Annotated in this window: 57 protein-coding genes and 1 tRNA gene (1 of these 58 only partly in view); 26 read left to right on the forward strand and 32 right to left on the reverse strand. The window is 59.4% G+C overall.

The window, feature by feature from the left end:
* Positions 1 to 122 precede the first annotated feature (122 nt).
* Complete coding sequence (locus ACYQ3M_RS07530) at positions 123 to 1,079, reverse strand: sensor histidine kinase (RefSeq protein ID WP_460035457.1); 957 nt, start codon at positions 1,077 to 1,079, stop codon at positions 123 to 125.
* A 29-nt stretch (positions 1,080 to 1,108) separates the two neighbouring features.
* On the opposite strand from ACYQ3M_RS07530, the gene ACYQ3M_RS07535 reads away from it, so the two are divergent.
* The gene (locus ACYQ3M_RS07535) at positions 1,109 to 1,702 is read left to right on the forward strand and encodes an ANTAR domain-containing response regulator (protein ID WP_460035458.1); all 594 of its coding nucleotides are present in this window, start codon (positions 1,109 to 1,111) and stop codon (positions 1,700 to 1,702) included.
* On the opposite strand, the gene ACYQ3M_RS07540 is transcribed toward ACYQ3M_RS07535, so the two are convergent.
* Positions 1,699 to 3,873 (reverse strand): EAL domain-containing protein, encoded by a 2,175-nt coding sequence (locus ACYQ3M_RS07540; protein WP_460035459.1) that lies wholly within the window; start codon positions 3,871 to 3,873, stop codon positions 1,699 to 1,701. The two genes, ACYQ3M_RS07535 and ACYQ3M_RS07540, sit on opposite strands and share 4 nt — an antisense overlap.
* A gap of 81 nt (positions 3,874 to 3,954) precedes the next feature.
* Here ACYQ3M_RS07540 and ACYQ3M_RS07545 point away from each other — a divergent pair, with 81 nt between their 5' ends.
* Both ACYQ3M_RS07545 and ACYQ3M_RS07550 read left to right on the forward strand, forming a co-directional pair.
* Positions 3,955 to 4,536: a cytochrome b/b6 domain-containing protein gene (locus tag ACYQ3M_RS07545; protein WP_460035460.1), complete on the forward strand. Its 582-nt coding sequence runs from the start codon at positions 3,955 to 3,957 to the stop codon at positions 4,534 to 4,536.
* Positions 4,537 to 4,562: 26 nt separating this feature from the next.
* The gene (locus ACYQ3M_RS07550; protein WP_460035461.1) at positions 4,563 to 5,117 is read left to right on the forward strand and encodes a Uma2 family endonuclease; all 555 of its coding nucleotides are present in this window, start codon (positions 4,563 to 4,565) and stop codon (positions 5,115 to 5,117) included.
* On the opposite strand, the gene queG is transcribed toward ACYQ3M_RS07550, so the two are convergent.
* Positions 5,087 to 6,169 carry a tRNA epoxyqueuosine(34) reductase QueG gene (queG, locus tag ACYQ3M_RS07555; RefSeq protein ID WP_460035462.1) on the reverse strand — a complete coding sequence of 361 codons (1,083 nt, stop codon included), beginning with the start codon at positions 6,167 to 6,169 and terminating at the stop codon, positions 5,087 to 5,089. The two genes, ACYQ3M_RS07550 and queG, sit on opposite strands and share 31 nt — an antisense overlap.
* On the opposite strand from queG, the gene ACYQ3M_RS07560 reads away from it, so the two are divergent.
* Genes ACYQ3M_RS07560 through grxD form a run of 3 tightly spaced genes read left to right on the forward strand, consistent with a single transcriptional unit; the run spans position 6,168 to position 8,418 of the window.
* On the forward strand, positions 6,168 to 7,643 hold the full coding sequence (locus tag ACYQ3M_RS07560; RefSeq protein WP_460035463.1) for an NAD(P)H-hydrate dehydratase: 1,476 nt from the start codon (positions 6,168 to 6,170) through the stop codon (positions 7,641 to 7,643). The genes queG and ACYQ3M_RS07560 overlap by 2 nt on opposite strands.
* Positions 7,640 to 8,110, forward strand: a complete 471-nt coding sequence (gene tsaE, locus ACYQ3M_RS07565) for a tRNA (adenosine(37)-N6)-threonylcarbamoyltransferase complex ATPase subunit type 1 TsaE (RefSeq protein WP_460035464.1) — start codon at positions 7,640 to 7,642, stop codon at positions 8,108 to 8,110. Before ACYQ3M_RS07560 ends, tsaE begins: the two co-directional genes overlap by 4 nt.
* 5 nt (positions 8,111 to 8,115) lie before the next feature.
* A complete protein-coding gene (gene grxD / locus ACYQ3M_RS07570; protein ID WP_460035465.1) occupies positions 8,116 to 8,418 on the forward strand; it encodes a Grx4 family monothiol glutaredoxin in 303 nt (100 codons plus the stop codon).
* Positions 8,419 to 8,439: 21 nt separating this feature from the next.
* Here the strand turns inward: grxD and rnt are convergent, their stop codons facing one another.
* A complete protein-coding gene (gene rnt, locus ACYQ3M_RS07575) occupies positions 8,440 to 9,045 on the reverse strand; it encodes a ribonuclease T (RefSeq protein ID WP_460035466.1) in 606 nt (201 codons plus the stop codon).
* Positions 9,046 to 9,192: 147 nt separating this feature from the next.
* On the opposite strand from rnt, the gene ACYQ3M_RS07580 reads away from it, so the two are divergent.
* Positions 9,193 to 9,942 (forward strand): MlaA family lipoprotein, encoded by a 750-nt coding sequence (locus tag ACYQ3M_RS07580; protein ID WP_460035467.1) that lies wholly within the window; start codon positions 9,193 to 9,195, stop codon positions 9,940 to 9,942.
* Here the strand turns inward: ACYQ3M_RS07580 and pyrC are convergent.
* On the reverse strand, positions 9,870 to 10,979 hold the full coding sequence (pyrC, locus tag ACYQ3M_RS07585) for a dihydroorotase (protein WP_460035468.1): 1,110 nt from the start codon (positions 10,977 to 10,979) through the stop codon (positions 9,870 to 9,872). The two genes, ACYQ3M_RS07580 and pyrC, sit on opposite strands and share 73 nt — an antisense overlap.
* Positions 10,980 to 11,091: 112 nt before the next feature.
* On the opposite strand from pyrC, the gene ACYQ3M_RS07590 reads away from it, so the two are divergent.
* From ACYQ3M_RS07590 to nadA, 3 genes are all read left to right on the forward strand, one after another.
* The gene (locus ACYQ3M_RS07590) at positions 11,092 to 11,343 is read left to right on the forward strand and encodes an FmdB family zinc ribbon protein (protein WP_460035469.1); all 252 of its coding nucleotides are present in this window, start codon (positions 11,092 to 11,094) and stop codon (positions 11,341 to 11,343) included.
* Between the two features lie 74 nt (positions 11,344 to 11,417).
* The gene (aspS, locus tag ACYQ3M_RS07595; RefSeq protein ID WP_460035590.1) at positions 11,418 to 13,187 is read left to right on the forward strand and encodes an aspartate--tRNA ligase; all 1,770 of its coding nucleotides are present in this window, start codon (positions 11,418 to 11,420) and stop codon (positions 13,185 to 13,187) included.
* A 20-nt stretch (positions 13,188 to 13,207) separates the two neighbouring features.
* A complete protein-coding gene (nadA, locus tag ACYQ3M_RS07600) occupies positions 13,208 to 14,302 on the forward strand; it encodes a quinolinate synthase NadA (protein WP_460035470.1) in 1,095 nt (364 codons plus the stop codon).
* Here nadA and ribA read toward each other — a convergent pair.
* The 3 genes from ribA to ACYQ3M_RS07615 all read right to left on the reverse strand — a co-directional run bounded on the left by ribA (position 14,299) and on the right by ACYQ3M_RS07615 (position 17,111).
* On the reverse strand, positions 14,299 to 14,940 hold the full coding sequence (gene ribA, locus ACYQ3M_RS07605; protein ID WP_460035471.1) for a GTP cyclohydrolase II: 642 nt from the start codon (positions 14,938 to 14,940) through the stop codon (positions 14,299 to 14,301). The two genes, nadA and ribA, sit on opposite strands and share 4 nt — an antisense overlap.
* A gap of 61 nt (positions 14,941 to 15,001) precedes the next feature.
* On the reverse strand, positions 15,002 to 15,913 hold the full coding sequence (locus tag ACYQ3M_RS07610) for a hypothetical protein (protein ID WP_460035472.1): 912 nt from the start codon (positions 15,911 to 15,913) through the stop codon (positions 15,002 to 15,004).
* A gap of 10 nt (positions 15,914 to 15,923) precedes the next feature.
* Positions 15,924 to 17,111, reverse strand: coding sequence for an EAL and HDOD domain-containing protein (locus ACYQ3M_RS07615; protein WP_460035473.1), 1,188 nt, complete (start codon positions 17,109 to 17,111; stop codon positions 15,924 to 15,926).
* Positions 17,112 to 17,234: 123 nt separating this feature from the next.
* On the opposite strand from ACYQ3M_RS07615, the gene ACYQ3M_RS07620 reads away from it, so the two are divergent.
* The 4 genes from ACYQ3M_RS07620 (at position 17,235) to ACYQ3M_RS07635 (ending at position 19,928) form a co-directional block, all read left to right on the forward strand.
* Positions 17,235 to 17,308, forward strand: a tRNA-Met gene (locus ACYQ3M_RS07620).
* Positions 17,309 to 17,432: 124 nt separating this feature from the next.
* Positions 17,433 to 18,038, forward strand: coding sequence for a hypothetical protein (locus tag ACYQ3M_RS07625; RefSeq protein WP_460035474.1), 606 nt, complete (start codon positions 17,433 to 17,435; stop codon positions 18,036 to 18,038).
* Between the two features lie 4 nt (positions 18,039 to 18,042).
* A complete protein-coding gene (locus ACYQ3M_RS07630; protein WP_460035475.1) occupies positions 18,043 to 19,548 on the forward strand; it encodes a multicopper oxidase domain-containing protein in 1,506 nt (501 codons plus the stop codon).
* Positions 19,549 to 19,589: 41 nt separating this feature from the next.
* The gene (locus ACYQ3M_RS07635) at positions 19,590 to 19,928 is read left to right on the forward strand and encodes a hypothetical protein (RefSeq protein WP_460035476.1); all 339 of its coding nucleotides are present in this window, start codon (positions 19,590 to 19,592) and stop codon (positions 19,926 to 19,928) included.
* Positions 19,929 to 19,953: 25 nt separating this feature from the next.
* Here the strand turns inward: ACYQ3M_RS07635 and mtoX are convergent, their stop codons facing one another.
* The 5 genes from mtoX to ACYQ3M_RS07660 form a co-directional block, all read right to left on the reverse strand.
* On the reverse strand, positions 19,954 to 21,237 hold the full coding sequence (gene mtoX, locus ACYQ3M_RS07640) for a methanethiol oxidase (RefSeq protein WP_460035477.1): 1,284 nt from the start codon (positions 21,235 to 21,237) through the stop codon (positions 19,954 to 19,956).
* A 28-nt stretch (positions 21,238 to 21,265) separates the two neighbouring features.
* Positions 21,266 to 21,457 (reverse strand): (4Fe-4S)-binding protein, encoded by a 192-nt coding sequence (locus ACYQ3M_RS07645; RefSeq protein WP_460035478.1) that lies wholly within the window; start codon positions 21,455 to 21,457, stop codon positions 21,266 to 21,268.
* Entirely contained in the window at positions 21,451 to 21,735 is a 285-nt protein-coding gene (locus ACYQ3M_RS07650) for a DUF4242 domain-containing protein (RefSeq protein WP_460035479.1), read from the reverse strand. Before ACYQ3M_RS07650 ends, ACYQ3M_RS07645 begins: the two co-directional genes overlap by 7 nt.
* Before the next feature lie 60 nt (positions 21,736 to 21,795).
* On the reverse strand, positions 21,796 to 22,386 hold the full coding sequence (locus ACYQ3M_RS07655; protein WP_460035480.1) for a TetR/AcrR family transcriptional regulator: 591 nt from the start codon (positions 22,384 to 22,386) through the stop codon (positions 21,796 to 21,798).
* Positions 22,387 to 22,447: 61 nt separating this feature from the next.
* Complete coding sequence (locus tag ACYQ3M_RS07660) at positions 22,448 to 23,221, reverse strand: hypothetical protein (RefSeq protein ID WP_460035481.1); 774 nt, start codon at positions 23,219 to 23,221, stop codon at positions 22,448 to 22,450.
* A 93-nt stretch (positions 23,222 to 23,314) separates the two neighbouring features.
* On the opposite strand from ACYQ3M_RS07660, the gene ACYQ3M_RS07665 reads away from it, so the two are divergent.
* Positions 23,315 to 23,770 (forward strand): hypothetical protein, encoded by a 456-nt coding sequence (locus ACYQ3M_RS07665; RefSeq protein ID WP_460035482.1) that lies wholly within the window; start codon positions 23,315 to 23,317, stop codon positions 23,768 to 23,770.
* Between the two features lie 36 nt (positions 23,771 to 23,806).
* Here the strand turns inward: ACYQ3M_RS07665 and ACYQ3M_RS07670 are convergent, their stop codons facing one another.
* On the reverse strand, positions 23,807 to 24,691 hold the full coding sequence (locus tag ACYQ3M_RS07670; RefSeq protein WP_460035483.1) for a Tim44 domain-containing protein: 885 nt from the start codon (positions 24,689 to 24,691) through the stop codon (positions 23,807 to 23,809).
* Positions 24,692 to 24,729: 38 nt separating this feature from the next.
* Positions 24,730 to 25,206, reverse strand: a complete 477-nt coding sequence (gene moaC / locus ACYQ3M_RS07675) for a cyclic pyranopterin monophosphate synthase MoaC (RefSeq protein ID WP_460035484.1) — start codon at positions 25,204 to 25,206, stop codon at positions 24,730 to 24,732.
* Positions 25,207 to 25,266: 60 nt separating this feature from the next.
* Between moaC and moaD the strand changes: the two genes are divergently transcribed.
* Both moaD and ACYQ3M_RS07685 read left to right on the forward strand, forming a co-directional pair.
* Positions 25,267 to 25,497, forward strand: a complete 231-nt coding sequence (gene moaD, locus ACYQ3M_RS07680) for a molybdopterin converting factor subunit 1 (protein WP_460035485.1) — start codon at positions 25,267 to 25,269, stop codon at positions 25,495 to 25,497.
* A 2-nt stretch (positions 25,498 to 25,499) separates the two neighbouring features.
* Positions 25,500 to 25,925, forward strand: a complete 426-nt coding sequence (locus tag ACYQ3M_RS07685; protein WP_460035486.1) for a molybdenum cofactor biosynthesis protein MoaE — start codon at positions 25,500 to 25,502, stop codon at positions 25,923 to 25,925.
* A gap of 8 nt (positions 25,926 to 25,933) precedes the next feature.
* Here the strand turns inward: ACYQ3M_RS07685 and ppa are convergent, their stop codons facing one another.
* Positions 25,934 to 26,488, reverse strand: a complete 555-nt coding sequence (ppa, locus tag ACYQ3M_RS07690; protein ID WP_460035487.1) for an inorganic diphosphatase — start codon at positions 26,486 to 26,488, stop codon at positions 25,934 to 25,936.
* Positions 26,489 to 26,513: 25 nt separating this feature from the next.
* Between ppa and ACYQ3M_RS07695 the strand changes: the two genes are divergently transcribed.
* On the forward strand, positions 26,514 to 27,338 hold the full coding sequence (locus tag ACYQ3M_RS07695) for a DUF2797 domain-containing protein (RefSeq protein WP_460035488.1): 825 nt from the start codon (positions 26,514 to 26,516) through the stop codon (positions 27,336 to 27,338).
* Here ACYQ3M_RS07695 and ACYQ3M_RS07700 read toward each other — a convergent pair.
* Both ACYQ3M_RS07700 and ACYQ3M_RS07705 read right to left on the reverse strand, forming a co-directional pair.
* Positions 27,314 to 28,843: a YifB family Mg chelatase-like AAA ATPase gene (locus ACYQ3M_RS07700; protein WP_460035489.1), complete on the reverse strand. Its 1,530-nt coding sequence runs from the start codon at positions 28,841 to 28,843 to the stop codon at positions 27,314 to 27,316. The genes ACYQ3M_RS07695 and ACYQ3M_RS07700 overlap by 25 nt on opposite strands.
* Positions 28,844 to 29,092, reverse strand: coding sequence for an accessory factor UbiK family protein (locus ACYQ3M_RS07705; protein WP_460035490.1), 249 nt, complete (start codon positions 29,090 to 29,092; stop codon positions 28,844 to 28,846). It abuts the gene before it with no gap.
* Between the two features lie 124 nt (positions 29,093 to 29,216).
* On the opposite strand from ACYQ3M_RS07705, the gene ACYQ3M_RS07710 reads away from it, so the two are divergent.
* Positions 29,217 to 29,555: a P-II family nitrogen regulator gene (locus ACYQ3M_RS07710; protein ID WP_460035491.1), complete on the forward strand. Its 339-nt coding sequence runs from the start codon at positions 29,217 to 29,219 to the stop codon at positions 29,553 to 29,555.
* On the opposite strand, the gene ACYQ3M_RS07715 is transcribed toward ACYQ3M_RS07710, so the two are convergent.
* Positions 29,550 to 30,113: a MarR family winged helix-turn-helix transcriptional regulator gene (locus tag ACYQ3M_RS07715; RefSeq protein WP_460035492.1), complete on the reverse strand. Its 564-nt coding sequence runs from the start codon at positions 30,111 to 30,113 to the stop codon at positions 29,550 to 29,552. The genes ACYQ3M_RS07710 and ACYQ3M_RS07715 overlap by 6 nt on opposite strands.
* A gap of 47 nt (positions 30,114 to 30,160) precedes the next feature.
* Here ACYQ3M_RS07715 and ACYQ3M_RS07720 point away from each other — a divergent pair, with 47 nt between their 5' ends.
* Positions 30,161 to 30,484, forward strand: a complete 324-nt coding sequence (locus ACYQ3M_RS07720; protein ID WP_460035493.1) for a c-type cytochrome — start codon at positions 30,161 to 30,163, stop codon at positions 30,482 to 30,484.
* Here the strand turns inward: ACYQ3M_RS07720 and speE are convergent.
* Genes speE through ACYQ3M_RS07735 form a run of 3 tightly spaced genes read right to left on the reverse strand, consistent with a single transcriptional unit; the run spans position 30,470 to position 33,911 of the window.
* Complete coding sequence (speE, locus tag ACYQ3M_RS07725) at positions 30,470 to 31,333, reverse strand: polyamine aminopropyltransferase (RefSeq protein WP_460035494.1); 864 nt, start codon at positions 31,331 to 31,333, stop codon at positions 30,470 to 30,472. The two genes, ACYQ3M_RS07720 and speE, sit on opposite strands and share 15 nt — an antisense overlap.
* A gap of 39 nt (positions 31,334 to 31,372) precedes the next feature.
* Positions 31,373 to 32,599 carry an anion transporter gene (locus ACYQ3M_RS07730; RefSeq protein WP_460035495.1) on the reverse strand — a complete coding sequence of 409 codons (1,227 nt, stop codon included), beginning with the start codon at positions 32,597 to 32,599 and terminating at the stop codon, positions 31,373 to 31,375.
* Positions 32,600 to 32,648: 49 nt separating this feature from the next.
* A complete protein-coding gene (locus tag ACYQ3M_RS07735) occupies positions 32,649 to 33,911 on the reverse strand; it encodes a porin (RefSeq protein ID WP_460035496.1) in 1,263 nt (420 codons plus the stop codon).
* Between the two features lie 183 nt (positions 33,912 to 34,094).
* On the opposite strand from ACYQ3M_RS07735, the gene ACYQ3M_RS07740 reads away from it, so the two are divergent.
* Positions 34,095 to 34,406, forward strand: coding sequence for a DUF2782 domain-containing protein (locus ACYQ3M_RS07740; protein ID WP_460035497.1), 312 nt, complete (start codon positions 34,095 to 34,097; stop codon positions 34,404 to 34,406).
* Positions 34,407 to 34,410: 4 nt separating this feature from the next.
* Here ACYQ3M_RS07740 and ACYQ3M_RS07745 read toward each other — a convergent pair whose 3' ends face one another.
* The 5 genes from ACYQ3M_RS07745 to ACYQ3M_RS07765 form a co-directional block, all read right to left on the reverse strand.
* Complete coding sequence (locus ACYQ3M_RS07745) at positions 34,411 to 35,235, reverse strand: PEP-CTERM sorting domain-containing protein (RefSeq protein ID WP_460035498.1); 825 nt, start codon at positions 35,233 to 35,235, stop codon at positions 34,411 to 34,413.
* 147 nt (positions 35,236 to 35,382) lie between these two features.
* Positions 35,383 to 36,138 (reverse strand): rhomboid family intramembrane serine protease, encoded by a 756-nt coding sequence (locus tag ACYQ3M_RS07750; RefSeq protein ID WP_460035499.1) that lies wholly within the window; start codon positions 36,136 to 36,138, stop codon positions 35,383 to 35,385.
* Positions 36,139 to 36,189: 51 nt separating this feature from the next.
* On the reverse strand, positions 36,190 to 39,045 hold the full coding sequence (locus ACYQ3M_RS07755; RefSeq protein ID WP_460035500.1) for an AMP-binding protein: 2,856 nt from the start codon (positions 39,043 to 39,045) through the stop codon (positions 36,190 to 36,192).
* 72 nt (positions 39,046 to 39,117) lie between these two features.
* Complete coding sequence (gene odhB / locus ACYQ3M_RS07760) at positions 39,118 to 40,269, reverse strand: 2-oxoglutarate dehydrogenase complex dihydrolipoyllysine-residue succinyltransferase (protein ID WP_460035501.1); 1,152 nt, start codon at positions 40,267 to 40,269, stop codon at positions 39,118 to 39,120.
* A 3-nt stretch (positions 40,270 to 40,272) separates the two neighbouring features.
* The gene (locus ACYQ3M_RS07765) at positions 40,273 to 43,086 is read right to left on the reverse strand and encodes a 2-oxoglutarate dehydrogenase E1 component (protein WP_460035502.1); all 2,814 of its coding nucleotides are present in this window, start codon (positions 43,084 to 43,086) and stop codon (positions 40,273 to 40,275) included.
* A gap of 87 nt (positions 43,087 to 43,173) precedes the next feature.
* Between ACYQ3M_RS07765 and lptF the strand changes: the two genes are divergently transcribed.
* A complete protein-coding gene (gene lptF, locus ACYQ3M_RS07770; RefSeq protein WP_460035503.1) occupies positions 43,174 to 44,274 on the forward strand; it encodes an LPS export ABC transporter permease LptF in 1,101 nt (366 codons plus the stop codon).
* Positions 44,271 to 45,341 (forward strand): LPS export ABC transporter permease LptG, encoded by a 1,071-nt coding sequence (gene lptG, locus ACYQ3M_RS07775; RefSeq protein WP_460035504.1) that lies wholly within the window; start codon positions 44,271 to 44,273, stop codon positions 45,339 to 45,341. Before lptF ends, lptG begins: the two co-directional genes overlap by 4 nt.
* Here the strand turns inward: lptG and ACYQ3M_RS07780 are convergent.
* Positions 45,338 to 46,234 carry a metallophosphoesterase family protein gene (locus ACYQ3M_RS07780; protein ID WP_460035505.1) on the reverse strand — a complete coding sequence of 299 codons (897 nt, stop codon included), beginning with the start codon at positions 46,232 to 46,234 and terminating at the stop codon, positions 45,338 to 45,340. The genes lptG and ACYQ3M_RS07780 overlap by 4 nt on opposite strands.
* Here ACYQ3M_RS07780 and ACYQ3M_RS07785 point away from each other — a divergent pair.
* Positions 46,208 to 47,146 (forward strand): hypothetical protein, encoded by a 939-nt coding sequence (locus tag ACYQ3M_RS07785; protein ID WP_460035506.1) that lies wholly within the window; start codon positions 46,208 to 46,210, stop codon positions 47,144 to 47,146. The genes ACYQ3M_RS07780 and ACYQ3M_RS07785 overlap by 27 nt on opposite strands.
* Before the next feature lie 12 nt (positions 47,147 to 47,158).
* Here ACYQ3M_RS07785 and asnB read toward each other — a convergent pair whose 3' ends face one another.
* Positions 47,159 to 49,144, reverse strand: coding sequence for an asparagine synthase (glutamine-hydrolyzing) (gene asnB, locus ACYQ3M_RS07790; protein ID WP_460035507.1), 1,986 nt, complete (start codon positions 49,142 to 49,144; stop codon positions 47,159 to 47,161).
* 82 nt (positions 49,145 to 49,226) lie between these two features.
* The gene (locus ACYQ3M_RS07795; RefSeq protein ID WP_460035508.1) at positions 49,227 to 49,445 is read right to left on the reverse strand and encodes a hypothetical protein; all 219 of its coding nucleotides are present in this window, start codon (positions 49,443 to 49,445) and stop codon (positions 49,227 to 49,229) included.
* A gap of 176 nt (positions 49,446 to 49,621) precedes the next feature.
* On the opposite strand from ACYQ3M_RS07795, the gene ACYQ3M_RS07800 reads away from it, so the two are divergent.
* Positions 49,622 to 50,554 (forward strand): hypothetical protein, encoded by a 933-nt coding sequence (locus ACYQ3M_RS07800; protein WP_460035509.1) that lies wholly within the window; start codon positions 49,622 to 49,624, stop codon positions 50,552 to 50,554.
* 28 nt (positions 50,555 to 50,582) lie between these two features.
* Here the strand turns inward: ACYQ3M_RS07800 and ACYQ3M_RS07805 are convergent, their stop codons facing one another.
* Both ACYQ3M_RS07805 and ACYQ3M_RS07810 read right to left on the reverse strand, forming a co-directional pair.
* A complete protein-coding gene (locus ACYQ3M_RS07805; RefSeq protein WP_460035510.1) occupies positions 50,583 to 51,554 on the reverse strand; it encodes a sulfotransferase family protein in 972 nt (323 codons plus the stop codon).
* Positions 51,544 to 52,317 (reverse strand): aspartyl/asparaginyl beta-hydroxylase domain-containing protein, encoded by a 774-nt coding sequence (locus ACYQ3M_RS07810; RefSeq protein ID WP_460035511.1) that lies wholly within the window; start codon positions 52,315 to 52,317, stop codon positions 51,544 to 51,546. Before ACYQ3M_RS07810 ends, ACYQ3M_RS07805 begins: the two co-directional genes overlap by 11 nt.
* Positions 52,318 to 52,391: 74 nt before the next feature.
* Here ACYQ3M_RS07810 and ACYQ3M_RS07815 point away from each other — a divergent pair, with 74 nt between their 5' ends.
* Positions 52,392 to 52,581, forward strand: partial view of a mitochondrial fission ELM1 family protein gene (locus ACYQ3M_RS07815; protein ID WP_460035512.1) — the start only. 827 nt of this gene lie beyond the right edge of the window; 190 of the gene's 1,017 nt are visible here — the first part of the coding sequence; the start codon lies at positions 52,392 to 52,394; its stop codon lies beyond the right edge, outside the window.

Consider the following 52,581-nt stretch of genomic DNA (forward strand, 5'->3'; position numbering starts at 1 on the left):
GTGAAGCAGGAATCAAACCTGACTTATTTGGGTAGGGTTTGAGCAACGGTAAGGCAGCCGAGAACGGATGGCAGAGGCTACAGGGGCGGGGTAGCCAGGCTATGCGAAATCGATCCCACTAACTATAGCCCACTTTGGCGTACAAAGCGCACCAAGGGGGGGCGCAAGCTCAAAGCGGCGGTCATTTCCCCGGCCTCCCAAGCGAAGGTTAAGGTAGCCGAGCCGTCTTGGGGAAGCAGCGCCTTGACCAGCTGCAAACCGGTGCCCAAGCCCACGCCTTGGGCAAGATCGAAGGCCGGCGGCTTGGGGCTTGGGTTCTGGATGCGGACCTGCGCTTCCTCAGCCTGTTTGCGCAGGCTAAGGGTGATCGGCCCCTGGCCGTGTTTGATGGCGTTGGCCAAAAGCTCGTTTAAGACCAAGGCGATGCTCACTGCCTCTTGGTCCTGCACTTCGATGGCTTGCAGGTAAGGGATGTCTAAGGTGAGCGCGACTTGGCTCAGACTTAAGCCGGCCTGGGCGATGATCTGGCACAGCTGGCACAAAAACACCCGGTCTTGTCCTTGGCTGCGTAGGCTATAAAGCTGAGCGATGGCGTTGATCTGGCGGATCGGGGTTTCCAGAAGCTCTTTAAGCTGCGGATGGGCGAGCGCCTGGTTGTAGAGCAAACCCGCGATGCCCTGCAGGTTGTTTTTGATCCGGTGGTGGACTTCGCGGATTAACAGCTCGCGTTTTTGCCGTTCTGTGGCTCGTTCGCCGAGCTTGACCCAGACCTTGACGTGGTCCTTAAACCGGCAGGCAAACAGCAAAGCGGGAATAAGCTCGCCGCCTCGCGCCCGCAGGCGGACGGCGAATTGGGTCCTATCGGAAAAAGACAAAAAGGCGCGTGCCGCCGTTAAGCCTTCAGGGCCAAGCAGCGCCTTTAGGCTTTTGTCTTCAAGCTCGGCCTGGCGATAGCCTAACTCTTCGGCCAGAGTGGGGCTGACTTTAAGGATCTGCCCGGTAAGGGAGATGGCAAAAGCGGTGCCAAGCTCAAAGCAAAAGCACGGACAATCCTGACAAGCGCTAAAAGTTTCCGGCATAATAAAAAAAATTAGTCAAAAGGAAGGGTATGAAGATCCTGGTCGTAGAGGACGACGCCCTGGTGCGGGCAACTTTGGCCCAAGGGCTTGCCGCGCACGGCTTTGAGGTGGCGCAGGCGGCTTGCGGTCGCGAGGCGCTTGCGCTGGTCGCAAGCGTTAAACCCGAGCTCGCGCTGGTGGACGTGCGCCTGCCCGACCTTTCCGGGCCTGAACTGGCTAAAATTTTGGACCGCGAGCATGGCGTCCCGGTTCTGTTCCTGTCGGCCTACGACGATCAGGTGGCGGTGAGCCAGGCGCTGGAGGCCGGGGGGTTGGGGTATCTGGTCAAGCCGCTCACCGTCGCGCAGCTGGTTCCGGCGCTGAAGGCCGCCGCGCTGGCGCACAGGCTTAGCGCGTATAAAGCCAAAAAGGCCGAGCTCGAGGAGGCGCTGGCAAGCAACCGGGTGATCAACCAGGCCATCGGCGTCCTGATGGAACGCCGCAAGATGCCGCATCACCAAGCATTTGAGCTTTTGCGCCAGAAGGCCAGGAGCGAGCGGCGCAAGGTCTACGAGCTGGCCTTGCAGGTGGTGCAGGCGGAAGAGGTTTTGAACGGCTTGGGGCATCAGGCGGGGTCGGATTAGTTCGGCGGGCAGGGGATCGCCTTGAGTTTGGGCGAAAGTTTTTGCGGTTCCAGCGGCGGGGAGAAAAAATACCCTTGCACCCGATCGCAGCCAAGCTTTAGGACGAGATCGAGCTGAGGTTTGGTTTCCACCCCTTCGGCGACGACGCAAAGTCCAAGGCTTTTGCCGATCCCCACGAGGTGGGAAGCGAGCGCTAAGTCTTTTTCGGTTTCCAGATGCTGAATAAAGCTTTTGTCGATCTTTAAAGTACGGAAGGGAAAGCGTTTCAGGCACCCGAGCGAGGAGTAACCGGTGCCGAAATCGTCAATCGCGAGGAGCACACCCATGGCGCGCAAGGTCTCCAGGTTGCCTACAACGAGTTCGCTTGGCTCCAAGAGCGTGTTCTCGGTAACCTCAAGCTCCAGGCGCGCGGGGTCGATCCCAAAGCGCACGAGTTCCCGGTAGACGATTTCGGGAAAATCGGGCTGGGCGATTTGGCGCGCCGAGACGTTGACCGCGAGGGTAAGTTCCACCCCCAAACTTTCCTGCCATTGCTTAAGTTGCGCGCAAGCGGTCTGAAAGACCCATTCCCCCACCGGGAAGATGAGGCCGGAGTGTTCCAGACAAGGGATGAAGCGCGCCGGCGGAACCTCCCCCAAGCTAGGATTGCGCCAGCGCAACAGCGCCTCCACGCCCGCGATCCGGCCCCGAAGATCCACCTGCGGTTGGTAGACCAGGTAAAATTCCTCCCGCTCTAGGGCTCGGTGCAGCTCCCCTTCCAAGGTAAGCTTGTGGATGGCGGCGTGTTCCAGGGCGGCGTTGTAGCAATAGGGTCCGAGGCGCTGGCGCTTGGCTTCATACATGGCGGCGTCGGCGTGTTTGAGCAAGGTGTGGGGGTCGCTGCCGTGGTGGGGATAAAGGGCGATGCCGACCGAGGCTTTAACGAATACCTCTTGGGTTTCCAGGCGAAAAGGCGCGGCGAAGGTCTCAAGGAGCTTGGTCGCGATCGGCAGAGGCTCTTCTGGACTTTTAAGGTCCGGTAAGCACAAGACGAATTCGTCGCCGCCGAAGCGCGCGACGGTATCGGTTTTGCGCAAGGCCTTTTTGAGGCGCTGTGCGACTTGCTTGAGCACCAGGTCGCCGCTCAAGTGGCCAAAGCTGTCGTTGATGTGTTTGAAGTCGTCGAGGTCTAAAAACAGCACCGCCAGCAGGCTGCGGTGGCGGCAGGCACGGGCCACCTCCTGCGCCAGCCGGTCCAAAAACAAGCTGCGGTTAGGCAGCGCGGTCAAAGGGTCGAATTGGGCCAAGCGCAAGAGCTCTTGTTCGGCCTGCTTTTGCCGGCGGACGTCGCGCACGACGGCGAGATAGCAAGGCAGGTCCTCGCCGGGAAGGGGCGCGACGGTGATCTCGACGGGCACTTGCCCTTGGTTTGTGAGCGCAAGGGCTGCCAAAGGGGCGCTGCCTGGGCGCCACAAATGGGTCAACACGGAATGGATCGCCAAGGGCCGGTCGAATTCGTCGGCCAGCAAGGCGTTAAGCTTCTGGCCTAGAAGCTGCCCTTGCGGCTGGCCGAAGAGGCGTTCGGCGGCGGGATTGCAGGCTTGGATGGTCCCTTGGGCGTCCAAGGTCAAAAGGGTATCGGGGACGGTGTTTAAGACGCGCTGGAGGTGGGTTTTTATCGCCTCGAGGGCCGCTTGGTCGGCAGCCACGTAAGTCTCAACGGCCAGGCTCAGGTCGAAGAAGACCAGTTTGATCAGCGCGCCAAGCAGCGCAGCTTGCCGTTCTGGGGCAAAGCCCTCTTTCTGGGCTACGATTTCAGCGAGCCGGCTTAGGAACCAGGCGTAGGCGCCGGTGTACCATTGGAGCTTAAGGCCGGCTTTCTGGTGAGCGGCGCCTATTTTCAGGCGGTCGGCGACGTATTGGGCGTCGTAGCGTCCAGAGACCAGCGTTTGCCAGTAGCGGCGCTGGACTTTTTTAAGGTGCCCGAGCGTTTCCGATTTGGCGAGTAACGATTGGAGTTCGGGAAATTTCAGAAGATGGGCGTAAAAATCGTCGAGGATTTGGCCAGCAGCGCGGGTAAGCGCCTTACGGTGTTGGCGCAAGAGCGCCGCATCGGCTTCGGTCAACTCCAAAAACGCCATGCGCTGTTGGATTTCCGCAAGGTCCAGGCTGGGAAGGGGAAAGGTCTTCATAAGCTTTGCCTCCGCTGGGATTTTTTTTAATCCTTGCGGGGACAAGGCAAGAGAGCGGCAACCGGCGGGGAGAAGGCAAAGTTGCCTCAAGTCAACTATAGCAAAAACCCTCAAGTTTGGTCGGCTACCTTAAGGTGGCTGCACTTGGGGTTGGCGGTTTTGGTCAGCCTGGAGCTTGGCCTCGGTTTGGGCCTTACCGCGTTTAAAGGAAATCTCCGTCCGTGGCTGGCCTTAGGGCACGAGTTGCTTGGGCTCATGCTCTTGGGGGGGGTTCTGTTCCACTGGGGCTGGCTCGCGCAAGGGCACGACGGCGGTTTGGCGCGCCTTTGGCCTAGGGATAAAAAAGCCTGGCGAGAGGTGGTTTTGGACGTGCGTGCGCTTTTTCGCTTTGAGCCGCGGGCGGGGGGAGTGCGCACGGGTCTGGCCGGCTTGGTGCAAGGTTTAGGGTTGTTGTTGGTGAGCGTGCAAGGCTTAATTGGCCTGACGATGTTTTTGCTGCTCTCCCCAAACGGAGAGCTGCCGGCGCGCTTAGAGTTTTTAAAGGTTTGGCATCAAGCCTTGGCTTGGGGCGTTCTGGGTTACTTGAGCGTCCATTTGGGGATGGCGCTCTGGCACGCTAAGCGCCGCGACGGAACGCTTGCGGCGATGTGGCCTTGGCGATAAATTGAAACCGCACTCTAGGGGTAGTTATGGCCGCAAGCGTTTATCCTAGGCGCCATCGGATTACCACGGCGGAGTTTCAGCGCATGGTCGAGGCTGGGGTTTTTGCCGAAGACGACCGCCTGGAGCTGATTGAAGGGGAGATCTTTGAGATGGCGCCGGTGGGAGCCCGACATGCAGAGTGTGTAAGCCGCCTGGTACGTATCTTGGTCAAAGGCAGCCGGTCTTTGGTGCGCGTGCAAGATCCCATTTGCCTTTCTGAGGAATCCCAGCCGCAGCCGGATATTGCGGTGGTCAAAGACCGAAACTACGCGCAGGCGCACCCAAGACCGCAAGACGTGCTGCTTTTGATCGAAGTGGCCGATACTTCCTTAACCTATGACCGCACGGTCAAGCTTCCCTTGTACGCCCGTTATGCCATCCCCGAGGTGTGGTTGGTAGATCTCACCCAGAACCAGATCGAAGCCTATCGCCAGCCGCAGCCTCAAGGGTATGGGCAAAAGCTTGTGGCTAAACCGGGCGAGGGGATCAAGGCGGTTTTGGACCCTCAAATTCAAGTCGCGGTGGCGGAGGTTTTAAGCTGAGCGGTATGCTTTGCGAGCGCCCAGCTTACATGCTCGCGCACGAGCGCCGAAGGGTGATTCAGGCGCGCTTTGAGGGCGCTGAGAACCTTAAGGGAAGGGGGGGCGTTGCCAAGCCCCACGGCCAGGTTCCTGAGCCAGCGCTCGTATCCCAGGCGGCGGATCGCCGAGCCTTCGGTCTTGGCGAGAAATTCGGCCTCGCTCCAGGCGAAAAGCTCCACCAAAGACGCCTTTTCCAGGCCGTGGCGCGGCAGGAAATCGGGCTCTTTGGTAAGCTGCGCTTTGCGGTTCCAAGGGCAGACGAGCTGGCAGTCGTCGCAGCCGAACACGCGGTTGCCGATTTTGGGGCGAAGCTCTTCGGGAATCGGCCCGTGAAGCTCGATCGTGAGGTAGGAAATGCAGCGCCGGGCGTCGAGCTGGTATGGGGCGACGATGGCTTGGGTGGGGCAGACCTCAAGGCACGCCCGGCAGCTTCCGCAATAGCTTTTGGGCAGGGGAGGATCGGGCGGCAAGGGCAGGTCGGTGTAGATTTCGCCGAGGAAAAAGAAGGAGCCTTGCTGGAACGCGATCAGGTTGGTGTGTTTGCCGTAGAATCCAAGCCCTGCCTGCTGCGCCAGAGGTTTTTCGAGGACCGGGGCGCTGTCGCAAAACACCCGATAGCCGAACGGCCCGATCCTCTCCTCGAGCTTGCGCGCCAAGACCAAAAGCCGCCTTTTGATCAGCTTGTGATAATCGCGCCCTAGGGCGTAGCGGGAGAGGTAGGCGCGGTTTGGGTCGCCTAGCGCCTGGCGCATGGCTTGAAGCGGTTCGGGAAGGTAGTTGAGGCGCGCGCAGATTACGGATACGGTGCCGGGGACGAGAAGCTCAGGACGAAAGCGCTTTTCCCCGTGTTTGGCCAAATAATCCATCTGGCCGTGCCAGCCTGCTGCCAAAAAGCGCTTGAATCGCGCGCTGGCTGCGTTAAGATCGATGCTGGCTATGCCGATGGCGTCAAACGAAAGCGCTTTGCCCCAGGTTTGAATTTGCTGTTTTAGCGCTGTCCAAGGAGCGTTCATGTTGACCGATAACTTGCCTGAAGCCCTCTATCGTGCCGCGCAGGTGCGCGCCATGGACCGCTACGCTATCGAGCACCTTAACGTGCCGGGGAGCGTGCTCATGCAGCGGGCCGGCAGCGCCGCCTTTGCGGTGTTGCAAAAACATTGGCCGCAGGCCAAAAGCATAGCGGTGCTGTGCGGCGGCGGCAACAACGGCGGCGACGGCTACATTCTGGCGCGCTGCGCGCTCGATTCCGGGCTTGCCGTCAAGGTTTTTGCTTTGAGCCCGCCGGAGCGTTTATCTGGAGATGCGGCCTTGGCCTATCAGGCGTACCGGGCAGCGGGCGGAGAGGTGAGCGAAGCTCTGCCGGCCAAGCTCGAAGGCTTTGACGTGGTGGTCGACGCCCTGCTCGGCACGGGTCTAGACCGCCCGGTCGAAGGACGGTACGCGCAAGCCATCGCCAAAATCGCTGAGTTTTCCGGCGGGGTGCTGGCGATCGATATCCCCTCAGGCCTCCATGCCGACACCGGCGCCATTTTGGGCTGTGCGGTGGAAGCTTTAGCCACCGTCACGTTCATCGGTTTGAAACAGGGGCTGTTCACCGGCGAGGGGCCGGCGTGCGCCGGCAAGGTCTGGTACGCCGATTTGGAAGTGGCGGAAGCCCTCCCGGCCGGAGGCAGGCCCGCTGCGTGGCTTTTAGGGTATCGCAACCTGCTCGCGGCGCGCCGGCGCACCGCGCACAAGGGCCATTTCGGCCACGTGCTGGTGATCGGCGGGGAGGCCGGTTTCACCGGCGCGGCGCACATGGCGGCCGAGGCCGCGTTGCGGGTGGGGGCAGGGCTGGTGAGCGTGGCCACGCGCAAAGCCCACGCGGCGTTGATCCATCTGGGACGGCCGGAGATCATGGCGCACGGGGTAGAAAGCCCTGGAGAACTTGAAGGGTTGCTCGGGCGGGCCACGGTGGTGGCGATCGGGCCGGGGTTGGGCTTAACCTCCTGGGCCAAGGCTTTGCTTGGGACGGTTCTGGCAAGCTCCCTGCCGCTCGTGGTGGACGCCGACGCTTTAAACCTACTGGCCCAATCGCCGCAAAAGCGCGAGGCTTGGGTCCTGACGCCGCATCCCGGGGAGGCCGCCAGGCTGTTGGGGGTGACTTCGGCCGAGGTGCAACGCGATCGCTTTGCGGCCTTAGCCGGTTTGCTCGGGCGCTACGGCGGGGTGGTGGTGCTTAAGGGCGCCGGCACTCTGGTCGGGGCGACCGGCCAGACTCCTTGGGTGTGTGCCTTGGGCAATCCCGGCATGGCTTCTGGCGGGATGGGGGACGTGCTAACCGGGACGATCGCCGGCCTCATCGCGCAGGGCTTGAGCCCATTGGAGGCAGCGCGGATGGGCGTCGCCTTGCACGCCGCCGCCGCCGATGCGGCCGCCGCCGAAGGCGAGCGGGGCATGCTCGCGAGCGATCTTCTGCCGTGGCTGAAGCGGCTGGTCAACCGTTGAGCTTTTATCTGCCCGATCCTGAGACGACCGCGGCGTTTGCCAAGGCGCTGGCGCAGGCGGCGGAGCCGGGGACGGTGATTTACCTTCAGGGCCCTTTGGGGGCCGGCAAGACGACCTTAGTGCGCGCTTTTTTAAGGGCGCTCGGGTTTACGGGCAAGGTCAAAAGCCCCACCTTTACCTTGGTAGAAACTTACGCCGTCTGCCGTTTCCCGGTGGTTCACTTTGATCTCTACCGCCTCGCCGACCCCGAAGAACTGGAATGGATGGGGTTTAGGGAGTATTTTGGGGCCGACACCGTAGGTTTTATCGAATGGCCAGAGCAGGGTGAAGGGTTTTTGCCGCCTCCCGATTTGGCGATCCGTTTGCAGCTCGAAGGCGAAGGGCGAAGGCTGGAAATGCACGCGCTCTCTCCTCGCGGGAGGCGGATTTCTGATAAAATAACTCAAGTTTTTAAACCCAGTGGATAGCAGCCATGAACGTAATCGAACGCATTGAACGGCAGCTTAAAGAGAATCCTGTCATTTTGTACATGAAAGGCACCCCGGACTTTCCGCAGTGCGGTTTTTCCGGCCGGGCGGTGGAGATCTTGAACGCCCTAGGCGTAGAATACGCTTACGTCAACGTCCTGGAAGATCCGGAATTGCGCGAGGCTTTAAAGTCCTATTCCAACTGGCCCACCTATCCGCAGTTGTACGTGAAAGGCCAGCTCGTGGGCGGCTGCGACATTCTGGTCGAGCTGTATCGCCGCGGGGAATTGCAGAAGCTTTTGGCCTAAGTAGGTCGCTTAGAGCCCGGATCAAGCCGGCGCGGCGCGGACTAGGCTCTCCCAACGGTTGACGATGGCGCAGAAGAGCTCGGCGGTCTTTTGCGCATCGTAGCGGGCGCTGTGGGCTTCCTTTGCATCCCATGCGATCCCAGCGGCTTGGGCGGCTTTGGCGAGCACTGTCTGGCCGAAAACCAAGCCGCTCAAAGTAGCGGTGTCGAAAGTGCTAAAGGGGTGGAACGGATTGCGCTTGATCCCACAGCGTTCAGCCGCGGCGTTGACAAAGCTTAAATCGAAGGCTGGATTGTGCCCCACCAGGATGGCGCGGGTGCAGCCGTTTTGCTTGATCGCCGCGCGCACCGGCTGAAAGATCTTGAGCAAGGCGTCTTTTTCTTCCAGCGCGATCCGCAAAGGGTGGTGGGGGTTGATGCCGTTGAACTCGAGCGCGGCTTGATCAAGCTCCGCCCCCGGGAAAGGTTTGACGTGCGCGCTGTGGACTTCAGCGATCGCTAAAAAGCCCCTTTCATCCATTTTTAAAATGACGGCGGCGATCTCGAGCAGCGCGTGCTTTTGGGGGTTAAAGCCCGCGGTTTCGACGTCGACGACCACGGGCAAATACCCGCGAAAGCGGGTGGCCATGCGAAGCTTTGCAGGTGAGGTTTGTGTCATCGGGGATGGCTTTGAAAAAGCTTCAGTGTAGCTTAAATTTGCGTCAGGATTTTAAGCGCTTTCGCGAATATGCTATGTTTTAGAGCGCAATCGGTAGATTTGGGCAGCGATAACAATATGAACAATAAAACCTCAATTGCAACTTGGCTCAGCCTGAGCGTAGCGGCCTGGATTTGGGCCGGGATCGTAGGCTGCGCCAGCCACGGAGACCCCCGCGATCCGATCGAACCGTTCAACCGCAGCATGCAGAAGTTCAACGACACGTTGGACGACTACGTGATGAAACCCATCGCCCAAGGTTATCGGTGGGTGACCCCGGATTTCGTCGATGACGGGGTCAGCAATTTCTTCAACAACCTGGGCGATATCGCTGTGACCGTCAACGACCTGTTGCAGTTCAAATTCGCCCATGGCGGACAGGACGCGGCACGCCTGGTGGTAAATACGACCGTGGGGGCAGGGGGATTGATCGACGTGGCCTCTCGCTTGGGCTTAGAAAGGCACGAGGAGGACTTCGGTCAAACTCTGGCGGTATGGGGGGTTCCGAACGGGCCTTATTTGGTTTTGCCTTTCCTCGGGCCGATGACGCCGCGCGATGCGGTGGGCAACGTCGCCGACGGTTTTCTAAATCCGATTTCTTACACCGTGTTGCCGGCACGGGTGGGTTTGTATGGGCTAAAGACCGTCGATTTGCGCGCCGACAACCTAAAAGCCACCGAAGTCTTGGACGAGGCGGCGTTAGACCGCTACTCGTTCATCCGCAATGCCTATTTCCAGCGCCGCGAATACTTAGTCTACGACGGCGAGCCGCCGCTCCGCGAGGAAGAGTTCGAAGAATTCGAAAAGGAGCTGGAGGAATCCGAATAGGGATTGGGGATGAGGCGCCAGCCTAGGGTTTCGCCGGCGCGCAGGGGCACGATCTCACCGCCTTCCCCGGTATACACTTCGGGTACGCTCCAAGAAGCGGGAGCTAAAGTGACGGTCTCCCGGTTGCGGGGCAGGCGGTAAAAATCTGCTCCGTGGAAACTGGCAAAGGCCTCCAGTTTGTCTAAGGCCCCGGCTTGGGAGAAGGCTTCGGCGTACAGCTCCAAAGCGATGGGGGCGGTAAAGCACCCGGCACAGGCGCACGCCGCCTCTTTGTCCCGGCGCAGGTGGGGGGCGCTGTCGGTGCCTAGGAAAAACTTGGGGTTGCCGGAGGTTGCAGCGCGCAGCAGGGCTTGGCGGTGAGGTTCGCGTTTTGGCACCGGCAGGCAATAGTGGTGCGGGCGGAGGCCGCCGGCGAAGAGGGCGTTGCGGTTGTAGAGCAGATGATGCGCGGTGATCGTCGCGGCCAGGGTGGCCGGAGCGCTGAGCACAAACTCCACCCCCTCTTGGGTGGTAAGGTGTTCGAGGACGATGCGTAAGTTGGGAAAACGCTTGATGATGGGAATGAGTTCGCGCTCGATGAAGATCTTTTCCCGGTCGAAGATATCGACCTCAGGGTCGGTGACTTCGCCGTGAATCTGCAGGACCAAATCGTGGCGCTCCATGGCTTCAAGAAGCGGATAGACGCTTTCCAAGCGCTCTATGCCGGCTTCCGCGTGCGTGGTCGCTCCGGCCGGATAGAGCTTAAACCCCAATATCTCAGGGAATCGGCTGGCGTAAGCGACTTCTTTAACCGGGGTGGCAGCGGTGAGATACAGGCTAAGATAAGGTTCAAAGCCGCTGGCTTTAGGAACGGCGGTGAGAATCCGCGCGCGATAGGCCAGCGCCTGCTCGACCCGGGTAAGGGGGGGGCGCAAATTGGGCATGACCAGCGCCCGCTTGAACTGCGCGGCGCTGAAAGGAGCTACTTGCCTGAGCAAGGCGCCGTCGCGCAGGTGCAGATGCCAGTCGTCGGGGCGGGTAAGGGTGAAAGCGCGCATCCTCAGGTTAATTAGAACAGATGCATCTAGGATGCAGTAAAGCTTGGCGCTTGAAAAGCGCTTTTGGCGTCTCCACTTAAATCAGTTAAGTTAGAGCCTAAGGAGGTGTTGTATGCCAATCTACGAGTACACGTGCCAAAGCTGTGGCCACACTTTGGAAGCGTTGCAAAAGGTGAGCGATCCGCCTTTGCGCGAATGCCCTGAGTGTTCTACGCCGAGTTTAGTCAAGCAGGTATCGGCCGCCGGGTTCCGGCTCAAAGGAGGCGGTTGGTACGAAACCGATTTTAAAAAGGATTCGGAAAAGAAACGCAACTTGGCTGACCGACCTGAACCTGCCAAAGAGTCAAAATCCGAAGCGGCTTGATTCGAATGGGCGGGTTTTGCGCCCGTCCCCACCTGCTTTTACGATCACTTTCTTTAAACTTAGGCCAACTTATGATGCGAACTCATCGGTGCGGGGAACTAAATTCTAGCCATATTGGGCAAGAAGTGGCGTTGTGCGGCTGGGTACACCGTCGGCGCGACCACGGCGGAGTGATTTTTATCGATCTTAGAGACCGAGAGGGAATCGTGCAAGCGGTGGTGGACCCCTCGACGCCGCAGGCTTTTGCCTGCGCCGAGCAAGTACGTAGCGAGTATGTGGTCAGAGTGCGCGGCACGGTCCGGCATCGTCCTCCTGGGACCGAGAACCCGAACCTCCCAACCGGGGAAATCGAGGTGTTGGTCTCAGACCTTGAAATTCTCAACCGCGCCGAGACTCCGCCGTTTCCTATCGACAGCGAAATTCCGATCAGCGAGGAGATCCGCCTGCGCTACCGGTATTTGGATCTGCGCCGCCCGGAAATGCAGGCCAAACTCCGCGCTCGCCGCGACATTGTCCGGGTCCTGCGCCGATTCCTAGACGAACACGGGTTTTACGAAATCGAAACGCCGTTTTTGACCAAGGCGACTCCCGAAGGTGCGCGCGACTATCTGGTTCCGAGCCGGCTGCATCCGCACGCCTTCTATGCCCTGCCGCAATCCCCCCAGCTCTACAAGCAGCTGTTGATGATCGCGGGCTTTGACCGCTATTACCAGGTCGTGCGCTGTTTTCGCGACGAGGATTTGCGCGCTGACCGCCAGCCGGAGTTCACCCAGCTCGACATCGAAACCTCGTTCATGGACGAAAACGAGATCATGGCGCTGATGGAGGAAATGATCCGCGAGCTGTTCCAGGAGGTTTTAAAGGTCGATTTGCCCGATCCTTTCCCCCGCCTCCCCTATTCGGAAGCCCTCTCGCGCTTTGGCAGCGATAAGCCGGATCTACGCATTCCTCTGGAGTTGGTCGAGCTGACCGATCGGATGCGCGGGGTGGAGTTTAAGGTGTTTGCCGAGCCGGCAAGCGATCCGGAAGGAAGAGTGGCGGCTCTGCGCCTGCCTGGAGGGGGAGACCTTAGCCGTAAGGAGATCGAGGAGTTGACGGCCTTTGTCGCCAACTACGGCGCCAAGGGGCTGGCCTACATCAAGGTCAACGCGCGCGACCGCGGGCGCGAGGGGCTTGTCTCACCGATCTTAAAGTTTCTGCCGGATGCGGTGATCGAGGCCATTTTGACGAGGACTGAAGCCCAATCCGGCGACATTCTATTTTTCGGCGCCGGCAAGGCCAAGGTAGTCAATGACGCGCTGGGGGCGCTTAGGGTCCGGCTCGGCCACGAGCGCGGCCTGGTAGCGCCGGGGTGGCGGCCGCTGTGGGTAATCCGCTTTCCCATGTTTGAATGGGACGCGGAGCAAAAGCGCTGGGTGGCTTTGCACCATCCCTTTACCGCGCCGGCCTGTTCCATCGAGGAACTCAAAGCTGACCCGAAAAGAGCGCTGTCTCGGGCTTACGATATGGTTTTAAACGGCGTCGAAATCGGCGGCGGATCGATCCGGATTCACACCCAGCCGATGCAACAGGCGGTGTTTGAGCTTTTAGGGATAGGCCCGGAAGAGGCGGAAGAAAAATTCGGCTTTCTTCTGACGGCGCTCAAATACGGCTGTCCACCGCACGGCGGCATCGCTTTTGGCTTGGACCGCTTGGTGATGCTGATGACCGGTTCCAAGACCATCCGCGAAGTGATGGCTTTTCCTAAGACGCAGACGGCCGCTTGTCCGATGGTGGATGCGCCGGCTAAAGTCAGCGAGGAACAACTGCGCGAACTCGGAATCCAATTGCGCAAGCTTTCCTAACACTTGCCTCTGCAAAACCTATGGCGCAAACTCTGGCGATCCAGGATTACGCCCTGCTTGAAGACGCTGAATGCGAAGCCCGCATTCAGGCCGCCAAAGCCAAGCTGGGCGATGAAGTGGTGATCTTAGGCCACCATTATCAGCGCGATGAAGTCTTCCGCCACGCCGATTTTACTGGCGACTCGCTCAAGCTCTCGCGCCAGGCGGCGGGCTCTAAGGCCAAGTACATCGTCTTTTGCGGGGTGCACTTCATGGCCGAGGTGGCCGATATCCTATCGCGGCCCGAGCAGATTTCGATCCTGCCGGATTTGGCTGCCGGTTGTTCCATGGCGGACATGGCCGATCTGGTCAAAGTAGAGCAGTGCTGGCGCGAGCTCGGGCAAATACTGGATGTGGAGGCGACGGTCACGCCGGTAACTTACATCAATTCGGCTGCGGATCTTAAGGCGTTCTGCGGCCGCCACGGCGGGATCGTGTGCACTTCCAGCAACGCCGCGCAAATTTTAGAGTGGGCCTGGGCTCGAAGGGATAAGGTGCTGTTCTTTCCCGACCAGCACCTAGGGCGCAATACGGCCTACCGCATGGGGATCGCCCTCTCCGAAATGGTCGTATGGCAGCCGGGTAAACCTTTAGGAGGATTGACGAGGGAAAAAATCCTAAACGCCAAGCTCCTCCTCTGGCAGGGGCATTGCTCTGTGCATCAGATGTTCCGTCCCGAGCACGTAGACCAGTTCTTAGCGCGTTATCCGGAAACGCAGGTAATCTCCCATCCCGAGTGCGCTTTCGAGGTCTGCCAGAAAAGCCATTATATTGGCTCGACCGAAACCATCCTCAAGACCGTACGCAGCGCACCGTCCGGATCGCGCTGGCTGGTGGGAACCGAGCTCAACCTGGTCAACCGCTTGCGCAAGGAGATGAAACCTAAAGGCGTGGACGTGCATTTCATGTCGCCCATGGTGTGCATGTGTTCTACTATGTTCCGCATCGACCCGCAGCATCTGGCGTGGGTGCTGGAAAACTTGGTGGCGGGGAACGTCGTCAACCGGATCTTGGTGCCGGAAGAAAGCGCGCACTTGGCGAGGTTGGCCTTGGATCGGATGTTGGACTTGGCTTAGGGCGAATCGGCCTTGTCCAGTTTTTTCAGACTCAAAAGATGGGCCATCTTTTCCGCTTTGGTTTTGAGGTAATGGAGATTTTCAAAGGTGTGCCCGACCTCGATCGGGATCCTTTCGCTTACCCGGATGCCGTATTGTTCAAGCTCTTCGATTTTGTGCGGGTTGTTGGTAATTAGGCGTACCGAGCGGACCTTGAGATCCTTGAGGATTAAGGCAGCAATGCGGTAGTCGCGCTCGTCGGGTTGGTGGCCCAATTTCAGGTTGGCATCCACGGTGTCTAGGCCTTGATCCTGCAGATTATAGGCTTGAAGCTTCTTAAACAGCCCGATGCCCCGGCCTTCTTGCCGCAGATACAAAAGCACCCCGCGTTCCGCCTGCCCGATCAGGCGCATGGCCTCGGCCAGTTGCTCTCCACAATCGCAACGTTTGGAAGCGAACACATCGCCGGTGAGGCACTCGGAGTGGAGGCGGACGAGCACCTCGCTTTGGCCTTTGACTTCGCCTTTGACCAATGCCAGATGTTCCTTGCGATCTAAGTCGTTTTCGTAGTAATGCAGGGTAAACTCGCCGTACCGATTAGGAATACGGGCGCGCACGGTACAAGCAACGCGCACCGGCTTTGGGTCTTTGCGGTCCATTTCAGCCCAAGAAAATCAAAGCACAAGTCATTTGACCTTACCCTAAACGGATGGTTTAAATTCAAGCGCAAAGCAACCGAGCCAGACTGGGCAGCTTGGCGCTCCAGGCTTGCGTGGTTTGGTCAGAAACCTGCGTTTCTTTCTCCAGCTCCAGCAAGGTGATGGTCATCGCGGCGGTTACGATCGGGTCCAGAAAGGCGGCTTTGATCCAATAAGTCAAAATCAGCGCGAAGACGTATTGCCAGACCCCTAGATCGGTGGGAAGGGCCGCGTCTACCCATGCCACCGGTTTCAGGAGCAGCCAGAAGGCAACCAGCGCCAGGCCATACAAGAAAGCGCCGGCAAGCAGAGCGTGCGGCAAAATCTCTCGATAGCGCTCGCACCAGACCACCGCGCCCCGGCGCACATCGCCTAAACGACCCGCTTTGCACGCAAGCGCCAACAAGGCTTCGGCACCCGGCTTGCCAAATAGGCTCGCGCTTAGTCCCCGTTGCAGCCAGCCGGCCAAAGGTTTAGGTAAGAATTGAACGATGCGGTTGCCGGGAGGGAAGTAGCCAAAGCTTTCCAGAACGAATTGCCGGGTTTGCAGATAGCAGGAAAAGCTCGCCTGGGCCGAGGGAAAAAGCCCAAAAACGAAGGCATCGAGGATTTTTAGCTGTTCTTTTCCCGAGGGCAACTCCTGATCGGTTAGCCGTTTGACCATAGCGCTCAGATGGATTAGCTCGACCCGATAAAATAGAACGGCGCGGGTTTGGCGAATCGCATAAATGCACGCGCTCAGTCCAAAGATCGCTCCGAGTTGGCCCCAAAGGGATGGATTTTTGGCGAAAGAAGCGAGGCCATAGAAAGTCCCGGCACCCAGCAAAACGGAGGCCAAATAGGCCAGCGCGATCGCCCCGTAAACCAACAGGCGGCGAGTGGTGGCCGGCATGGTGCGCTCGAGGATTCGGGTGGCGGTAAGCAGCTTGGGCATAGGAAAACTCTTACGTTGCTTGCATTTGCAATTGGTGGCGAACGGCTTCGGCCTGGTCGACCGCGTCTAAGTAAGCCTTTAATAGACTTTCTAAGTCAAGCCCGGTCAGCGGCAATTTATGACACAGACCGTATTCTAAGCTCAAGGCGGTTTGCAGCACAGGGCCTAGTGGGCCGCTGCCGTACAGCAGGGCCTGATTGATCTCATCGAGCAGGTTGATGTGGCGCAGGATCTCTTCCATCGGGGCGTCCATGATCGCATCGAGCAGGGAAAACAAGCCGGCGATATAGCACGGCTCGACGTCGCTGTGGCCAAGTTGGTGGGCGATCGCCTCGCACGTCAGCGCGCGGACCAAGGCGGTGATCAACAATTCGCGGGGGCGGTAGTCGATGGCATTGACCAAAATCACCGCGGCCCAGTGTTTGATTCGGTTCAAACCGAGGAAAACCACAGCGCGGCGAAGGGAGTCGACCTTTTTGGGCAGGCCGTAAAAGGCGGCGTTGATTAAACGCAACAATTTATAACTCAGGGTCATGTCCTGGCCGATAATGGCCTCGATTTCCTCGATGGTAGCGTCCGGATCGTACAGACGGGCGATGAGCTTAAGGAGCGCAAGTCGGTTAGCCGGCAGGTGGGTTCCATGGATCAGGCGGGGGCGTTCGAAGTAGCGGCCCTGGAAGTAATCGAATCCGGCCGCGCAAGCAGCATCGTATTGGTGACGGGTCTCTATGTTACGGGCGAGCAACTGAATTCCACGGGCATGAAGATCGTGCACGTGGGATTCGATTGCGGGAGCAGAATCGGCCGGCAGCGCCCAAATTTTTGCGCATTCCAGGTCTTGGGCTAACGCGGAGTCGTAGCTTTGGCTGCCGATCGCAATTAGATAGTGCTGTTTCGCTAAGTGGTTTAAATCTTGAGAGGCAAGGCAGGATAATGCTTCCTGAGGCAGATAAAGGATCAGTTTGGTAGATGACCAAGGCCGGTTGGGCAATTGCCGAAGCAGCGATACAGGTAACTGGATCAAGCCGGCTTTGCCGCCGGTAAGACGTTCAAGGCGTAGCGTTTGCCAAATTTGGGCTAAGAACGTTTCAAGCCGTGCCTCGTCTTGGCTGGGAAGGCTGCAAGGGCGAAGTTCATAGGCAAATAAGTTAAGCGCCCGGTCGTAAACAGGCACCCGTCCGATAAACCCAGGGATCATAAAAACTCCCTCCTCCTGCTCGACCAAGTAGAGCATAAGCAACCTTACCCTATAGGGCAAGGCTAAATAATTTCGCCTTGAAAAATAACCTACCCTTTGGCTATAATGCTTACCCTAACTTAAGGCTACGTAGCTCAGGTGGTTAGAGCACAGCACTCATAATGCTGGTGTCGGTGGTTCGAATCCACCCGTAGCCACTTTGCTCCCGCCGCGTTTTCCTTTCCTCTCTAGGGCTGATTTTTTTAAGCTGGATTCGGTCCTGATGATTTGGCACAATACCCCGGTACTTAACACAATAACCACAACGAGCGGAGGAGAGCTATGCTGACCATCGCGATCCGGTTTGTTGCAATATCCTGGGCGATTTTCTTGAGTGCTGCCGCCTTTGCCGACGGCGGCGGTGGCGGCACGGTCGGTGGCGGGTGTCGGCTTGCGATCGGAGATTTCACCTTGATGTTCTCGGCGTATCAGCCCCAGCTTACCGGGGACGCAAGGTTTTGTACCGAAATCCCCGGTTTAGGGTCAACGCATCTCGTATTCGATTATGAGTCTTTGGAAGGGTCTACCGCGCAAAAAGCAAAGCTCGATTTAGATAGGCAAATCAAGGCAATGACCATCGAGATTGAGGTCAAAAAAGGGGATCAGAGCATTTTCAAGCGTCCTCCCGAGCCGTTTAAGACCGGGATTGTAGAATCGGTAGTCAACTTCCAGGAAGCCGGCGATTATTTGGTCGAGGTCAAACTCGCCGATCCCAGCGGCAAAACCTTCGAAAGCCATCTGCCTATTAAGGTGGGCGTGGGTGAGTCCTCGCTGCGTAACCTGATTATCTTCGCCGTAATTTTCATAGCGGCGGTTTACTTCCTTTATCTGTCCAGCGCCGGTTTTCGGGAGAAAGTAAACGCCGTCCTGACCAAAATCAAAAAATAACTTGATGCGGGCTTACCTGTTCGCGGCTGTAGGCGTCCTAACGCTGGTTGGATCCGAGGTGGTGGCAGTGAGCCTGTCACCACCTGGGTTTGCCGCTGAACCGTTTTGCCCTGGAGGTCTTCCTAAGGCCTGGCGTAACGCGCAAACGGTAGAAGGTGTCGAAATCCAGGAAGAGCGGGTCTGTTGGCCGGACAACCCATCTGAGATTGCCGCTTTCGTCAAAGGAACCAACCGCGTTGCCGTTCCCACCTTGATGAACACCCCCCTTGCCGCCGATGCGGTGGTCAAGGAGAACGACCGCGACGGCGACGGCGATCCGGACGAAATCACCCTCAGGCTGGAAATCGCCGAGCTCAACGGCTCGAAGCAAGAAGGAATGCCCGAATTTGAGATTGCCCCAAAGCTTAAGCCGGCGCTGTGGGTGTTTTCCCCTAAGCGGCGCTTGCTCGCGCCGCAAGACCGGGCCTTCGCTTGGCGTTTTCCTTCCCCGGTGATTCGCGTTGAGGCCGGGGATAAAGTCCGCATTATTCTGGAAAACACCCATTATTTGCCGCATACCTTTAAATTATTCGGGGTCGATCATCCCTTTGTGCTCAAGAAGAAAGCGGTTCCGCCGGGCCAATCTGTGATGTATGAGTTTACTCCCAGGCAGCCTGGTACCATGTTTTACCAAAGCGAACAACCCGCTGAGGTAGGTCTGGGCTTGGTAGGCATGTTTGTGGTCGAAGAAAACCGGCCTAATAACTGGATGCAGACTTTCAATTTAGGAGCCGGCAAGGTTCGCCATCCGGCCAAAGGGATCCTCGAGCAATTCGATCAAGAATACGATTTGCAATATCAGGCGCTGGATGACAAGTTGTCCGAACTTCTTCAGCGAGGTGGCGAGCCCGAGCAGATTGCGGAGCGTTTGGCGGGATACGCGGGCAACGGTGCGGATTATGCGTTGCTCAACGGCCGTTTATATCCTTACAACCTGCGTGAATCCCCGATCATAACCAGGCCGAATCAGGTTATCAAATTGCGCCTTTTCAATGCCCAGAGCGATGCGGTGGCGATTGCGTTTGAAGGTCACCGGGTAACCATCACGCACTACGACGGCGTAGAGCATCATCCCTTGGCTCAAGTGATGCGCGATGTGCTCGATCTGGCGCCCGGGCAGCGTCTGGATCTGCGCTTGCTTACCAGCAACGACGGCCTGCACGCGTTTGGCCCAGGGGTTTGGGGGATTTCTGGCCGAAGCTTAGGGGTGGGTCAGACGTGGAGAGAGCTTGGGGCGATCGTCTATGACTCCTTCCTCGGGCGGGAAGATACGCCAAGCCTGGATCAATTTGCTCAAGGGGAAACCTGGCCGCGGGGTCAGACCTTGCCCGCGCCACCTAGTCCCAGCAAAGCGGCAAAGCGCGTATTTGACCTGTTCATAGGGGGATTTTTGGGGCTGTTGGCGTACGTGTTGTTCAGCAACCAGAAGCGCGCGCGGGAGCTGATTTACCGCTGCCTAGCTAAAGGATAGGGTCGCTGCGAAGCAAAGCGGTGGTAGAAAAAGGGGGTGCGTTGGAAGCTAAAAGAATTTCCCAAACGTTGCTCGTGGCGGTAGCTACGTATTTGCATTCCCAAAAAGGGGAAGCGGCGGAGGAAATTGTCGGTCAGCCTTTGGGCTTGTTCGATTCTCCGCCTTTGTTTTCGGGAATGCTGGTGTTGGGGTTTGTCGTGGCGGTCCTCGGGGCGCCTTATTTATTCGACTGGCTTGGCCGCCGTTTTTTCGGCATGCCGGGGAAGGAGTTGAACGGCTATTTGTTCAACCGCTTGGTCGCTGGGGCTTGCTTTAGTCTTCAAGTTGTCGGCTCGATCTTGCGCCTGCTCGGACTTAAAAAAACGCCCAAAGTGCTGTAGGGCCGTCCTTGGCCAGGGGCATCCTTTAAGGGGATAAAGCTTTGGCCCCAAAACGCATCAGATGGGGACGGCCTAATTTTTCCTGGATGAAATCGACGGCAAATAAGGGGATTAACTGCTTGCCGTCGAAGTAAAACGCCTTGACGAACTGTTCGTTGTCTTTTCCTTTTTTGTCCCATTTAGATAGAAGCGAGGAGCTGAAATACACCCGCTTGCCGTCCCAGCTTTGCGAGACCATATTCACCTGCGCGCCGATTTTCTTACGGTAGATTTCTTTGGGTGCAAAGGGGTCGGAGAGGTCGAATAAATGGGCGCTGCCGTCGGCGAAGGTGGTCACCCAAAGCCTGCGGTCTTGGCTGTCTATAGAGATGTCCACCGGCAGCGGCGTTTTTTCAGGTTCCCCGATGTCGGCGACCGCTTTGGCCTGCCAGTTTCCTTGCGGATCCAAATAAATTAACCAGATTTTGGCGGTCAGGGCGGTGCTGGTAAAGCAGTAATTGTGCTCAGGCTGCCAGGCGCAACGGATTTCCAAGGGTGCCCCAGGGACGTCGAAAATCAATTTGGGGCGGAGGCCTTTCAGGTCCCACACCACCATCGTGTTGCCAAATTCTTGCATCGCCTTGGGGTCTTGGATCAGCTCGCCGAAATCGCGCATGTAGTTTCGATGACCGGTAAAGGAGGACGTCAGCAAGACGCCCAGCCGCGGCATGGCGCGTACGTCGTAGCCATAGCCGTCGGCGTATTGGCCGGTTTGGCGCGCGCCGCGCAAGTTTTCTGCGGTCGGCATCCAATGGGTGGCTATATATTCGCCGTCGTTAGTGTATTCCACGAGCGCGGTGCGGCCTTTGAAGTCCTGGTTGTTAGAAAGACCGCTGATCAACATGCGGCCGGGTAGGGCATAGAAGGTGTGGGGTCCGACCACCCCGCCGCTTTTGGCTACGAAATCGGTGATGGTCTTGACCAGCTTCGGCTTGGCCGGATCGGTGTGGACGTCGAAGATGAAGATCCGGCTGCTATCTAGACCCCCTGCCCACAGGTATTTGCGGTCGTCGGTGAAATCCGCATGGTGGGCCTCGTGGCGGCCGCCGACGGAGACCGTGTGGATTACCTTGCCGAAGCTTGGGGACTTGGGATTGGCGTCGATGGTGACCAGTTTGTCGGAACCGTCCCCCAATCCTTCCATCCCTAAAGTCCAGACGTAGACAAAATCCTCCTGCCCAGTGATTTTGGCCAAATAGGGCGGGAGCGGAGTTTCATCGGCCCAGGCGGTGGCAAACCACCCGGCCAATATATAGCACAGAAAGCGCATGGCATAACCTCTTCGAAGTTGTTTTTTGTTACTCAGAGATTTCCCTCGCCTGTAAGGCGCCGGAAGGGCAGCGCGCGACCACGGCAAGAATTTCTTGATCTTCGGCCGCTTCCGGGTCGATCTGCAAGCGACCGGCTTCGACCCGGAACACCTCAGGCAGGCTGGTTACACAGATTCCTGCGTGGCAGCAGAGATTTTCGTCCCATTCGATTTTCAGCATGACTTATCCTCGGCAGTGGTCGGGTCGATGATGGATTTGACTTCACTGATCCGGTCGGCGGGAAAGCCTCCCTGCCGAGCGTGCTCGCGGATCGTCTCGGCGTCGGGAGCGATGTAGATGCAGTAGACTTTGTCTTGGGTGACAAAGCTCTCTACCCACTGGATCGCAGGTCCCATTCGGCTTAAGACCCCGCAGGACTTTTGCGAGATGGCGCGGAGTTCTTCGGGAGAGAGCGCGCCGGCGCCGGGAATTTCGCGTTCGATCACGTACTTTGGCATAAGGACCTCCTTTTAGGTTGATTAAAACGACCGGGTCGGTGAGAGTAACCAGAGCAAAAATTAACCGGGCAGCGTCTGTTCAAAAATATGGCGCACAAAGGCATAAAGCGGCTCCGGCGAGCGTTCGATTTTCATTCGCAGCAAAGCGCCTTGCCAAAAATTCACCATCCAATCCGCCAATTCCAGAGCGCTCAAATCGGTGCGGATTTTGCTTTGGGCTTGGGCCCGCGCTAGGCCCTCACAGAGCTTGTCCCGGTAACGGTCTACAGCTTGCTTGAGCGCCAAGCGGCAGACCTCGCTGGTATCGCCGATCTCGCCCATCAGGTTGCCGAGCAAGCAGCCGCCTTTGAAGTCGTTGGCGATCGCCTCTTGGATCAGGGTTTCAAAATAACGGCGCAAGCCGACCACAGGGTCCGGTCCGGCCAAGAAATCTTCCAGTTGCTGGATGAACGGTTCGATGTAGTGGTGGATCACTTCGGCGCCGAAAGCCTCCTTGCTCGGAAAGTAATTGTAAAAAGACCCCTTAGGGATGTTCACCGCGGCTAAGATTTTTTGCAGACCGGCCCCGTGATAGCCGCGCTCCATGAGCAGGCGCACCCCCTGATCGAGAAGTTTTTTGCGCTTGTCGCATTTGCCTAAATCGCGTTCCATAAAAAAACGATATGACCGGTCGTCTTAAATGTCAAGCAAATATCGTTTCCCCTTATCGGTTTCAGTCTTCTGCGGCGGCTTGCACCCATACCGGCGGCGTCAAGGCGCTTCGAATCCGGGCCGGTAAAGCGCGAACGCGCTGCCATTGCGCGGTCAGCCAGGTGGCCCCACCCATCGCGACGGCGTCCACCAGGCAATACCAGGCAGCGACGCCGCTTGGGGGATTGCCTTGAGGCAGAGACAAGATCGGATCCGACGCAACCCAGGTCCAGGTTCCAAGCGCGGTCCCAATAAGTTCCAGGTGGGTAGTGACGAAAAACGCGCCCAAGTAGACCAAAGGCGCTCGGCCCCAAAGCACACAGGGCAGATACGCCAGAAACAACAACATCCCGACCCAATCGCCTCTTTCCGCCAGAGTTATTCCCCACAACGACCATAATCCCATGATCGAGAGCATCCCCCATCGGATCGGGCGGTAAAAAGCTTGAAATATCGGCGCGCGGGCTAAGGCGACTGCGGTCAAGTAAACCATGCCGTGGCCGGGAGGGACGTAGGCGGGAATGTTATGAAAGTAATAGATGTAGCCTTGCATCAGACCTGAAGCAAAATGCTCGCCCAAAGTAGCAAACAAAACCGCGATCGCTACTTGTAAGCGGACCAAGGCAGTCTCCCAAACGAGCAGGCCGAGCAAAACCACCCAGGCGCACTTTCCCAACGCGTTTTGCAACGCCAAATCGTGCAGCGAATCAAAATATAGGCACAGCGCAATGCTGCCAAAGGTGATTCCCACGATAATAAGCTCATGAATACTGGCTTTTATATACTGCCAAGTCATTGTTTTCTTTCTCTTACCTGCCAAGATGATAGTGGTCAAAAGAGCGTAGAGTCGGTATGCTTTTGTTCCGAGACAAGCTTGGGATTTAAAACTATGTGGCAAAAATTATTGCAAAAAAAATACTCATTGCTGCTTCTGGCGGTTTACGTCGTTGCTTTGTATGTGATTTTAAATAAAGCCATCGTGCCGTTTGTGCTCACCGTGGCCAATAGCGAATTGTTTACGGGGGACTCTACCCAAGGTGGGGAGCCAACCCAAGTGCACGACGATCGTACCGCGATGGCGTTATTGCAGTGCAATCGTTTCGTCCAGGATAAATTTGACGAGAAGGCAACGCTGGCTTTCGAGAACACGGCCTATCAGGCTTGGGACATCGGTTTTGGCCGGTTTTTGATCAAATCCCAGGTCAATGTGACCGAGCCGAACGGAGCAACCGGCCGCAAAAACTACGTGTGCGAACTCAAACACACCGGCGGGGATTTGGCCGAGCCTTCCAACTGGAAGCTGCAAGGCTTGTCCTTGACCGATGTCGGCGCTCCTTCTCCTTAGGAGTTTACAAAAAGCGCCGCGCGAGCGGCGCTTGGTTTAACCTTCGATCTGCTGGATTCCGTCGAGCCGCCAGATAGGTCGGACGGCGTTCTTAGCGCGCACGAAGTGCCAGATTTCCTCGATTGGCTCCGGTTCCTGGCCCTCTTCGGCGAGGGTGGCAGCGAACAGAACCGCCGCCATCTGCGCGTCGGCGGTCTCCTGATAATCTAAAAGCTGGGCCTCAAGCGCCAATACTTCCACCGCTCCGCTCTCGCCGCACTCTTTTTGGGCCTTGATTTCCATGAATGCCTCGTCGGTGGTCAAGGCGCGGATCTCCGCCAACTCCCCTTGGCTCCAGGCCGCCTGCAATTTCCGGAAGATCGCCTTGGCTTGGTCGAGAAAGTCGTTTAGGTCGAAATCGACCGGCGTATGGACCAAACTCGAAGCAACAGGCGGCTTTAAGTGCTCCCGCTTAAACAACAAGTCGGTATCGAAGGCGCGAGAAGCGGATCCTTCAGCGGCCGAGGAAGTTGCTCCAGCAGGGTAGGCCGCTTCCTCCGGCTGGCGTCGGCGCGCCAGCAGTTTAACCAAGGCCAAAGCGATGCCGCCGAAAACCAATAGATCCACCAGATTCAGATGCTGAAAAGAGCCGCTGCCTAGGAGCCAGCCCAAAAGTCCCCCGGCCAGGAATGGGGCCAGCCAGCCTAAAGGGCTGGAGCGATTGGGCAAAGGTTGGCGGGCGGTTTGTGGGGTTGCAGCCGCCTTGACCGGCGCCGTGGCCCGCTGGGGCGGAAGCAGCGAGCGCTGGTAAGGGTAGCTATAAGAGGGCCTGCCGCCAAAAGAGCGCCCGCCCCCTAGACGTTTGGCTTCCACCTCTCCCCATGGCGCAGCTGCCAAGGCCGCGATCAATAAAGCAAATAAAGCGAAATTAAATTTAGACATAGCGAACCTCCTTAAGCTAACGAGTTCAGTCGAGCCATTCATAAGCGTTGCCAAAGGCCGCTTTGGCCGCCGCTTTTTTTGAGCAGGCGAATGGTATGCAAGGTCATCTCCCGATCTACCCCTTTACACATGTCGTAGATCGTGAGTAAGGCGATTTGGACTGCGGTCAAAGCCTCCATTTCCACCCCCGTAGGCGCGGTGGTTTCCACGACCGCCACGCAGCGGACGCGCGACGCTTCGAGCTGCGGAATCAGATCGATCTCCACTTTGGTCAAAGCGATCGGATGACATAAGGGGATTAATTCCGCGGTCTTTTTGCTCGCCATAATCCCCGCAATCCGAGCGATGCCGAGCACGTCGCCTTTCTTGTGGCCGCCTGCGAGGATTCGCTGGAGGGTTTCGGGGCGCATGTCGATGTAGCCCTCGGCTATCGCCTGGCGTTTGGTGATGGGTTTATCGCCCACGTCGACCATGTGGGCTTGCCCTTGCGCGTTGAAATGGGTTAGGTGGGTCATTATTGGGTTTGAAAAAGTATATGATAAGCCGATCTTTAGTCTCAATCTGGGGTTAATGCGATGGCTGTTCAAGTACGGTTGTTTGCGAGCTTGCGCGAACGTTGGCGCATCGACCGCATCGAATTGCCCGCCGACCAGGCGCGTACCGTCGCCGAGGTATGGCAGGCGTTGACCGGCGAGCCGTTGCCAGACCAAGTATTGGCCGCGGTCAATCAGGAATACGCGCGGCCTGAAACGCCGGTCAAGGAAGGCGACGAGGTGGCTTTTTTCCCCCCGGTGACTGGAGGGTGACGATGCCGGTCAAGCTGGTTGCACACCGATTCGATCCGTGGGCGGAGCTTGGCGCGTATCAAGAACATTTGGCGCCAGGCCGGTACGGCGCTTGCGCCAGTTTCGTCGGCACGATGCGCGACTTCAATCAGGGAGAAGCGGTCGAGGCGATGTTCCTCGAGCACTATCCGGGGATGACCGAACGCGAGTTGGAAAGGATCGTCGCCGAGGCAGGATCGCGCTGGGATTTCCTAGATGCCTTGGTGATCCACCGGGTGGGGGAAATCCAACCCGGCGATCCCATCGTTTTGGTGGCGGTGTGGTCGGCCCACCGCCGGCCGGCTTTTGCAGCCTGCCGATTCATCCTCGAGGCGCTCAAAACCCGGGCGCCGTTTTGGAAAAAAGAGAAGCTGCCTTCTGGCGCGCGCTGGGTAGAGAAGAACACTTAGCGGCGGCCTTAGAATTTAGGTTTTTTCTTAGCGTGGTTGTAGCGTTCGATGCAGGCGATGATCTCTGCCTTGGCCTCCTCGACCCCCAGCCAGCCTTCCACCTTTACCCATTTGCCCGGTTCTAGATCTTTGTAGTGTTCGAAAAAGTGGGCGATTTGGGCGAGCTGCGATTCGGGAATATCGCGAAAGGTGCGGACGGACTTGTACAGCGGGGTGAGCTTGTCGATCGGCACGGCCAGGACTTTGGTATCGCTGCCGGCCTCGTCGGTCATCTGCAGCATGCCGATCGGCCGACAGCGGACCACGGAGCCAGGAATGAGACGCCACGGCGCGATCACCAGCACGTCCACCGGATCGCCGTCCTCCGACAGAGAATGCGGCACGTAACCGTAGTTGCAGGGGTATTGCATGGCCGTGCCCATGAAGCGGTCTACGAACAGGGCCCCGGTCTCCTTGTCGATTTCGTACTTGACCGGATCGCTGTAAGCTGGAATTTCGATGATCACGTTGATATCGTGAGGAACGTTTTCCCCTGAGGAAACCCGCATCAAAGCCACTGGCATTCTCCCAAATTGAAAATATTAAATTATGCATTACCGGGGCGTGTTGCGCAAAATGCACGTCGCTTTGAGCGATGAAGGCGTGGCCGAATACCGCTTGCCTGTGGGGGAGGATCAACTGCCTTTGGGCGCTTGCTTGGGGAAAGCGCTCACTTTGACCTATCAGGGGCAGATTTACTGCATCCACTGTGGTCGCAAGACCTACAAGAGTTTCAATCAAGGGTATTGTTTTCCTTGTTTTCGCAGGCTTGCCCGCTGCGATCGGTGCATCGTCAAGCCGGAGCTTTGCCACTACGCGCAGGGGACCTGCCGCGAGCCGGAATGGGCCAAGGAGCATTGTTTTGCGCCGCACGTGGTCTATCTGGCCAACTCCTCTGGGCTGAAGGTGGGGATTACCCGCAAAACGCAGATTCCAACCCGTTGGCTCGACCAGGGAGCCAGCCAAGCCCTGCCGATTCTGGAAGTTTCCTCCCGCCACTTGGCCGGCTTGGTGGAAGCGATCCTCAAGCGCTGGGTCGGTGACCGCACCCATTGGCACAAGATGCTCAAGGCGGAAGGTCCGGCGCTGGATTTATCTGCGGAACGCGAGCGCTTGTTGGCGCTGGGCTGGGAAGAGCTTAAAGAGCTGAGAAAACGTTTTGGGAGCCACGCGGCAAACGCGCTTCAAGCCGAAGCCTTAAGCATCCGCTATCCCGTGCTGGCCTATCCGGCCAAGGTGCGGGGATTTGATTTCGACAAGCAGCCAGAGGCCGGTGGGATTTTGCTCGGCATCAAGGGGCAATATTTGATTTTCGACCGGGGGGTGATCAACATCCGCAAGTTTGCCGGCTACCTGGTCGAGCTTAAAAGCTGAGCCGGTTTGCGGTCCAGGCGCCGGTAACCGATCGCCTCGCTTACGTGTTTGGCGCCGATCGCGCCGCTCGCCTCCAGGTCGGCGATGGTCCGCGCGACTTTGAGGATGCGGTGCAAGGCGCGGTGGGAGAGACCCAACTTGGCGATGGCCTGGGTGAGCAGCGCCCGGGCGGCCGAATCGGGTTGGCAGAAGCGCTCGATTTCGCTCACACTCAGGTGGGCATTGAGCTTACCCTGTCGCTCCAGGGCGCGCTCGCGGGCGGCCAGAACTTGGGCGCGCATCTGGGCGCTGGTGCGCTGAGCAGAGTGGCTGAGCAATTCCTCGGTTTGGCAAGGGACTTCCAGGTGAATATCGATCCGATCCAGCAGCGGTCCTGAGAGCCGCTCGCGGTAGCGCGCGATCTGGATCGGGGAGCACTGGCAGCGTCCGGAAGGGTCGCCGTGGTATCCGCAAGGGCAAGGGTTCATGGCGGCGATGAGCTGGAAACGGGCAGGAAAGGTCGATTTGCGGACCGCGCGTGAGATCGTGATGTAACCGCTCTCCATCGGCTCACGTAAGACCTCGAGCACTTTGCGGTGAAACTCGGGCAGTTCGTCTAAAAACAGCACCCCAAGATGCGCCAAAGAGATCTCGCCGGGGCGGATTTGGCCGCCGACTCCCCCGCCCACCAACGCCGGCGCCGAGGCGGTGTGATGGGGGGCGCGGAACGGAGGCTGCCTAAAGCGCGCCGGATCGAAGGCTTGGCCGCTGACGGAGGCGATGGCGGCGACCTCCAAGGCCTGCGCTTCGCTCAGCGGCGGGAGGATGGTAGGCAGCCGTTCGGCCAGCATCGACTTGCCCGAGCCGGGCGGCCCGATCAGCAGCAGATTGTGACCGCCGGCGGCGGCTACTTCGATGGCGCGCTTTGCCTGATGGTGCCCGCGCACCTCGGCGTAATCCAGCGTCGAAGCGGGTTGGGCTGTAAGCGGCGGCGGTGCGGCTTTGGCTAGGGATTGCCGGCCAGTCAGATGGGCGCAGACTTCGAGCAGGTGGCCGGCGCCGAACACGGCCAGGCCTTCCACCAGCGCCGCCTCGGCGGCGTTGGCGTTTGGCAGCAGCAAGGACCGGCCGGCCCGCCGGCAATGCAGCGCGGCCGGCAAGGCGCCGCAGATGGGGCGCAGTTCGCCGCTCAAGGACAACTCGCCGAGGAATTCGTGGTCGGCCAAGGCCGCGCTGGGCAGTTGCCCGGAGGCGGCCAAAATGCCAAGGGCGATCGCCAAGTCGAAGCGCCCGCCTTCTTTGGGTAGGTCCGCCGGCGCCAGGTTGACGGTGATCCGTTGGGTCGGGTAAGCAAAGCCGCAGTTGACTAGCGCGGCGCGTACCCGGTCTTTGCTTTCCTTGACCGCCGCTTCGGGCAGGCCGACGATGGTAAAGCTCGGCAGGCCGTTGGCCAGGTGCACCTCCACGCGCACTTCCGGCGCCTCGATGCCAGTTTGGCCGCGGCTGTAGACCTGCGCCAGCGCCATTTAAATCTTAAGCTTTTGCTCTAGTTCGCGGACTTGGGTTTCCAAGGCTTCCAGTTTCTCCCGGGTGCGTTTCAGGAGCGCGGCCTGGACCTCGAATTCCTCGCGGCTGACCAGGTTCATCTGAGAAAAAGCGCTCTGCAGGATGGCGCGGAAGTTTTTCTCCAAATCTTGGCGCACTTGCTTTAGCCCTTCGGGTAACACGCTCGCTAGGCGCTGGGCCAAGTCGTCGAGTTGGCTGGGGTCGAACATCAAAGTTTCCTTGCGGTTATTGGCTAATTTCAAGCATAGCGGATTCGCGGTAAGCGGCCAAATTGTGTTTTGCGGCGTTTTTCGGCATAGTTTGGCACGTGGTAAGGCACCTGAGGAGTCGTTTATGAAGTTGATTGTCGCGATCATCAAACCTTTCAAGCTCGACGATGTGCGCGAAGCTTTGTCCGAGCTTGGGGTCGCCGGAATGGCCGTGACCGAGGTCAAAGGTTATGGGCGCCAGAAAGGGCATACCGAACTGTACCGCGGCGCCGAGTACGTGGTCGACTTTCTGCCCAAAGTGAAGATCGAAGTGGCGGTGAGCGAGGAACTTGTGGAGCGCGCGATCGAGGCGATCGCCAACGCCGCCCGCACGGGCAAAATCGGCGACGGCAAGATCTTCGTTTTGCCTTTGGACGAGGTGATCCGGATCCGCACCGGCGAGACCGGAACCGAAGCCTTATGAGGAGTCGGGTAAAGGGGAATGTTCGCGGCAGATGAGCTCCAGTTCCTCAAAGCTCAGGGGAAGCTCGGTCAAGCCGCAGCGATACCCGGACTCGGTAGCCTGCAAGTAGCCGCAGGTCTTGCAAACTCCGAAGGCTTTCCGAGAGCGCGCAGACTGCATGGCTTTGAGCAGGTTATCTAGATTTGCAACCAATTGCTGTTGGCGCTCTTTGGTCATTTGCTCAAGGGCCAGTCTCAGCGCTTTAGGGGGGAGGCTGGCGGCGAGCGCGGCTTTGCCTTTGGCGGTCAAATGCAGGTGGACGATGCGTTTGTCTTGAGCATCCGGAAGCTTTTTAAGGTAGCCTTTGCGTTCTAGGACGCTTAGCGTTTGGGAGACCGTGCCTTTGGTCAGACCTAGGTATTCGGCCACGGCGGTAGAAATGTTGCTGTGGCGATTGCAGATACTCAGGTAATGGAGGACTTCCAGTTGCACCGGTTGCAACCGGCTGCTCTGGCGGGCTTCGGCGCGCAGGAGGTTGGCAAGGCGTTCCAGGTAAGAGTAGACTTGTTCTCTAGACATGCGCGGTGAGGTTCTGAAGTAGGCATTTATTATAGGAACGCTGCCTTATGAATAAAATCGTGCTGATTTTGAGTTTAGTCGCGCTTTTTGGCTGGGCCGGCGGCGCTTGGTCGGCGGATGCGGAAGCAGGGAAAAAACTTGCCCAGGCCAAAAGATGCGGCGACTGCCACGGCGCGTCTGGGGTTAGCCCAGAGGGCACCTCTTATCCCAATCTGGCCGGCCAAAAACCGGCTTACCTTAGCCAAGCGCTTTTAGCCTACCGCGACCAGCGCCGCCAGCACCCGCTCATGACCGGCATGGCCCAAGGTTTGAGCGACAAAGACATCGCCAACCTGGCCGAATACTTTGCCGGCCTCTCAGCCTGTCCTTAGAGCCTTGCTTAGCGCTTGGCTAAAGAAATTGGGTGCGGCAAATGCGGCCTGGTGGATCGCCAGGTTGTAATAGCGCGTTGAGAAAGGCATCTGGCGTATCTCCTGCCAGCGCGGGAAGAGGCCGGTTTTGCAGGCCAAAGTCGCGCTCCACCACCCGGAAGGGTAAACCGGTTGAGGGAAGAAAAGCGTGTGGACTTCGTTAAATCCGGCCGCTTCCATGGCCGACCGCATGGCGTTTAGCAAATCCAAGTGGAAAAAGGGAGATTCGCTCTGCTGGACCAAAATTCCGTCGCGGCTGAGGCAACGCCGGCAGTTGCGATAAAAGTCCTCAGTGAACAGCCCCTCGGCTGGTCCGAGCGGGTCGGTGCTGTCGACGATGATCACCTCGACGCTGTCGGGCCGAGCTTCGCTGACCCAAAGGATGCCGTCTTGAAACTTCAACTGAGCCCTTGGGTCGCCGTTGGCTTCGCACAGCTCTGGGAAATAGCGTTCGGCTAGGCGGGTGACCCGTTCGTCGATTTCGATCTGGATGGCGCTTTTAACTTCTGGGTGCTTGAGGACTTCTTTGAGGCTGCCGCAGTCGCCGCCGCCGATGATCCATACCCGTTCGGGAGCGGGATGGCTGTAGAGCGCCGGATGGGTCATCATCTCGTGGTAGAAGAAGTTGTCGCGGCTGGTCAGCATGACGCAGCCGTCGATCACCATCAGGTTGCCAAACCCTTCTGTTTCGTAGATTTCGATTTTCTGGAAGGCGGTTTGCTCCTCGTGCAGCTTGCGTTTGATCTTCAGGGAAAAGGCACAGTGGTTGTTGCGATCGACTTCGGTAAACCAATGGGCTGTGTCCAACATTAAGTCGGCCTCCTTAAATTTGCGCGGATTATTTTATCCTTAAGCGCTGCGCCCGGCGAAGAACCAGGCGGAAGTAAACGCTAAGCTAACGGCGGTCACAGGCAATCCGACCCGCAGGTGTTGTTGCCAGTGGATGGCAATGCCTTGCTTGCGGGCGGCGTCTATCACGATCAGGTTGGCGATTGAGCCGACGATGAACAGGTTTCCGGCCAAGGTGGATACGAGCGCCAGCATGGGGCCGGAGAACGGTGCAGTCGCTGCTGGCAAGAGCAGCATCACCGCCGGCACATTCGATACGATGTTCGACAGCACCAAGGTCGTCGCAATTAGCGGCGCCGGCTCGGTAAGCGGTACGCCTTGCGTCGCCAGCCACTGCACGGCCTGCGCGGTAAGCCCCGTATCCTGCAGGGCGCCATTGACCACAAACAAGCCGATGAACAAGATCAGCAACTCCCAGTCCACCTGCCCGAGCATCGCGGTCGAATGCAGCTTGCGCGACAACAGCAGCAAACCCGCGCCGGTGAGCGCGACCACGTCGTGCGGCCAGTCGGTCCCCAAAAACGCCGCCAATAACGCCCCGGCGATCGCCAGTCCCTTCGCGGTTTGCCACCGGTCGAGCGGCGTGGTTGCGGCGACTTCCCGTGGTTCGATCGCGCGCGTGCTGTGCCAGCGCCCGCGCGTCTGCCACGCGAGGATAGCCCATAACGCGAGCAGACTGAGCGCGACCGGAAAGATCGCCTGTTGCAAATAAACGCCAAACGGCAGCCGCAAGACCTGGCCGATCAGCATGTTCTGCGGATTGCCGATCAAGGTCGCCGCCGAGCCGATGTTGGCGGCGCAGGCAAGCGCAAGCAAAAACGGCGTCGGATCGAGCTTGCGCCGCAGACACCCGTCGGCAAGCACCGGCGCCATCGCTAGACACACGACGTCGTTGCTGAACACGGCCGCAAGCGCCGCCGCCACCGCGATGACCGCCGCCAACAGCATAGGAGGCGGCACCGCGAGCGCAGCGATGCGGGCGGCTGCCCAGTCATAGAAGCCGCCCAGCCGCATCTGCGCTGAGATCACCATAAATGAAAACAGCAGCAGAAGGGTTGGCAGATGCACGGCGCGGGCGGCTTGCTCTGGTGTCACCTGGCCGGTCGCAACCAGCGCGATGGCCCCGAGCAGGGCAACGCCGGTGCGGTCCAGTTGCAGAAACGGCAGGCCGCCGAGGATCATCCCCACGTAAACGACGGCGAAGACGGCGAGGGCAGTCGTAGTCATGCGCAAAGTTTGCTCTATTGCGGCGCGGACTGCAAACCCCACGCCGGGTTTAAAACAGGACCACTACCGCATCCACCGCAAATAACAGCTGTTGATTCCTTTGGCCGGCGTCGAAAGCTTTGGTGTTTTCCGACCAGTCGTAGCGGATCTCCGGACGGATTTTGAACCAAGGGGTCGGTTTCCAGTTAAAGCCGATCGTTGCCTCGTAAAAGTTGGCCGACTTTCCAGGCCGTACCCCATCGCCTCTTAAGCTAATCACGCGCACGCCCTGTTCGTCGCGGAACCATTCCACGCGCGCGCCTACCGATAAGGTGTCGCTTACGTCGTAGGTCAGGTAATGGTTGATCCCGTACCAGTGGGGATCCTGGTCGAGGCCGCGCGTGCTCTGCCAGCCGTGATCGTGCTGGAGGGTGTAGTGCAGCTTGTCGGTGAGGTCGTAACTTAAAACCAGGCTGTAGAGAGAACGCTCGGCGCGGTCGTCTTCGACCACCTGGCCGTGGATTCCGGTCAAGGTGACCGAGAGGGCCCCTGCGCCTTCGGCGCCGTGGGTCCAGTTGAGGCCGCCGATGAAACTCCAGGCGTTGTCGATGTTGTCGGTGAAGTTGTCCCAGCCGTCCACCGCCCCGACCGTCAAGGTGAGGTTCTCGATCAGCGGCATGGAGAACAAAGCCCCCGTGTGGGTAAAGGGTTCGCCGTACTGCATGGTGTAGGCGTGGGTGAAGAAGAAGTTGTCGGGGGCGGTGACGACCTCGTAGCCGATGGGGGTGTAGAAGTGGCCGATTTTGGCGGTGATCCCGTTTAGAAGCGGCGCATAGACTTGAACATACGCCTGCGGCAGCGCCAGGCGGTTGAATTGCTGTTCCACGTCGGAGACCCACTTTTGCTTGCCGGCATCGGAAAATTCCAAGCCTACCGCCTGGGTGAAGCGGGTGTCCGAGCCGAACATGAAATCCACTCGTCCGCCCACATCCCACCCGTCGCCTTCGGTAGCGACAGCGCGTTCCAAAAACAGGTTGAGCTGGTTGAGCTGGACGCGCGCGGTGCGGTCGGCAAACGTAGTTGGGCCGTTGCGATGGTTTTGCGGGTTGTCGAAGTTGTGGTTATAGCCGAAGGCCAGCCAGCTTCCAAAATGCAGCCCTAGGTTCTGCATGAATGGGGTGTCGTTGGGGTTGAAACCAGTCAGTGCCTTCATCGCGTTGTCTGCGGTGCGTATATTTTCGGGCAGGGAATCGGCCACCGGATCCTGGGCAAAAGCGGCCGCCGGAGCCAAAGCGGCAGCGAGCAAGGCGCGCTTGAAGCAAGCGGTGGGCATAAAAACCTCCTGGGGTTGAAGGACAAAAAACTTAACGCAAATTGCAGACCAAGGTTTTCGCAGCGCTTTTTGGCTTTCAGGGAACCTCGATGGCGCACGATTTTGGGGCAAAGCTTGGGGTGGCGTGCACCCTATGAGTGCGCGCTTCGGGGATATAATAGGATTTTTGCGAGGAGGTTATTTATGCGCCAGGCGCTTTGGTTGGCCTTGTGGACGGCGATGGCGTGGGCCGTCGATGAGCGGCCGCCGCTTGAGCCTTTGCCGGAACCCGGGGTGGAGGAGGGCGAGATGCAACCGGAGGTGATCATCCGCCGGCGGGGCAAGAACGTGGTCGAGGAATACCGGATCGGCGGGAGGCTCTATGCGATCAAGGTCATCCCGCCGATCGGCCCGCCTTATTACCTGGTCGATCCCGACGGCGACGGCAAGTTCGCGCGCAGAAGCGATCTTGAGGCCACCTTGCGCACCCACCAGTGGCGGATCCTGGAGTGGTAGCCTGTCAAATTTTCTGACGCCTTGCGGCCGCCCCCACGCCCAAAAGCCCAAGCCCCAAGAGCGAGAGGGTGGCAGGTTCGGGGATGGTCGTAACGCCTACCAAATCGATCTGCCCATCCCATCCCGCCGGGCCGGTCAAAGTCAGGCGAACCGCGCCGATTTGATCCAGATTAAGCAACGGATTGTCAGCTAAAAAACTGTCGGGACCGGCAAAGGGGAAAACGTAGCTTGACACTGAGCTAAAGGTGTGGCTTGCCGTGGCCGCCTGTCCGGCCGTATCCCATAAAGTCAGCGCCGCGGTCACGTTCAGATCGATGCTAAAGACCTCCAGCAAGACGCCGTAGCTCCCTGGGCTTAAGGTAAAATCGATGCCTCCGAGTCCAGCCGTAGCAATATTGGCCGGGTTTGAGGGATCCGCCGTTACCGCATGAGCGCCGTCCCAGACCACGATCACGGTGCCTGCGACCCCGGTATCGTTGCTGATCTCGAGAACGCTGCCTGTGCTCGTGGCGCTTGTGCCTCTGGTCCCAAGTCCTGAAAGCGACCCCGTGCTGACGTAAAGGTCGCGGTAGCCCCCCAAAATGCCGCCTCCACTGGCTTGAATGCCCGGGCCTGGGGTATGAGTGATGTTGCATGAGCTTGATGAGCTTGAGGGGCTAAAGCTTGTGCAGGTTACCGGTCCTGAGACCGAGCTTTTTTTCTTGACGATTTCTTCTTGAAAAGTTGAAAAATCGTCGATCAGCAGATTGATCAGCGGCGCAGCGTACGCCTGGCTTGCCCCCAGGCCCAGGGCGGCGATAAGGATTTTAGGAAACGAGGGTTTGAACATAGCGATCTCCTTTTTCTATTTGAGTGAACCTTGACTTTATTTAAGCCAATTTCGTGCCAATATTTGTTTTTCTTTTATTATCAAACACTTAAATTTACTGTTTAAGCGCTTGCGCGGCTTTGGGCGGCAAAATGTAAAATTTTCTGACTAAAAGCGGTAGCGGCTGCGGACCCTTGGGGTTTGGTTCAGGCGCTCGGCGAGAAAATCGGGGCGGTGAAAGGGGCGCACGAGGAGCACCCCGGCCAGAAATCCCCCGGCGTGCGCCCAGAACGCGACCCCGCCTTGGCCGGCCGGGGCGATCAAGCCTTCTAAGATTTGCAGCAGGAACCAATAGCCCAGCATGAAGTACGCCGGCACCGCGACGACGGTCAGATAAAACCCAAGCGGCACCAGGTTCTCCACCCGCGCGTGGGGATACAGGCGCGCATAAGCCCCCATCACCCCGCCGATCGCCCCCGAGGCCCCCACCATCGGCACGGAGCTTGCCGGATCGCTTAGGACCTGGGCCGCGGCCGCCGCCAGCCCGCAGAGCAGGTAAAAGCCTAAAAACCGCAAAGGCCCCATGGCGTCCTCGACGTTATCGCCAAAAATCCACAGGAACCACAGGTTAGTGAGGATATGCAGCCAGCTGCCGTGCATGAACATGGAGGCAAAGGGCGTCAGCCAAGGAACGCGATCCTCCAGCACGCACTCGACCGTAGGGCCAAGGGGAATGCGGTCGCCCTCCCGCAGATACCCCAAAAGCTCGCCCGGGATCATCGCCCAATCGCACAAGGACTGAAGCAGCGGCAAAGGGGAACCCAAACCTTGGAGCATCGCCCAGACCAAAGCGTTGAGGGCGATGAGGGCAATCGTCGCCAACGGGGTGCGCAAAGTGGGATTTTCGTCGCGCAGGGGAAACATCGCTCTTCCTCGGGTTGTAGTTCGTCTGGCCGACAAGCTAGCACAATCGCCTCAAGTCCTCAATAAAGGCGAAGGCTCCTCGGCCAGGTCCGGCTCGCCCAAGCGGGAAAGGATCGCTTGCCGGGCAAGCTCGCGCAATCTCACGGCGATCTGGAAACTGGAAGGGTTTTCCAGCTCGCGCGCGACCGCTTGCGGGAAAATGGGGGGCGAGACGATGAGCGAGATCGCCCCCGGTCGGGGGAACCAAGAATCGGCCCGTAAGATCTGGCGGGTGCCGCGGATCGTCACCGGCACCACCGGCAGGCCCGCTTCGGCGGCGGTCATGAATGCGCCTAGGCGGAACGGCAACAGGCCCGGCCGGCGGGTGAAAGTGCCTTCGGGGAAGAACCAGAGGGAGCGGCCGCGTTTGGCGGCCTGCATGAGGCGCTTGGCGTCCTGGACGCTATGCTCTGATGAGCGCTCGACGAACTCGCAGCCGATCCGTTTGAGAAAGGTTCCGGCGATGAACTGGGAAGTAAACTCGCGTTTGGCGACGAAACCGAAGCGGCGCGGGATGAGCGCGAGCACCGCGGCGCCGTCCAGGTAGCTGGCGTGGTTGCTGACGTAGATGCAGGGGCGCTCGGCCGCAGGCAGGTGATCCAGGCCCTCGGCGCGCAGGGAAATCCCGGTGACCCGGGCGAGGAAGCGGGCAGCCCAGCTTGCAAAGCGCCAGCGCCGCTCGAGCGTAGGCAAAACCAAAACCCCCAGCCAGCCGAGCGCGCCGATCGCTCCCGCCATGCTCCACGCCCAGGCGGCAAAGCTCAAAGCTTGGATTTGCCTAAGCCGGCGCCGTAGCTGGGGGCGAACCGCGGCGGCCAAGAGGTGCAGCGCCTGTCGCCAGAGCGGCAGCGGGCGGCCGAGCAGTCCCCGTTCGTAAAATTCCTTGCAAGCGCTGCGGCGGATTTTGCCGCTGGAGGTTTTAAGCACCGTACCCGGCGGGGCGAGCCTGACCTCGTCTGGGGCAGAACCGGTCAGGGAAAACACCTGCTGTTGGATCGCTTGGATCAGCTTTTCCCTGGCTTTGGGGTCGGTTTCCCGGGTTTCGGCCACGACGATCAGGCGTTCGGTGCCGGTTTGCGGATCCGGGCTGCCAAAGGCCGCCACGCAGCCGGCGCGGATCCCCGCAATGCGGCCGACCGCTTCTTCGATCTCCTGCGGATAAAGGTTGCGCCCGGCGTGGATGACGATGTCCTTCTCGCGCCCGGTCAGATACACCTCGCCGTCGGCGAGATAAGCGCGGTCTCCGGAAATAAGCCAGTCGCCGTCGAAGAGCGCGGCGGTCGCCTGAGGATTGCGGTAGTAGCCTTGAGTGCTGGAGGGGCCGCGGAACTCTAGCCGTCCCTCCACCCGTTCCGGCAGCTCGCGGCCCTGTTCGTCGACGATCCGCACCTCGTGCCCCGGCAGCGGCCGGCCGCAGGAAACAAAGCGCAAGGCGCAGGTCAAAGCGTGGGCAGGGATGGCCTTGCCGGTGCGGCAGAAGACCTCGCGGTCGATGCGATCGACGCGGGGCGGCCGGCCTAAGGGGGGGAAGGTCAGGCCGACCGAATTTTCCGCCAAGCCGTAGACCGGCATCAGCGCCTCAGGCTTTAGGCCATAAGGCGCAAAGCGGGCGGCGAAGCGCTCCAGCGTCGCCGGGCTGACCGGTTCGGCGCCGTTGAACATCGCCCGTAAGGAGCTCAGATCCAGCCCTTTGAGCTCTTCCTCGGCCAGGCGCTTGAGGCACAGTTCGTAGGCGAAGTTGGGGGCGGCGGTGAGGGTGGCGCGGTGGCGCTGGATGGCCAAAAGCCAGCGCAGCGGCTGGGCCAAGAAAGCGAGCGGCGACATCACCGCGAGGCGGGCGCCGTAGTACAGGCTCCCCAGCCAGGCGCCGATCAGTCCCATGTCGTGATACAGCGGCAGCCAGCTCACGAACACGTCGCGGGAATCGGCCTGCACCGCCTTGCCCATCGCGCGGATGTTACTCAATAGGTTGAAGTGAGTGAGGATAACCCCCTTGGGCATTCCGGTGCTGCCTGAGGTGTACTGGAGCAAGGCGATGTCTTGGGAGCTTCTAGGGATCGGGTCGGGATCGCCCGACGCGCGGGTTAATTTTTCCGGCGTGATCACTTGGGTCAGGCTAGGAACTTGCGCTTTGAGCAGGCGGGCGACGGGTTTGGCCTCGGGAACCGTCACCAAGAGTTTCGCCTGGCAGTTGTTGAGGATCTTGCTATGCCGCAGCAGATGATCCTCGAGCTGGCTCAACCTGGCAGGGGGGTAGATTGGCACCGGAATGGCGCCTGCCAATAGTAGGCCGAAGAAGGCGAAGAAATACTCCTTGCCGGTGGGGAGCATCAGGGCGACGGTATCTCCCGGCTCTACCCCAAGATCCTGCAGCCCACGGGCAAAGCGTTTGGCTTGCGCGGCGAGTTCGCCGTAGCTTATGGGTTCGGCGGGAAGATCGTCTTGGAGCAGCAGAATATGAGTGCGATCGGGGTGCTGCTTTACGTGCCAGGCGAGCACCTCGATCAGGGTCTGGGCGGTTTCCGGCGCCGGTTGCGCGGCGGCTTCGGCAAATGGTACGACCAGTTCTTTGACCTGCGCTCGGGCTTTGCCTGAAGCGCAGGCCAGGATCGCCCGCAGCAGGTCGCGCGGGGTCTCGGCCTCGGCCAAGAGGCGCTCGGGCAGGCGGACGCCGAAGTGCTTTTCAATCCGCGCGAAGAGCTCCATGCGGCTTAGGCTATCTAGCCCAAGCTCGCGGTCGAACGAGGTGTCGAGGCAAAGCGCGCGCAGCCGCTGCGGGGGGAGCTTGAGTTCGTCCGCGACGCTGCGGATCAGGGCCAGAAGCTCTGTCGCAGCAGGCGGTTCGGGTTTTGGGGGGGCTTCGGCCATACGCTGCCGGATAGGGGGCACAAGGCTATTGTGGCGCCGTTCACCCTCCAAGGCAAACGGAATTTTCTGGCTTCAGAAACCCAAGAACAACCTTTCCGGGGCTTCTAGGACTTCTTTGATGGTGCGCAGGAACAAGACGGCCTCGCGGCCGTCGATGAGGCGGTGGTCGTAAGTCAAGGCCAAATACATCATCGGTCGGACGACGATCTGATCGCCTACCACCACCGGCCTGGGTTGGATCGCGTGCATCCCGAGGATGGCGCTTTGCGGCGGGTTGAGCAAAGGGGTGGAGAGCAGCGAGCCGAACACGCCGCCGTTGGTGATAGTAAAAGTACCGCCTTGCAGCTCCTCTAGGCGCAATTTTCCCTCCCGCGCGCGGGAGGCAAAGTCTTGGATTTGCCGTTCGATCTCGGCAAAGTCCAATTTATCCGCGTCGCGCAGAACGGGGACGACCAGCCCCCGCTCGGTGGCCACGGCGATCCCGATATCGTAATAGCCGTGGTAAACGACGTCCTCGCCGTCGATGCTCGCGTTGACCACCGGATAGGCTTTCAACGCCGCGATGGAGGCTTTGACGAAGAAGCTCATCAGGCCCAGTTTCACCTTGTGTTTTTTCTCGAACGCCTCGGCGTGGCGGCGGCGCAGGGCGGTGACCTGCTCTAAGTCCACCTCGTTGAAGGTGGTGAGCATCGCGGTATGGCGCTGGACCTCGAGCAAACGCTGGGCGATTTTCGCCCGGATGCGGGTCATGGGCACCCTAAGCTCCTCGCGGGCCCCGCGAGGCGGGGCGATGGCTTCGGGCGGTTTGGTTGCGGCGGCCGGTTGGCGTTCGAGAAAGCGGAACACGTCCTCTTTGGTGATCCGCCCGCCTTTGCCGGTGCCTGGAATACGGCTCGGGTCCAGACCGTGTTCGGCGATCAGGCGGCGCACCGAGGGGCTTAACGCCGGCTCTTGGCCTTCTTCTTCAGGAGAAGGTGGGGGGGCGCTTGGCGCCTCGGGCTGGATCGTCGCCAACAGTTCGCCGCTCTTGACGGTGTCGCCTTGGGGGTGATGGATGGCTTCCAGGACTCCGTCGAGCGGGGCCGGGACTTCCAGCACGACCTTGTCGGTTTCCAGATCCACGAGCTTTTCGTCCTTCTTGACCGCCTCGCCCGGGCGCTTGTGCCAGGCGGCGACGGTGGCGTCGGCGACGGATTCGGGCAACGGTGGGACGCGGATTTCCATGGCTTATCCTGTAGCTCTTAGGGCGACTTCGGGATGCAGAGCGGCGTCAATGATAGCGCGTTGGCGCTCTACGTGCATCAGGAACGTGCCTTCGGCCGGGGCGGCCGCCGGCGGGCGACCGACGTAGCCTAGAAGGAGCTTTCCTGCCGCCGTTTCCAAATGGTGGCGGATCAGATACCAGGCGCCCTGGTTTTGCGGTTCTTCTTGGCACCAGATCAGCTCCTTCAGGGTGGGATAGCGCGCTAAGGCGGTTTGAAGCGCCTGGAGTGGAAACGGATAAAGCTGCTCTAGGCGCAAGAGGGCGATGTCGTCGATGCCTTCCTGGCGACGGCTTTCTAACAGTTCGTAGTAGATTTTGCCGGCGCATAGGATCGCCCGCCGCACCTTCTTGGGATCGATGGGATCGATTTCATCGATCACCAGTTCGTATCGGCCTTGGCTGAGCTCTTCCAAGGTCGAGACCGCCAAACGATGGCGCAGCAGGCTCTTGGGGGTCAAAGTGATCAAAGGCTTGCGGTAAGGGCGCCGCACCTGCCGGCGGAGCAGGTGGAAGATCTGCGCCGGGGTGGTGGGCACGCACACCTGTAGGTTGTCTTCGGCGCACAGCTGGAGGAAGCGCTCTAGGCGCGCGGAGGAGTGTTCCGGCCCCTGGCCTTCGTAGCCGTGGGGAAGGAACAAGACCAAGCCAGACAATCTTCCCCACTTGGCTTCTCCCGAGCTGATAAATTGATCGATCACGACTTGGGCGACGTTGACAAAATCTCCAAACTGCGCCTCCCAGATCACCAGGGCTTCGGGTTCGGCGCTCGAATAGCCGTATTCGAAGCCGAGCACGCCTTCTTCCGACAGCAGCGAGTCGTACAGGTAAAAGCGGCTTTGGTAGCGCTTGGCGACTTGCGCCAAGGGGACGAACGGCTCGCCGGTGCGGTAGTGGTACACGATCCCGTGGCGGTGAAAGAAGGTACCGCGCCCGGAATCTTGGCCGGTCAGGCGGACCGGGACACCTTCGGCCAGCAGGGTGGCGTAAGCCAGGTTCTCCGCATACCCCCAGTCCACCGGCAGCTCCCCTTGGGTCATTTTTAGGCGGTCTTCCCAGATTTTAGCCACCCGCGGGTGGAGTTCAAAACCTTCAGGGACCGCAAGCCACTGCCTGGCCAGTTCGGTGAGCTTATCCTGGGGAAAGCCGGAATCGTAAGGCAAGTCCCAGCGGCCTTTGAGATACCGATGCCAAGGCGCCCTCGCGGTGGGTCCGTTTTGCCCGATCGGGCGCAGCGCCGGATGGCCTTGCTCTAGGGCCTGGACGTATTCCTGTTCCATCGCTTTGGGCAGATCGGCGTCGATGATCCCGGCTTCCACCAGCTTCTGCGCGTAGAGCTGAGCTACGCTCGGGTGGCTGCGGATGTGGCGGTACATCACCGGTTGGGTGACCGCCGGCTCGTCGGCCTCGTTGTGGCCGTGGCGGCGGTAGCAGACCAGGTCGATGACCACGTCGCGGTTGAAGGTCATACGAAAGTCCAGCGCAAGCCGGGTAACGAACAACACCGCCTCGGGATCGTCGCCGTTGACGTGGAACACCGGCGCCTCCACCATCTTGGCGACGTCGGTGGCGTACGTAGTGGAGCGGGCGTCCAAAGGATTGCTGGTAGTAAAGCCGATCTGGTTGTTGACCACCACGTGGATCGTGCCGCCGGTATGGAAGGCACGGGTCTGGGCCAGCTGCAGGGTCTCCATCACCACGCCTTGGCCGGCGAAGGCGGCATCGCCGTGGATCAGAAGCGGCAAGATCCGGTGGGGGCCGCCCTCGCCGTAGCGATCCTGGCGCGCCCGCACCGAGCCCTCGACGACCGGGTCGATGATCTCCAAGTGCGAGGGATTAAAAGCCAAAGCCAAATGCACCGGCCCGCCTGGGGTGTCGACGTCGGAGGAAAATCCCAGGTGGTACTTGACGTCACCTGTCGTTCCCTCCAGCGGGGAGCGGAGCCCTTCAAATTCCTCAAACAGCGCTTTGGGTTGTTTGCCCAGGATGTTGACCAGGACGTTGAGCCGCCCGCGGTGGGCCATCCCGATCACCACCTCGCGCACCCCCTGGGTGCCAGCTTGCTGGATCAGTTCGTCCAAGAGCGGAATCAGGCTTTCGCCACCTTCCAGCGAAAAGCGCTTTTGCCCCACATAGCGGCGGTGTAGGTATTTCTCTATGCCCTCGGCGGCGATCAAGCCTTTGAGCGTGTGTTTTTTCTGTTCCGCGCTCAGCTCCAAATGCGCCTCCGAAGCTTCCAAACGTTCCAGCAGCCACTGCCGGACTTCCCGCTGGGTAATGTGCATGATCTCGCTGCCAACTGGGCCGCAGTAGGTCCGCTTCAGCTTGCTCAGAATGTCGCGTAGCTTCATGCGCGCGCCTTTAGCCAGCGCGGAAGCGTCGAATTCGGCGTCCAGATCCTGTTCGGTGAGCTGGTAATAGACCGGATCCAGTTCAAGCAGGTACGGTTTGGGGGTAATAGGCAGCGGGTTCGTGTCGGCGATGCGGTGGCCTAAAAACCGATAGTTGGCGATGAGCTGATCCACCGCCCGTTGTTTTTCGATCGCAGAAGGCGGCGTGTAAGGAGACCGGGCCAACGCCTGGAAGCGACGCCGGATCGCGCGGTGGGGGATGTCTGGGTGCTCAGGCAGCGCGTTTTTAAGCTTCTCGAAGTGCTCGCGCCAGTCGCTCGGAACGCTTTCCGGATCGGCTAGAAAACGCTCGTACAGCTCTTCTAGGAAACTCGCGTTGCCGCCGTAGAAAGGGGAAGTGGCTAGAAACTTAGCGGATGACTCGTGCATAGGTTTGGATCCGGAGAAATCATAAATCCCCCCGCGGAGGTTGGTACAATGATTATAAGCCAATAGCGGCGGGCTAACCGAGTTTTAATGCCTTTATTTCGCTTCTTATTGTTGGATCGGTATTTGGTTACTGAGGTCCTGCGGCCGTTTGCCGCCACGACTTTGGTGTTTGTGTTGCTGTTTGGCGGCTACAGCAGCGCCAAGATCTTGGCCGATGCGGTAGGCGGGCTTTTGCCTATGGACGTGGTCTGGCAGCTCATCGGCTTTCGCGTGGTGATCGCACTCGAGGTGCTGCTGCCGATCGCTTTGTACCTTGGGGTGGTGCTGGGCCTTGGGCGGCTGCACAGCGATTCTGAAATGGTGGCGCTTTCCGCCTGCGGCTATGGCGAAGGCCGAGTGGCCTGGACGATGTTTAGGCTGGCGCTTCCGGTGGCGGCGGCGGTGGCGGGCTTGTCGTTGGAGTTTCGCCCGTGGGCCTATCGCCAAAGCTATGCAATCGAAAACCGCGCTAAAACTCAATTCGACGTCAATAAACTCGAGGCCCGCCGCTTCCACGCCGGCGAAGATTACGTGGTCTTTGCCGAGAAAATCGATCGCTTGGAAAAGCGCTTGTTTGAGGTGTTTTTTAGTCAGGAATGGGCAAACCACAAAACGCAAGTGATCTATGCCCGATCTATGGTCCAATCCGAGCTCCCCGAGCAGGACGGCCGCCTTCTGCTCGGGTTCGAAGACGGCTATGCGTACGAGTTGGACCTGAAGGGGAGTTCGGATGTGGCGCTTAAGTTCAAGCAGTTGACGCTGGTTTTAGACGGCACGGTTGAGCCTCCGGGTTACCGAAGCAAAGCCGCTGCCACTTCCGCGCTTTGGCGTTCCCAAGATCCCAAGGACATCGCCGAACTGCAATGGCGGCTCTCGCGTCCAGGGAGTCCGTTGCTTTTGGCGTTGCTTGCGGTGCCTTTAAGCCGCACTGCGCCTCGGGCCGGACGCTATGGCAAGACGATTCTCGCGGTTATCGTGTTTGCGGTGTACTACAACTTGGCGGGCCTGGCCAAAACCTGGGTCAAGGAGGGCGTGGTGGGGGCGGTGCCTGGGGTGTTTTGGCCGGAGGTTCTGCTGTTGGGGCTAATTGGAGTTTGGTATTTCCCGCTCGTAGTCTTTTGGTTCAAGGAGCGCCGGAGGACAGGATGATTCTGGAGCGCTACCTCGGCAGCCAATTGCTCAAAGGCTATTTTCTGGTGCTTTTGGTACTGGTGGCGCTGTTTTGTTTTTTCGATTTGGTGGACGAGCTGAGCGAGGTGGGCAAAGGCCAGTACCATACCCTGGATGCGTTTGGGTACGTTTTTGCCACCGTTCCGAGCAAACTGCTTGAGTTTTCTCCGGTCGGGATCCTGATCGGTGGGGGGTACGCCCTGGCGGGGCTGGCGCGAAGAGGCGAGATTTTGGCCATGCGCGCGGCGGGAATGTCGGCGGCTCAGATCGCGCTGGCTTTGCTGAAAGCGACCTTGGGTTTGGCGCTCGGGTTGGTGATGGTCGCGCAGTTTATCGCCCCGCGCAGCCATCAATGGGGCGTGGTGCATCGGCAACAGGCGCTGGCCGGGGAAGATGCTCTGCGCACCGCCCACGGCTTTTGGTCTCGGGATTTAAAGCGGTTCATGAACGTTGCCGCTCTGATCCACGGACGCGTGCCCTCTGGGATCCGTGTCCTTGAGTTTGGCGAAGACGGCCGCCTGCTTGAATTCATCCACGCTGAGCGGGCCGACATTCAGCCGGATGGAAGTTGGTTATTGCACCAAGTCACCGTAAAGCGCTGGCGCGAAGACGGGCTCAAGACCGAGTTGCGACCCCAGCAAAAGTGGCTATCCTTTTTAGGCCCCGAGCAGCTTAAGCTCTTGGAGCTGCCGGCAGAAACCCTCTCCTTGTCCGAGCTTTGGGGATACGCCCGGCACCTGCGCGCTAGGGGGCAGCAGGCGGAAAGCTATGCGCTGTTGTTCTGGCAGCGGACGCTATTGCCGGTAAGCATGGCGGCGATGATTCCGCTGCTGATCCCCTGGATTGAGCTTCGTCCCCGCGCTTTTGGATTCGGCTTGCAAGTGATGTTGGCGCTGCTTTTAGGGGTGCTGTATTTTTTGGCCGTGCAAGTGATTGGAAACGCCGGCTTGCTGTTACACCTCCCGGCTCTGTTAACTGCGCTTGCTCCCACCGTGGCTATCCTGCTCTTGGCTACCGGCGTGAGAATCCGGACAAAGCCGCGTTAACCCAAGGTCTCAAGCCTAAAAAGGCCTTCGGGGAGAAAGCGATGCACCCTCTGGCAAAAGCCGCGGATCTCCACCTCGATTTGGAAACCTCCGTCGCTTTGGGTAATCCGGCACAGATGATAGCGCGCTCTGCTGCCGCGCCGAACCCCCCACGCGGAGGCAGAAGGCGCCCCGAGCACCGGGATCGGCGCTTTGGGTCCTTTAAGCCAATGAAGCTGCCACCGGTGGCTGTGGCCGTGGAGGATGAGGCCGCACCCGGTGCGCGCGAGGAGTTTTCCCAGCTCTGCCTGATCGGTCAGGCGCTTTCTGGGCTTGACCGCGTCCGGATGCGGCGGATGGTGGATCAAGAGGATCCGGCAGCGGCCCAGCTCAAGCTCGAGCCGTTCGGCCAGGCGTTTGAGCTGCTCCTGGCCCACGGAGCCGGTGGCTAAGAACGGCGCGGTGGGGGGGGCCGAGTCTATCCCGAGCAACACGACAGGACCCCGCTCCCGCCGCAAGGGGAACAGGCACTTTCCCGCGTCGCTTTTAAGATAATCCTCCCACAGGCCAAGCGACTCTTGCCAGGAGGCGGCGACATAGCGGTCGTGATTGCCGGGAACCACGGTGACCTGGGCGGGGGGTCCAAGCTGCGCCAGCCAGTCTGCCGCCTGGCGGTATTCGCAGCGTAGCCCCAACTGGGTCAAATCGCCGGTGATGGCGATATGGTCCGGGTTGTGGGCCTTTAAGTCCTGAGTCAGCGCCTTAAGGACTTCGGGCCGGTGTTCGCGGCGGCGGTAGAGCTGCCACGACAGATACCCGAGCAGGCGCTTGTTGAAAAGTTCGCGCGCGCCGGCGGCGTTTGGCGAGGTGAGATGAGGATCGGACAGATGAGCGAGGCAGAAAGTCTTAGGCATTGCTTGGAGGCGCAACTTCGACAGCCTTATCCCTACCCGGTAACGGCGCTGGTTCAGGCCATTCGCGCCCGCCACGGCGAGGCGGTGGCGGCGGTGCTTTTATACGGTTCGTGCGTGCGCAGCGGCGATCCTTTCGATGGTCTGGTCGATTTGTATGTGCTAGTAGACGATTATACCAAGGTTTATCCCAAAAGCTGGCTAGCCTTAGCCAATCGCCTGCTGCCGCCGAATGTGTTTTATCTGGAGGCTGCAGTCGGGGGCAAGGCTTTGCGCGCCAAATACGCCGTGCTATCGCGGCGGGATTTCGCCTCAGGAATGGCCTGGTTTCAGTCCTATCTGTGGGGAAGGTTTGCCCAGCCTTGCCGGCTGCTTTACTGCCGCGATCCAGAAATTTCCGCCTGGATCGTCACCTGCTTGCTGAAGGCGATGCGCACTTTTGTACGCCGCACCGCGCCTTTGTGCTCGGAGTGTTTTGAGCCCATGGAACTGTGGCGGCAGGGCTTGAGGCTTAGTTATTCTTCCGAGCTTCGCACCGAGCGCGCCGAGGCGCGGGCCAAAGAATTGGTCCGCTGGGCGGCTGGGTTTTACCAGACTGTAACCCTACCTTTGCTGCGCGCCTTGCCATGGTGTCTTAAGAGCCAAGGCGGGCGCGTTTGTCTTACGATTCCGCAGTGGGTCCGGATCTTGGCTAGGTTGGCCTGGGGAGTGCGGGTCCTGCAGGGGAAACTGCTGTCTCTCCTGCGCCTGATCAAGGCCGCTTTTACCTTTCAGGGCGGGGTCGATTATCTTATCTTCAAGCTCGAACGCCACAGCGGCCGAAAGATCGAACTTCCCGAACGCGTGCGTCGCCACCCGCTCGTCTACGGCTGGGGGATGCTTTGGCGCCTCTACCGCCAGGGGGTGTTCCGTTAAAGCGGCCGGCGATCAGGCGCGGTGAACTTTAAGGGGAGTCGCTAAGGTGTCAGCGGTGGGTACAGGCGCGGCGGCCCAAGTGCGCTGCCATTGGCGGAACATCAGGATGGTCCAAAGCAGTTGCCAATAATTGGCAGAGCCTAAAAGGTGCCGGTTCCAACACTCGCGTACGGCGGCGGGATCGAACAGCCCTTCTTCCCGCAATTGCCGCTCATCGAGCAGCTCTTCCGCCCATTCTCGCAAGGGACCGCGCAGCCAGCCAGGAAGCGGGCAGGAAAACCCTCGCTTCAGGCGATCGACCAGTTCAGGCGGCACGTAGCGATACAGCAGGCGGCGCAATAGGGGTTTGCTGCCTGTTTGACCAGAGTATTTAAGCGCTGCCGGCAGGCGCCAGGCGTATTCGACGATGCGGTGATCTAAGAACGGCACCCGCACTTCTAAGCCGTGCGCCATGCTCGCCCGATCCACTTTGGCGAGCGTCCTGTCCACCAAGGTGCCAAGCAGCGCGAAATAGCCCATGCGATCGATGGGATTGGCCATAGCGTTTAGATGCTTTGCCTTTTGCCAAAGTAGGGGATGCTCACTGGTCCTGCCTGCAAGCGGCAGCGTCTCGGCCGTGGCGCTATACAGTTGCGCATAGAGTTCGGGGATGCCGCCGCCGGCGCGTACGACGGCGGCGATCTGCCTGGCCTGATTGGTTGGCAGTCCAGGTCGGTGCGCCGCCGGCAGAATCCTGGTCAGGGCGGCCGCGGTGGCGATCAGACCGTCCAGGGTGGCCGCCGCCAGCCGGCGTAAGGGTGGCGGCAAGCCGGCGGTCGCCCGATGCACCGCGCGCGCGAGGAAGTAGCCGGGGTAGCCGCCGAACAACTCGTCGGCGCCGTCACCGCACAGCGCTACGATCACTTCGCGACGGGCCAGCGCCGAGACCATCATGGCCGGAATCTGCGAGCGGACGAGCAAAGGCTCGTCGAACCAGTACGGCAGCCTCGGGACGAGCGCCAGGGCGTCCTTGGGCGTGACCATCACCTCGGCATGGACGGTGCCCAAGTAGTTTGCCACTTTGCGCGCGTGCGCGGCCTCGTCGTAGTGCCTCTCCTGAAAACCGACCGTGAACGTATGCACCGGCTGGCTGCTTCGCGCCTGCATGAGCGCAGCGATCAACGACGAATCGATGCCGCCTGAGAAAAACGCCCCCACCGGCACGTCCGCGACCATGCATCGGGCAACGGCATCGCCGAGCAAGGCGTCGAGTTCCTCGATCGCCTCCGCCTCGCTCATGGCCAACCGATTGGCTTGCGCGGCCGCGGCGGCTTGGGCAGGATCGAAGTAACTTGAAATCTTAGGCTCGCTTTTAGGAGTCAAGGCCAACCACGTGCCGGGCAACAACTTATATACCCCGCGATAGATAGAGTAGGGGGCCGGCACGTGTCCCCACCGCACATAGGCGCCAAGGCTTTCCGGATCGATCTTAGGCTGCCAGCCCGGATGGGCACGCAGCGCCTTAAGTTCGGAAGCAAACAAAAACCGCTTGCCGAAGCGCGCCCAAAACAGCGGTTTGATTCCGAAGCGATCGCGGGCCAGCGTCAGGGTGCGGGTGGCGCGGTCGAAGAGGGCGAATGCGAACATGCCGTTGAGCTTGGGCAAGGTCGCCTCGACCCCCCATTCGGCCAAGGCCTCGACCAGTACCTCGGTATCGGAATGCCCGCGAAACGCGTGTCCTAAGGCGGACAGCTCAGCGCGCAGTTCGGGGTGGTTGTAGATTTCGCCGTTGTAGGTCAGCACATAGCGGCCGCACGCAGACTCCATGGGTTGATGGCCGGCGGGCGACCGATCCAGGATCGCCAGACGCCGGTGGGCGAGCGCTACCCCGGCCGCGGGGTCGGTCCATACCCCGACATCGTCCGGCCCCCGGTGGCGCAGCGTTGCCGCCATGGCGGCGGCCGTGCGCGCAAGTTCCGCAGCGCTGCGGTGGTCTAGAAACCCGGCAATCCCACACATCCATCAAGTCCCAGGCAGGGTGGATGCGCCATCGCGGGAGATGGCTGGGGGAGGCTTCTGCCTCCCCCAGCGAGGTGCGCTATCAGTATTGCGGCGAGGGTTGACCCGCGGGAGCGGGCGAAGGAGTGGTTTCCTTGGCCTTTTCGGCCTTGACGGGAGCCTTTTTCGGTTTCTTAGCTCGAGCTTTGTGCTTTTTGACCATCGGCTTTTGCGGTGCGGCTTTGGGGGCCTCGGCCACGCCGGCCACCGCCAGCGTCGTGGCGGAAAACGCTAATAACAAAGCAAGCAGGATCTTTTTCATGACACGTCCTCTCGTGAGTTAGAATGAACCAAGCTTAGGAAGTCTTCTCTTCCCAGAAGATTTTTAAGCATTTTAAGTGCCATACTTTAAGTGATTGATTCTTATATGAGAAATTCAAGCGTTCCAATCCAAGCGGTGGCGCAATGGGGGATTTCAACCACCTATGGGGGAGCAGGATGACAGCTTTACGGGTTTTTGTCCATACCAATGCCAAACAATATCTGGGGGCGGTAGTTGCGGCGTATTCTTTCAAGCGCCGCTCGCAAGCACCGGAGGCGTTTGCGGTCGAGATCCTAGATAAGCGCGATTTTGCCTGGTTCGAGCGCTATCAGGGCAAGCTGTATCTGCGCGGTGGGACGTGGCAACCGTGGCTCAACGAGGACCTTCAGTCGTTTACCCCGCTGCGCTTTGCCCCGCCCGAGCGAATGGGTTACCAGGGCCGGGCGCTGGTGGTCGACCCGGACGTGTTCGCGGTCGGCGATGTCATGGAGCTGTTGACGCGCGATATGGAAGGCAAGGCGATCCTCTGCCGCACCCACGCCGGGGTAAAGCGGGCGGTGCGCGGCCGTTATGCCAGTTCGGTGATGCTGCTCGATTGCGCTAAGCTGCGCCATTGGCAGGCGGAGGCGCAGTTTGCCGAGTTGTTCTCCGGCGCGCGCGACTACCGCCGCTGGCTCGGTTTGGAATACGAGGACCCTAAAACCATCGGGATTTTGGAAGAGGTGTGGAACGATTTTGACCGTTTGACCCCCAAGACCCGCCTGCTCCACAATACCCGCCGCGTGACCCAGCCTTGGAAGACGGGGCTGAAAATGGATTATCTGCCGGTGGAAAATTTCCCGCCGTTTCCGCCGTTCGGTTGGCTGATGAAAGCGCGCCGCAAGCTGTTTGGCCCCTATGCGGGCTTGCCCCGCTATCTGCGCCATCCCGACCGACGCCAGGAGGCCTTGTTTTTTGCCTATTTGCGCGAATGCTTAGACCATGGCCTGGTAACGTTTGAGCTTGTGCGCGAGCACATCGATTTGGGGTACCTGCGTCCGGATGCTCTGGAGCTCGTTGAGCGTGCGCAGAGCGTAGAAGAGGTGCTCGCGCCTCTGGAACTTTCCTAGTGGATTTGAAGCGGTGCGGGTGGGCGCTTTAACGCTTTAGCCAAGGGCTCAGGTCGCGCTTTAACAAGCTTGCGAGGCGTTCTATATCCTCCCGGAAGGTCGCCAACAGTTCCTCCCGCAAAGCTGGGGGTAGAGGGGGACGAGGGCGGTAGACGACGTTGTGCTTGAGCAAGAACTTGCGCAAGCGTTTGAGTGGGTGATGGCGTGAGCGCTTGCGCGCGCGCTGGTGCTCCAAGGTAGCGAGAAAGTTTTCTACCCGCTTGGGTGGACGCGTCAGCCAGCGCTGCAGCCATTTAAATCGCGGATATTTATTGCCTTCTTTACGCGGGAAATTCGTCCTGCCGTCGTAGGGTACTTTTAGGAATTCAAGGGTTTTTAAGTAACTGGCCAAGGGGTCGGCGATGAAGTCGTCAAACACCAAGACCAAGCAGCGCTCGTGCCCGGCCTGCTGAAATAAGCGCGCCAGATGTTTTCCTAAGCGGCCGATCTCGGCGTATTGCAGGAGCATGGGATCACGGCAGAGCTTAGGGATGTGTTGGCCGCGCCGGCGTGCTTCCTGTAAGCGCCAGGCAACGGCAAAGTCCTCTTGATCCTCTTCCAAGAGCGCCACCAAGCGGGCGTGGTAGGAATAAACCAAATCTACCGGATTGCGCACCATGACCAAAAAGCGCGCGTTGGGGTTCAAATCCAAGATCTGGGCGATGGCTTCGGGGTCGTAAAGGTACGAGACCGAACCCTCACCGATGCGCCAGTGGCGGTCGGGATCATAATGCGCAAAGCAGTGGCGGAGATAATATTGTTCGTCGAGTTCAGGGTACTGTTTGCGCAGCAGGCTGAAGAAATGCGGTTCTTTGGGCCGGGAAAAGCAGATGTTGGGATGGTGGCCCAGGTAATGGCTCATCGCCGTGGTCCCGCAGCGTGGGGCGCCGACCAGGAAAAAGTCGGGAAAAAACGGCAGCGCCGGAAGGCGCTGCGGGTTCGGTTTAGGATTAGCCGCCATGGACGGGTCGCTGCTCCATTCGCCTGAGGGCGGCGGCGTAACGGTCTTCCCAGTGTTTCATGTTTTTGATGCCGTCTTGCACGTAAGGGGAAGCTTTGATTAAAGCCAGCCACAGCCGGCTGACGATTTTCCCGGGCCAGGTAAGCGGGCGCTCCACGTGGAGCAACAGCACCACTCGGTGTTCTTCGGTGTCGTTTTGCACCTCGTGCTCGTAGGTGTCGTCGAAAATAAAGCACTTGCCTTCTTCCCACAAGAGTTTTTGCTCGGCCACGCGCAGAAAACACTTCTCGCGCTCTTTAGGGACGATGAGGCCCAAGTGGCAGACGATAAAGCTCTTGGTCGGCCCCCGATGGGGGGGGATGCGGCAACCCGGGTCGATGAAGGAAAACCAGGCAGTCATCATCCCCGGAATCTGTTCCAACACTTTGGCGGTCTCTGGGCAGCGTTGGCAATTGGTCTCAATCCGGCGATTGAAACCGTACAAGAAAAAAGTCTTCCAGTGATCGCCCTGCGAGATCCGGGTCTGATCGGGCGAAATTTCGTGAAACGCCGGGATCAGTTCGCGTTCCTTGAGCAGTTGCTCGGCTTCCCGGCGGATGACGGAATAGTTTTGTTCTAAGGTTTTGACCCAATCGAATTGGGCGGGATCAAACACCGGCGGGTCGCCGATCAGAGACTGGCTGGCCAAAAATTTATCCACCAGGCGGGTTAGGAACTTTCCGGTTTTGATGATGGCGCGGCGCATGAGCGATTTTACGTTCATCTTGGGCACCTCTTTGGTTTTTATCCTACAAATTGTAACATTAAGGCAACTTTAATAAAGCGTTTTTGATCGAGATGCAAAATTTACCTCGTGTCTGGATGGTCATCGGCGACAAAGCGGGCGACAACGCCCAGGCTTTGGCCGTGACCACAGCGCTCGGCTGGCCGGTGGAAACCAAGCGCTTGGTGTTTCAGGCCCCTTACCGGCTGGGCAAACCTAAATTCAAACCGTCTTTGGAGCATCTCGATCGCGCTCTGTCGGATC

The sequence above is a fragment of the Methylothermus subterraneus genome (genome assembly GCF_054656915.1).

What these genes read in the sequence shown, in the direction of transcription:
- ACYQ3M_RS07530 (WP_460035457.1), bottom strand. Translation starts at nt 1,079, where the DNA reads ATGCCGGAAACTTTTAGCGCTTGTCAGGATTGTCCGTGCTTTTGCTTT.
- ACYQ3M_RS07535 (WP_460035458.1), top strand. Translation starts at nt 1,109, where the DNA reads ATGAAGATCCTGGTCGTAGAGGACGACGCCCTGGTGCGGGCAACTTTG.
- ACYQ3M_RS07540 (WP_460035459.1), bottom strand. Translation starts at nt 3,873, where the DNA reads ATGAAGACCTTTCCCCTTCCCAGCCTGGACCTTGCGGAAATCCAACAG.
- ACYQ3M_RS07550 (WP_460035461.1), top strand. Translation starts at nt 4,563, where the DNA reads ATGGCCGCAAGCGTTTATCCTAGGCGCCATCGGATTACCACGGCGGAG.
- ACYQ3M_RS07560 (WP_460035463.1), top strand. Translation starts at nt 6,168, where the DNA reads ATGTTGACCGATAACTTGCCTGAAGCCCTCTATCGTGCCGCGCAGGTG.
- queG (WP_460035462.1), bottom strand. Translation starts at nt 6,169, where the DNA reads ATGAACGCTCCTTGGACAGCGCTAAAACAGCAAATTCAAACCTGGGGC.
- grxD (WP_460035465.1), top strand. Translation starts at nt 8,116, where the DNA reads ATGAACGTAATCGAACGCATTGAACGGCAGCTTAAAGAGAATCCTGTC.
- rnt (WP_460035466.1), bottom strand. Translation starts at nt 9,045, where the DNA reads ATGGCCACCCGCTTTCGCGGGTATTTGCCCGTGGTCGTCGACGTCGAA.
- ACYQ3M_RS07580 (WP_460035467.1), top strand. Translation starts at nt 9,193, where the DNA reads ATGAACAATAAAACCTCAATTGCAACTTGGCTCAGCCTGAGCGTAGCG.
- pyrC (WP_460035468.1), bottom strand. Translation starts at nt 10,979, where the DNA reads ATGCGCGCTTTCACCCTTACCCGCCCCGACGACTGGCATCTGCACCTG.
- ACYQ3M_RS07590 (WP_460035469.1), top strand. Translation starts at nt 11,092, where the DNA reads ATGCCAATCTACGAGTACACGTGCCAAAGCTGTGGCCACACTTTGGAA.
- aspS (WP_460035590.1), top strand. Translation starts at nt 11,418, where the DNA reads ATGCGAACTCATCGGTGCGGGGAACTAAATTCTAGCCATATTGGGCAA.
- nadA (WP_460035470.1), top strand. Translation starts at nt 13,208, where the DNA reads ATGGCGCAAACTCTGGCGATCCAGGATTACGCCCTGCTTGAAGACGCT.
- ribA (WP_460035471.1), bottom strand. Translation starts at nt 14,940, where the DNA reads ATGGACCGCAAAGACCCAAAGCCGGTGCGCGTTGCTTGTACCGTGCGC.
- ACYQ3M_RS07610 (WP_460035472.1), bottom strand. Translation starts at nt 15,913, where the DNA reads ATGCCCAAGCTGCTTACCGCCACCCGAATCCTCGAGCGCACCATGCCG.
- ACYQ3M_RS07615 (WP_460035473.1), bottom strand. Translation starts at nt 17,111, where the DNA reads ATGATCCCTGGGTTTATCGGACGGGTGCCTGTTTACGACCGGGCGCTT.
- ACYQ3M_RS07625 (WP_460035474.1), top strand. Translation starts at nt 17,433, where the DNA reads ATGCTGACCATCGCGATCCGGTTTGTTGCAATATCCTGGGCGATTTTC.
- ACYQ3M_RS07630 (WP_460035475.1), top strand. Translation starts at nt 18,043, where the DNA reads ATGCGGGCTTACCTGTTCGCGGCTGTAGGCGTCCTAACGCTGGTTGGA.
- mtoX (WP_460035477.1), bottom strand. Translation starts at nt 21,237, where the DNA reads ATGCGCTTTCTGTGCTATATATTGGCCGGGTGGTTTGCCACCGCCTGG.
- ACYQ3M_RS07645 (WP_460035478.1), bottom strand. Translation starts at nt 21,457, where the DNA reads ATGCTGAAAATCGAATGGGACGAAAATCTCTGCTGCCACGCAGGAATC.
- ACYQ3M_RS07650 (WP_460035479.1), bottom strand. Translation starts at nt 21,735, where the DNA reads ATGCCAAAGTACGTGATCGAACGCGAAATTCCCGGCGCCGGCGCGCTC.
- ACYQ3M_RS07655 (WP_460035480.1), bottom strand. Translation starts at nt 22,386, where the DNA reads ATGGAACGCGATTTAGGCAAATGCGACAAGCGCAAAAAACTTCTCGAT.
- ACYQ3M_RS07660 (WP_460035481.1), bottom strand. Translation starts at nt 23,221, where the DNA reads ATGACTTGGCAGTATATAAAAGCCAGTATTCATGAGCTTATTATCGTG.
- ACYQ3M_RS07665 (WP_460035482.1), top strand. Translation starts at nt 23,315, where the DNA reads ATGTGGCAAAAATTATTGCAAAAAAAATACTCATTGCTGCTTCTGGCG.
- ACYQ3M_RS07670 (WP_460035483.1), bottom strand. Translation starts at nt 24,691, where the DNA reads ATGTCTAAATTTAATTTCGCTTTATTTGCTTTATTGATCGCGGCCTTG.
- moaC (WP_460035484.1), bottom strand. Translation starts at nt 25,206, where the DNA reads ATGACCCACCTAACCCATTTCAACGCGCAAGGGCAAGCCCACATGGTC.
- moaD (WP_460035485.1), top strand. Translation starts at nt 25,267, where the DNA reads ATGGCTGTTCAAGTACGGTTGTTTGCGAGCTTGCGCGAACGTTGGCGC.
- ACYQ3M_RS07685 (WP_460035486.1), top strand. Translation starts at nt 25,500, where the DNA reads ATGCCGGTCAAGCTGGTTGCACACCGATTCGATCCGTGGGCGGAGCTT.
- ppa (WP_460035487.1), bottom strand. Translation starts at nt 26,488, where the DNA reads ATGCCAGTGGCTTTGATGCGGGTTTCCTCAGGGGAAAACGTTCCTCAC.
- ACYQ3M_RS07695 (WP_460035488.1), top strand. Translation starts at nt 26,514, where the DNA reads ATGCATTACCGGGGCGTGTTGCGCAAAATGCACGTCGCTTTGAGCGAT.
- ACYQ3M_RS07700 (WP_460035489.1), bottom strand. Translation starts at nt 28,843, where the DNA reads ATGGCGCTGGCGCAGGTCTACAGCCGCGGCCAAACTGGCATCGAGGCG.
- ACYQ3M_RS07705 (WP_460035490.1), bottom strand. Translation starts at nt 29,092, where the DNA reads ATGTTCGACCCCAGCCAACTCGACGACTTGGCCCAGCGCCTAGCGAGC.
- ACYQ3M_RS07710 (WP_460035491.1), top strand. Translation starts at nt 29,217, where the DNA reads ATGAAGTTGATTGTCGCGATCATCAAACCTTTCAAGCTCGACGATGTG.
- ACYQ3M_RS07715 (WP_460035492.1), bottom strand. Translation starts at nt 30,113, where the DNA reads ATGTCTAGAGAACAAGTCTACTCTTACCTGGAACGCCTTGCCAACCTC.
- ACYQ3M_RS07720 (WP_460035493.1), top strand. Translation starts at nt 30,161, where the DNA reads ATGAATAAAATCGTGCTGATTTTGAGTTTAGTCGCGCTTTTTGGCTGG.
- speE (WP_460035494.1), bottom strand. Translation starts at nt 31,333, where the DNA reads ATGTTGGACACAGCCCATTGGTTTACCGAAGTCGATCGCAACAACCAC.
- ACYQ3M_RS07730 (WP_460035495.1), bottom strand. Translation starts at nt 32,599, where the DNA reads ATGACTACGACTGCCCTCGCCGTCTTCGCCGTCGTTTACGTGGGGATG.
- ACYQ3M_RS07735 (WP_460035496.1), bottom strand. Translation starts at nt 33,911, where the DNA reads ATGCCCACCGCTTGCTTCAAGCGCGCCTTGCTCGCTGCCGCTTTGGCT.
- ACYQ3M_RS07740 (WP_460035497.1), top strand. Translation starts at nt 34,095, where the DNA reads ATGCGCCAGGCGCTTTGGTTGGCCTTGTGGACGGCGATGGCGTGGGCC.
- ACYQ3M_RS07745 (WP_460035498.1), bottom strand. Translation starts at nt 35,235, where the DNA reads ATGTTCAAACCCTCGTTTCCTAAAATCCTTATCGCCGCCCTGGGCCTG.
- ACYQ3M_RS07750 (WP_460035499.1), bottom strand. Translation starts at nt 36,138, where the DNA reads ATGTTTCCCCTGCGCGACGAAAATCCCACTTTGCGCACCCCGTTGGCG.
- ACYQ3M_RS07755 (WP_460035500.1), bottom strand. Translation starts at nt 39,045, where the DNA reads ATGGCCGAAGCCCCCCCAAAACCCGAACCGCCTGCTGCGACAGAGCTT.
- odhB (WP_460035501.1), bottom strand. Translation starts at nt 40,269, where the DNA reads ATGGAAATCCGCGTCCCACCGTTGCCCGAATCCGTCGCCGACGCCACC.
- ACYQ3M_RS07765 (WP_460035502.1), bottom strand. Translation starts at nt 43,086, where the DNA reads ATGCACGAGTCATCCGCTAAGTTTCTAGCCACTTCCCCTTTCTACGGC.
- lptF (WP_460035503.1), top strand. Translation starts at nt 43,174, where the DNA reads ATGCCTTTATTTCGCTTCTTATTGTTGGATCGGTATTTGGTTACTGAG.
- lptG (WP_460035504.1), top strand. Translation starts at nt 44,271, where the DNA reads ATGATTCTGGAGCGCTACCTCGGCAGCCAATTGCTCAAAGGCTATTTT.
- ACYQ3M_RS07785 (WP_460035506.1), top strand. Translation starts at nt 46,208, where the DNA reads ATGAGCGAGGCAGAAAGTCTTAGGCATTGCTTGGAGGCGCAACTTCGA.
- ACYQ3M_RS07780 (WP_460035505.1), bottom strand. Translation starts at nt 46,234, where the DNA reads ATGCCTAAGACTTTCTGCCTCGCTCATCTGTCCGATCCTCATCTCACC.
- asnB (WP_460035507.1), bottom strand. Translation starts at nt 49,144, where the DNA reads ATGTGTGGGATTGCCGGGTTTCTAGACCACCGCAGCGCTGCGGAACTT.
- ACYQ3M_RS07795 (WP_460035508.1), bottom strand. Translation starts at nt 49,445, where the DNA reads ATGAAAAAGATCCTGCTTGCTTTGTTATTAGCGTTTTCCGCCACGACG.
- ACYQ3M_RS07800 (WP_460035509.1), top strand. Translation starts at nt 49,622, where the DNA reads ATGACAGCTTTACGGGTTTTTGTCCATACCAATGCCAAACAATATCTG.
- ACYQ3M_RS07805 (WP_460035510.1), bottom strand. Translation starts at nt 51,554, where the DNA reads ATGGCGGCTAATCCTAAACCGAACCCGCAGCGCCTTCCGGCGCTGCCG.
- ACYQ3M_RS07810 (WP_460035511.1), bottom strand. Translation starts at nt 52,317, where the DNA reads ATGAACGTAAAATCGCTCATGCGCCGCGCCATCATCAAAACCGGAAAG.